This window comes from Oceanimonas sp. CAM02 (genome assembly GCF_032842915.1).
Taxonomy (GTDB): domain Bacteria; phylum Pseudomonadota; class Gammaproteobacteria; order Enterobacterales; family Aeromonadaceae; genus Oceanimonas; species Oceanimonas smirnovii.
Genome location: NZ_JAWJBK010000005.1, coordinates 1 through 57671 on the forward strand (window position 1 = coordinate 1; position 57671 = coordinate 57671).

A 57671-nucleotide genomic window follows, 5' to 3' on the forward strand; every position below is an offset into this window, starting at 1 on the left:
TCTGACTTCCTATGGCTTCCTTCAGACCCTGCCGTTGGCCCGCAGCGCCCTTGCCATTCGGATTATCTTCCCCTCAGTCAGGGTGATTCAGGTTTCTTTCAACCTGACGGGTTTGCCAGCTTCGCTGGGCAAACAAAAAAAGGACGCCGAAGCGTCCTCTTGTATGTTCACTGAAGTCTTATCAGCCGCGGCCGGCGCGCTTACGCTCGTTTTCGGTCAGCAGACGCTTACGAATACGAATATGGTTGGGAGTAACCTCTACCAGCTCGTCGTCGTCGATAAATTCCAGTGCCTGCTCCAGGGTCATTTTGATCGGCGGCACCAGGGTCAGCGCCTCATCGGTGCCGGCGGCACGAATGTTGGTCAGCTGCTTGCCCTTGAGGCAGTTTACAGTCAGGTCGTTGGAGCGGTTATGAATGCCGATGATCATGCCTTCATACACTTCGGTGGCATGCTCGATAAACAGACGGCCACGCTCCTGCAGGTTGAACAGCGCATAAGCCAGCGCCTTGCCCTTGCCATTGGAGATCAGTACACCGTTGTTGCGCTGACCAATGTTACCACCCTTATGCGGACCATAATGGTCAAAGGTGTGATACATCAGGCCGGAGCCGGAGGTCAGGGTCATAAACTCGGTCTGAAAGCCGATCAGGCCCCGGGCCGGAATCATAAAGTCGATGCGCACGCGACCCTTGCCATCCGGCACCATGTCGGTCATTTCGGCCTTGCGCTCACCCAGTTTCTCCATAATGGAGCCCTGGCTGTCTTCTTCAATGTCTACGGTCAGGGTTTCAAAGGGTTCAAGCAACTCGCCGTTTTCTTCTTTCAGAATTACTTCAGGGCGGGATACCGCCAGCTCAAAGCCTTCACGACGCATGTTCTCGATCAGAATGCCCAGATGCAGCTCACCCCGGCCGGACACGCGGAACTTGTCGGGATCGCCGGTTTCTTCTACCCGCAGGGCCACGTTGTGCACCAGCTCCTGGGTCAGACGCTCCAGAATATTACGTGACGTCACAAACTTGCCGTCCTGACCGGCAAAAGGTGAAGTATTCACCTGGAAGGTCATGGTCACGGTGGGCTCATCTACCGACAGCGGCGGCAGGGCTTCTACCGCACCGGCAGCACAGACGGTATCGGAGATTTTCAGCTCACCCAGACCGGTAATGGCCACTATGTCGCCGGCAGAGGCTTCGGTCACATCGTGACGCTGCAGGCCCAGATAACCCATTACCTGGCCCACTTTACCGTTGCGGGTTTTGCCATCGGCACCGATCACGGTCACCTGCTGGTTGACCTTGACGGTACCGCGCTTGATGCGGCCCACGCCGATAACACCCACGTAGGAGGAGTAGTCGAGCTGGGAGATCTGCATCTGCAGGGAGCCTTCCGGATCCGCGTCGGGTACCGGCACCTGATCCACTATGGTCTGGAACAGGGTGGTCATGTCTTCGGTGCGCTCATCGGCGTCGAGCGAAGCCCAGCCATTCAGGCCGGAGGCGTACACTACCTGAAAGTCGAGCTGATCATCAGTAGCACCCAGGTTGTCGAACAGATCAAATACCTGATCCATTACCCAGTCAGGACGGGCACCGGGCTTGTCTACCTTGTTAATGATAACGATGGGCTTGAGACCCTGAGCAAACGCCTTTTGAGTTACAAAGCGGGTTTGCGGCATGGGGCCTTCCTGCGCGTCTACCAGCAGCAGCACAGAGTCTACCATGGACATTACCCGCTCTACTTCGCCGCCAAAATCGGCGTGTCCGGGAGTATCCACGATATTGATGCGATATTCCTGACCATCCGGAGAAGTCCAGCGAATGGCGGTGTTTTTGGCCAGAATGGTAATACCGCGCTCGCGCTCGATATCGTTGGAGTCCATCACGCGCTCTTCGGCTTCGCCACGGCTTTCCAGGGTGCCGGACTGCTGCAGCAGCTTGTCGACCAGGGTGGTTTTACCGTGGTCAACGTGCGCGATAATGGCAATGTTTCTCAGATTATTGATTTCAGCTGACATTAAGTTCTTTCGCTCGCATATTTTGAGGCGGGCACAGGCGGTGCAGCCGCTCTCTGAAGGTGTCCGGCGCCAATAACTGCAGCGGACCCAAATAAAAAAGGGCTGCAAATTGTACACGCTTTAGCCGCTTCAATATACGCTTTTCTCATTTTTCATACATGGGGTGCGCTGACGTGCCGACAAAGCAGACCCGAAACGATCCTTGTTTTCTCCATGAATGGTATTATGCAGCAAGATGAAAGACGTCTGGCTGCACCAGAATGGCGCAGCCGGATAAGATCGCACTAAAAAGACTCACTAACGCACCAAATTGGTGCAATGCGAAAGATGAAGAATACAGAACCGTAATATTTAATGCTTAAATTACAAAAGCTTAGCAAGATGGCACGGTTCTGGCTTAAGAAATCACAACTGATGAATTTGTTCATCAGACCCTGGATGTTAATTTTTGGAGGTCGAAACCCATGTCAATTGAATCCGTAATGGACATGATCAAGGAACACGATGTCAAATTCATCGATATGCGCTTTACCGATATCAAAGGCAAAGAGCAGCACATCAGCCTGCCGGTAAGCCAGGTAAACGATGACTTCTTTGAAGAAGGCAAGATGTTTGACGGCTCATCCATGACCGCATGGAAGACCATTCACGAGTCAGACATGGTGCTGATGCCGGATCCGTCTACTGCCGTGATGGACCCCTTCACCGAAGATGCCACCCTCAATATTCGCTGTGACGTGCTCGAGCCTGCCACCATGCAGGGCTACGACCGTGATCCCCGCTCCATTGCCCGCCGCGCCGAGGAATATCTGGTGTCTACCGGCATTGCCGATACCGTGCTGATTGGCCCGGAGCCGGAATTCTTCATGTTCGACGACGTGCGTTTTCATACCGACATGGCCGGCAGCTTTTTCAAGGTGGACGACTCCGAAGCCAAGTGGAACTCAGGCCGTGATTATGCCGAAGGCAACAAGGGCCACCGCCCCGGCGTAAAAGGCGGTTATTTCCCGGTAGCTCCCATCGACTCTTCCCACGACATTCGCTCTGCCATGTGTCTGGTAATGGAAGAAATGGGTCTGGTAGTGGAAGCGCACCACCACGAGGTGGCTACCGCCGGCCAGAACGAAATTGCCTGCAAATTCAACACCCTGACCAAAAAAGCCGACGAAATTCAGATCTACAAATACGTAGTGCATAACGTGGCTCACGCCTTTAACAAGACCGCCACCTTTATGCCCAAGCCACTGGTAGGTGATAACGGCTCCGGCATGCATGTGCACCAGTCTCTGGGCAAAAACGGCGAAAACCTGTTTGCCGGTGATCTGTACGGCGGCCTGTCGGAAATGGCGCTGTACTATATCGGCGGCATTATCAAGCACGCCCGCGCCCTGAACGCCATCACCAACCCGGCCACCAACTCCTATCGTCGTCTGGTGCCCGGCTTTGAAGCCCCGGTGATGCTGGCCTACTCCGCCCGCAACCGCTCTGCGTCCATTCGGATTCCGCTGGTGGGCTCACCCAAGGCCCGTCGCATCGAGACCCGCTTCCCGGATCCGGCCGCCAACCCCTACCTGTGCTTCGCGGCTCTGCTGATGGCCGGCCTGGACGGTATTCAGAACAAGATCCACCCGGGCGATGCCATGGACAAGGATCTGTACGACCTGCCCGCCGAAGAAGCTGCCGAGATCCCGACCGTGGCCACCTCGCTGGACAACGCCCTGGACAACCTGGATCAGGATCGCGAATTCCTGACCCGCGGCGGCGTCTTCTCCGACGAGTTCATCGATGCCTACATCAAGCACAAGCGCGTGGAAACCGAGACCATCAATATGGCGGTACACCCGCTGGAGTTTGACCTGTACTACTCCGTTTAACTGAATAGCTGAAAGCGAAAAGCTGGAAGTGAAAAGCCCGGGAAACCGGGCTTTTTTGTTTTTACTTCCGGCTTGCAGGGCACGCCGATATTGCCCGAAGCAGCAGCGGGGATTATCGAAGCCGACCGTCAAATGTCATGGATGACATTTGCCGAGCGCCCCATGGATGGGCTCGAAGCGTGTCGGCGGAGTGCAACCGCGCTGCTGCTTCGCTGTGCACAAATTTCAAAGAACCTGATGCCGGGTAGACGGAAACAGATTAAGCAGTTTATGCACCAGATAGACGCAGCACAGGGTCACCAGAATGGCGATCGTCATTGAGCTCATGCGATAGAGGGCGCTGAACACCAGATCATGCTCCGGCGAGACATACTGGCCGAACAGAATGCCCACCGTGGTCAGGCCGGCAAAGCCGATGCCGGGCATGGCCTCCCTAGCATGCAGCCGGGCAAACACCATGGCGCAAATCCAGAACGCCAACCCCAGCAGCAACAGGTTGTGGTAATGGTCATACAGCACCAGCTGAAACAACAGGCCCGCCGAGCAGCCCAGCAGGGTGCCAATGCAGCGGGCCCGGCCCGAGACCACGGCACCGGCATAGCTCATGGGAAACAACACCAGCACTGTGGCCGCCTGAGCCGACAGCGAGTCCACCAGATCCACCATCTGAAACACCACAAAACTGAAGGTGGCCACTATGGCGCCCAGCAGGGCCTGATGGCGCAGCACATTGTCGCTTTTTTCCGGCAGTGCCCGGGCCACCGGCGGCTCACGGTTTGGCAGCAGGGCATAGAGCAGGGCCGCCACCGCCACCGACAAACAGGACGCCGCTATATTGCTGGCGGCCATATCGGCCAGATGAAACTGCGGGTAGCTGGCAAAGTGCAGCATAATGCTGAGGCTGACACAGCCGCTGGCACCAAACAGCATCAGCGGTCCTTTGGCCATCAGATAAAAGCGCCATAAAAACAGCATAAACACCACCAGGGTATAAACCGGTGGCCAGTGCCCCAGCAGACCCGGCAGCAGCATCACCTCCAGCGAGGTAAGCACAGACGAGCCGATAAACTGCAGCACCACAAAGCGGTTGAATACCGGCACCATGCCCAGCAGCAGCATGGGATAAACGGTAAAAAACACCCCCATCTGGGAGTCGGTTATCTTGGCAATCAGCATGCCCACGGTGCTGCCAAGAGCAACGCGTAAACAGCCCCTGAGTTTATCGTCGGTAAAGGTCATGGCGCTTAATACAGATAACGGAACTGACTGACCAGCCACAGCTGCACCCAGCCAAGACCATGCAGCCAGCTGCCCGACTCGGGAAACAACTGCACCGTGGCCCGGGCACCGGTGGCCAGGCCCGGCACCGGCTCGTCCAGGGCAATATGCACCCGCAGGCGCTGGGCATCGCGCACCCAACGGTCGGAGTTTTCCGGTTGCACCAGCTGGCCGTCGGCCTGCTGCTGACCATGACGCACGCCGCTGTCGATGCTGCTGACATGGGCATCAAAAATTTGTCCGGGCAGGGCATCAAACACCACCCCGGCTTTGGTGCCGGCAGTCACATGACGCAGGGTTTTTTCCCGCAGGTCGGCAAGCACCGTCAATTCGTTGGAAATCAGCGCCAGCAGCGGCTGGCCGGCCTGAGCCTGTACGCCTTCCTGCAATTGCAGATTACCGATACGACCGGCCATTTCTGCCTTGACCCGAGTGCGCTGCAGCGCCAGCCGGGCCTGCTCATGGGCATTGTTGGCCTGCTTGTGAGCCAGTTCGGCGGCCGCCAGCGCCTGTCTGGCTTCCTGCTGCCGCGCCTGTACCGCCTGCAGCGCACTGCTGGCCTGCTGTGCCTGATTACGGGCCTGCTCCGCCTGCTGCACCGACATATGCCCCAGCCGATGCAGCCGCTCCAGACGACTGGCCTCGCGGGAGAGTTCCTCGGCCCGCAGCCGGGCCTGTTCAGTCTCTGCCTTTATGCTGGCCATGGCCGCCTGCTGCCGCTCTCTGTCGGCACTGGCCAGCTGTTGCTGCAATGCCGCCCGATCCAGCGCCAGCTGATAATCGGTGTCGTCCAGGGTAAACAGCAGATCACCGGCGTTCACCTGCTGGTTATTACTGACCGCTACCCGCTCCACCTGTCCCGCTACTCTGGGTGCCACCGACAGCACGGGTCTGTGCGCCTGCGCCTGGGGAGTGATGGGAGCGAAGTTATCGATCAGCACAAAATACACCAGCAGCACGCCAAAGGTGACCAGCGCGATACGCACCCAGCGGTTAAAACTTTGCTCCGCGCTCATTCGGTCTCCTGTTTCGCGTTCAGTTGTTGGTTTATTTTTCGCAGATTGGCACTGATATGGCACACCATGCGCTCCAGCTCCGCCAGCTCGGCCTCGCTCAGCCCCTCCAGCACCTGCTGTCGAGTATGGTCCAGTACAGCATCCATTTCCGTTAACAAGGGGGTGACTACCGGCGTTAAATGCACGGTTTTGCCGCGTCTGTCGTTGACACAGGGCCGGCGCTCCACCAGCCCCAGCTGTTCCAGCCCGTCCAGGGTGCGCACCAGCGACGGGCTTTCCACGCCCACACTGCGGGCCAGCCGGTGCTGCTGAATGCCGTCTTCCTGCTGCAGATGAGTCAGGGTGATCCAGCGGCTCTGGGTCAGCCCAAGGGGCTTGAGCCGCTCATCATTGATCAGCCGCCACTGGCGAACCAGACCGGACAGGGCCATACCCAATGTTTTCATGGTGCACTCCAAATTAGTTAGCTAGCTAATTATATTCATGCTATCAATTGATACAATCATCATCAGAGAGGTCGGGCAAGCTTTTTGCAGAGTTTTATCAACGAGGCTGAAAAGCCGGTCTGATTGCACCATTTTGTGGCAACCCTGGCCCCATGGGTTACACTGCTTGCACTAAGTTGGTGCGCTCGCATTCACCAAGGACAGCCTGTGAACAACCCGATCAACATTCAGACCATTATCGACAGCCAGCTGACTGCGGTGCTGGTGGTAGACGGCGATCTGGTGGTGCACTTTGCCAACACCGCCGCCGAGCAGCTGCTGACCCTGAGCAAACGCCGGCTGAAAGACGCCCGGCTGGATCAGCTGGTGGAAGATATCTCCCTCGATATGCGCCGTATTCAGCGTTGCATTGAGCTGGAGCAGAGCTTTACCAACAGTGAAGTACAAATCGTGATTGACGGCCTGCCCCGCTGGGTGGATGTGAGCGTGACCGCCTTTACCCTGAACCGGCGTATTCTGGCGTTGATGGAGCTGCGGCTCATCGACCAGCAAAAGAAAATCAGCCAGGAATTGCAGCAGCGGGCGCAGCAGCAGGCTGCCCGGGAGCTGGTGCGGGGCCTGGCTCACGAGATAAAGAATCCGCTGGGCGGCCTGCGCGGTGCCGCCCAGCTGCTGGAGCGGGAGCTGGAAAAGGAAGAGCTGAAGGAATTCACTCATCTGATCATTGCCCAGGCCGATCGGCTGCGTAACCTGGTAGACCGGCTGCTGGGCCCGCAGCGGCCGGGCAAGCGGGAAGTGATTAACCTGCATTCGGTGCTGGAGCAGGTGCGCCGGCTGGTCAGCATGGACATGGCCCCGGGCATCAGTCTGGTGCGGGATTATGACCCCAGCATTCCCGACCTTGAAGCCGACCCCGAGCAACTGCAACAGGCGCTGCTGAATATGGTGCGCAACGCCGTTGATGCACTGGGGGATCATGGCCACATTACCCTGCGCACCCGCACCGCCTTTCAGGTGATGCTGCAGGGCAAGCGCTACCGGCTGGCCGCTGAAATACGCATTATCGATGACGGCCCGGGCATTCCTGCCGCCCTGCAAGACACTTTGTTCTACCCCATGGTCACCGGCAAGGAAGGCGGCACCGGCCTTGGGCTGTCCATTGCTCAGGAGCTGATCCACCAGCACCAGGGCCGTATTGAGTGCCAGAGCCGGCCCGGACATACCGAATTTATTATTTATCTGCCACTATCACGATAGGAGCACTTTTATGGCTGACATGATTTGGGTCGTGGACGACGACAGCTCCATTCGCTGGGTACTGGAGCGGGCACTGGCTCAGGCCGGCTTTGAGAGCCGCAGCTTTGAAGACGGTGAAAGCGTGCTCGACGCCCTGAGCAGCGCTCACCCCGAGGTGGTGATTTCCGATATTCGCATGGGCGGCATGGATGGCCTGACGTTGCTGGGAGCCATTCATCAGCGCGTGCCCGGCCTGCCGGTGATTATCATGACCGCCCATTCGGATCTCGACAGCGCGGTTAATGCCTATCAGCGTGGTGCCTTTGAGTATTTGCCCAAGCCCTTTGATATTGACGACGCCGTAGCCCTGGTGCAGCGGGCCGTGGCCTTTGTAAAGGAAAGCCGGCACAAGCTGCCCACCGGTCAGGCAGAGGCGGTGCGCACCCCGGAAATTATTGGTGAAGCGCCGGCCATGCAGGAAGTGTTTCGCGCCATTGGCCGGCTGGCCCGCTCTTCCATTTCGGTATTGATTAACGGCCAGAGCGGCACCGGCAAGGAGCTGGTGGCCCATGCCCTGCACAAGCACAGCCCCAGAGCGACCCAGCCCTTTATTGCCCTGAACATGGCGGCCATTCCAAAAGACTTGATCGAATCGGAACTGTTCGGCCATGAAAAGGGGGCCTTTACCGGTGCCAACAACGTGCGCCGGGGCCGTTTTGAGCAGGCCGACGGCGGCACCCTGTTTCTGGATGAAATTGGCGATATGCCGCTGGATATTCAGACCCGGCTGCTGCGGGTGCTGGCCGACGGCCAGTTTTACCGGGTAGGAGGCCATCAGCCTATCAAGGTGGATGTGCGCATTATTGCCGCCACTCATCAGGATCTGGAAAGAAAGGTCGCCGGCGGCGACTTTCGGGAAGACCTGTTTCACCGCCTGAACGTGATCCGCGTGCATATGCCGGCCCTGAAAGAGCGGCGGGAAGATATTCCCCGGCTGGCCAGACATTTTCTTGGGCTGGCGGCGGCAGAGCTGGGGGTCGATGCCAAAACCCTGCATGCCGATACGCAACGCCTGCTGCAGCAACTGCCCTGGCCCGGCAATGTGCGCCAGCTGGAAAACGTGTGTCGCTGGCTGACGGTGATGGCATCGGGCCAGGAGGTGCTGGTGTCGGATCTGCCACCGGAACTGATGAAACAGGAAGCCGGGCCGGCACCCAAAGCCACAACTCAACCCACAGACTGGCGGCAGGCCCTGAAATACTGGGCGACCCATGAGCTGGCTCAGGGGCGCAAGGATCTGCTGGCAGAAGCCATGCCGGAGTTTGAGCGTATTTTACTCGACTGCGCTCTGGCCCGAAGCGGCGGCCACAAACAGGAAGCCGCCCGCCTGCTGGGCTGGGGCCGCAACACCCTGACCCGCAAGCTGAAAGAGCTGCAGCCGGAAGAATCGGCGACAAAGGAGTAAGCTTTACGGTGTCATTCTTACACAGGAGTTTTTATGATCGACCCCAGCCTGCCGCTTATCGATTTACATCGTCATCTAGACGGTAATATTCGTCCGGCCACCATACTGGAGCTGGGCCGGGCCTTTGATCTGAGCCTGCCCGGCAATACGCTGAGCGAGCTGCTGCCCCATGTGCAAGTACAGGGCAACACGCCGGATTTATTGTCGTTTCTGGCCAAGCTCGACTGGGGCGTAAAGGTGCTGGGCAACTACGATGCCTGCCGCCGGGTGGCTTATGAAAATGTGGAAGATTTGCTCAGCGCCGGCATCGACTATGCCGAGCTGCGCTTCAGCCCGGGTTATATGGCCATGAACCATGGCCTTGATCCTCAAGGGGTGGTGGAAGCGGTATGTGACGGCGTGGCGGCCGGCAGCCGGGATGTTGGCGTGCCGGTAAAACTCATTGGCATTATGAGCCGCACCTTTGGCAAAGCCGCCTGCGAGCAGGAGCTGAATGCCTGTCTGGCTCACGCCGGCAAACTGGTGGCCATGGATCTGGCCGGCGACGAAGGCGGTTTTCCCGGAGAGCTGTTTACCGAGCATTTTAACCGAGTGCGGGACGCCGGCCTGGCCGTGACCGTGCACGCCGGTGAGGCCGCCGGCAGCGCCAGCGTCTGGCAGGCGGTGCGGGAGCTGGGCGCGGTGCGCATTGGTCACGGCGTGCGGGCAGTGGAAGACGAGGCGCTGCTCGATTATCTGGCAAAGCACCACATCGGCATTGAGTCTTGCCTGACGTCCAACCTGCAGACCAGCACAGTGTCTGATCTCGCTCATCACCCCATTCACCGTTTTCTGGAAAAAGGCATTCCGGTTTGCCTGAACACGGACGACCCGGCAGTGGAAGGCATAGAGCTGCGCCACGAATACCACAGCGCTGCCAGCGCCGCCGGTCTCACCTCGCAGCAACGCCGCCAATGCCAGGAGAATGCCCTTAATATGGCCTTTATCAGCTCGCAAGAAAGAGCCGCGCTGCTGCTTAAAACACAGCCATAAGCTGTCAGCTATAAGCAACCCGGGCCGTTTGCAATATGTGCGCACGGCCCAGAATTATTTAGTTTTACTTACAGCTTAAAGCTGATCGCTTACAGCTTTCTTTTTTGGTTAAATCACTCGCGAGAACTGCTGGCGGCGGGCCTGCTTGCGCAAGTGCACGTCAAAGCACATGCAGATGTTGCGGATCAGCAGCCGGCCTTTGGGGGTCACGCTGATGCGACCGGCTTCACGTACCACCAGACCGTCGTCCACAAAGGTCTGCAGCAGCTCGAAATCCTCGGCGAAATAGTCATTGAAGATGATGCCGTATTGCGCCTCAAGGGGCGCGAATTCCAGCTCGAAGTTACAGATTAAGGTCTTGATCAGATCACGGCGCAGGCAGTCATCCTGGTTCAGGGCATAGCCAACACTCTGGGCATGACCCAGTTCATCAAGCTGAGCGTAATACTCTTTCAGATCCTTGAGGTTCTGGGAGTAGGCATCGCCGATCATGCTGATGGAGGAGACTCCCAGCCCCAGCAGATCACATTCACCCTGAGTGGTATAGCCCTGAAAGTTGCGGTGCAGCTTGCCGTGGCGCTGAGCCACCGCCAGGCTGTCGTCGGGCAGGGCAAAGTGATCCATGCCGATAAACTGATAGCCCTGCCCGGTAAGATAGCGAATGCTGTCCTGCAGCATAGAAAGCTTTACCGCCGGTGCCGGCATATCTTCGTCTTTCAGTTTGCGCTGGGCAGAGAAACGGCTGGGCAGGTGGGCATAGTTGAATACCGACAACCGTGCCGGCTGCATGGCCACCACCTGCTCCAGGGTATGATGAAAACTTTCCTTGGTCTGCAACGGCAGGCCGTAGATCAAATCCAGATTGGTGGACTCCAGCCCCAGCTCATTGGCCCGGGCCACCAGCGCCTTGATAAAGTCGTTGTCCTGCTCCCGGTTCACCACCTTTTGCACGTCTTTATTAAAGTCCTGCACGCCCAGGCTGATGCGGTTAAAGCCTTCCGCCTTGAGCACATCGAGCAGCTCCAGCTCAATACGGCGGGGGTCAATTTCAATACTGAACTCGCCTTCATTAGCAAAGTGAAAGTGCCGGCGCAGCAGGCCGTTCAGCCGCTGAATTTGCGGTGCAGTGAGAAACGTGGGGGTGCCACCGCCCCAGTGCAGCTGGGTCACAGTGCGGCTGGCAAAACGCGGTGCCATGGCCTCGATTTCCCGCTCCAGATAGTCCAGATAGATATCGGCCTTGCCCTGATGACGGGTAATGACCTTGTTGCAGCCACAGTAGTAACAAAGCTTGTGGCAGAACGGAATATGCACATAAAGCGACAGCGGACGCTCTGGGTAGCGGGCGGCAGCGGCGTCGAACTCGGCCATGCCAAAGTCACTGTTAAACTCGAGGGCGGTAGGATAGGAAGTATACCGCGGCCCCGAGTAATTATATTTTTCGATGAGGGCCTGATCCCACTCGATGATTGACATTGTCTCCTCCCCGGTCAGCGACCAGGCAGTTCCATCGTTGCCAGGCGCTCGACCTCAATTTTTATGGTGGCTTCCAGCTCGCCTTCATGGCCGGCTCGCTGCAGATCCTGGCGCATGCGCTCATTGCGTTTGAGTTGCTTGCGGGCCTCGTGGGTCGGCAGCTCTTTCACTCTGTCATAGAGATCGTAGAGGCCGGGATAGTCCTCGGCAAAGCTTTTGGGCTGGTCAAACTGCAGGGCATTCAGCAGGTTGGTCAGACGAATGGCCCCTTCCGACAGGTTGCACTGGTCTTCTTTTACCGCCTTGGCAATCACTCGCACACTTTCCAGAATGCGGTCGTTGCGTTTGGCAATGGCCTGCTGCCGGAATTGAGTTTGCTGGCGCAAGCGCGCCAGCAAACTGCCTGCATATACGGCCAGCCCCACTATGATGACGCCGCCCGCGAGGGCGGCAATCAGCCAGGGTGAGATCATGACTTGTCTTCCTCTTTGCGATATTGAGCAGGATCAAGCTCGGCGTCCATAAAGCGATCCCAGAGGTCATCGCCGGGCTCGCCGTCGTCTTCTTCCTCTTCATCCAGCAGGCCGAGCTGCTCCAGCAGCTGCTGATGGCGGGCCAGGGTACGGTCTAGCCAGCTTTTGTCTTCCTTGCTGAGCTTGTCGCCTTCTTCCACTCTGTCGAGCAGGGTGTTGAGCCGCTCGTCATTTTCCAGCTGCTCCAGCTCCTGCTCGGGGCTGAGTTCAGGCCTGGCCACCGGCTTGGCACGGGCCACTGCCGCCTGTTGCTGCTGGTTATCTTCCTGCACCAGTGCCACCGGCTTGCGGGAGCCCAGGCGCGGATCCTGAGCGGATTTCTGATGGTTGCCGCCCTGCTTGCCGCCTTCCACATTATGGCGGGAGCCCGGGGCCAGGCCTTTACGTTTGGCCTTGCGCTTGCGCTCCCTGCTCTGCTCGGCGGTTTCGCGGTTTTCCTTGCGGGCACCGATACGACCCGGAGTACGGGCCTTCTTGATACGTGTCATAACGACTCCGGTTTGTGCAGAAGAATGACATCGGCACCGATAAATTCGATGCCGAGCCCGTCCCGTGCTGCCAGCCACATAAAGGTGTCGCGGCTGAAAAAGCAGACATGGGTGGGATCCTGTTTATAATGCCAGGTGGCAAAGGCCGCCTGGTCCCGGGCCAGCTTGGTCATTACTCCCAGCCAGCCACCCGGTTTAAGCATGGTCAGCAAGCGCTGCCATTCCCGCCCGGGGTGATAAAAATGCTCGATTGCCTCGGTACAGGTTACAAAATCATACTGCTGCTGCAACCGTTCAGGGTAATCCGCATAGTAAGGGTCATAGGTGCTGACCGTAAAGCCTGCCTCATTAAACATGGCGGCCAGCGCCGGTCCGGGCCCACAGCCAAAATCCAGCCCTGCGCTGCCCGCGGCCAGGCGGGCCATCAGCGGACTGGCCAGCCGGCTTAAAAAGCGCCGGTAACCGGTATCCTGAGCATCATTCTGATGCAGATCATACTCGGCCTTTTCTGCATTTTGAGTCAGCCGGGCGGCGGGCTCCACAAAAATCAGCCGGCAGCGGGCGCATTGGTAATAGGCTCGGTGATCCTGATAAAACAAACTGTGACTGGAGGCGGCGCAAAGCGGGCAGCAAAAGGCAGGGGAAGGAGCAGACATCAACAAACCAGAAAAGTGAGGGGCCGTCCGGCCCCCGTCATCAATCAGTGCAGACCAGCCACATACTGGGACAGCACAGCAATATCGTCGTCGGTCAGCTTGGTGGCGATATCGCGCATCATGCCGTTCGGATCGTTATTGCGTTCGCCGCTGCGGAACATTTCCAGCTGAGACTTGATGTAAGCCGGGTGCTGGCCGCTCAGGCTGGGGAATTTGGCAGACTCCAGGCCTTCGCCGCGGGGACCGTGGCAGGCAATACAGGCAGTAATGCCGCGCTCGATGTCACCACCCTGATACAGGGCAGAACCACGCTCAACCACCTCTTCTGCAACCGGTACCGGCGTAATGGCCTGAGTCGCATAATAGGCGGCCAGATCGGCCATGTCCTGCTCGGACAGCGGCATGGCCATGCCACCCATGATGGCGTTGGCACGACCGGTGCCACCAGTGGCGGCAGCCTTGAACTCGGCCAGCTGCTTCTCGAGGTAAGAGGCGTGCTGTCCGGCAATTTTCGGATACATGTCGGTCGGGCTGTTACCGTCGCTGCCATGGCAGGCAACACAGGTGGCGGATTTGGCCTTTCCGGCTTCGACATCGCCCTGGGCCTGTGCGGTACCGGCCACTCCGAGCATTAAGGCTAGCGTGAAAACAATTTTTTTCATGACGTTCCGACTTCTCGTTGTTAGAGCTTCCAGATCACATACCTGCAAGGGCATGTTACAATGCGATTCAAAAAACCGCACTATTCTACACAATTTTGCCGGAAAGTAATCAGGGCGACGTCATAACCTCGGGGAATTCACATTGAACAACAACAAGATAAACTTTAATGCCGTCCGCTTTGTTACCAGCGCACCCAACATACGGCAGATGCCGGAAGACACCGGTGTGGAGATTGCCTTTGCCGGCCGCTCTAATGCCGGCAAATCCTCTGCTTTAAACACAATCACCCAGCACAAATCACTGGCCCGCACCAGTAAAACCCCCGGCCGCACTCAGCTGATCAACGTGTTTGAGCTGAGCGAGGGCAAGCGCCTGATCGACCTGCCCGGCTACGGCTACGCCAAGGTGCCGGAAGAAATGAAGCTGAAATGGCAGGAGGCGCTGTCGGAATATCTGCAGCAACGGGACAGCCTCAAGGGGCTGGTGGTGCTGATGGATATTCGCCATCCGCTGAAAGACATCGATCAGCAGCTGCTGCAATGGGCCAGCGACTGCGAGCTGCCGGTACTGGCGCTGCTGACCAAGTGCGACAAGCTGAAATCCGGTGCCCGCAAGGCAGAAGTGCTCAGAGTGCGCGAAGCCGTTGCCATCTTTGGTGGCAGCATTCGGGTTGAAGCCTTCAGCTCGCTCAAGGGGCTGGGCGTGGATCAGGCCAAGGAAGTGCTCACCGAGTGGCTGACGCAGGATGATGACACCACCACTGAAGAAGAACCCGCCTGATGCGCCTGGATCGCTTTTTGTGTGAGGCCACCGGTCTGACCCGCTCTTTAGCCAAAAAGGCGCTGGCCCGGGGCGAGGTCACGGTGAACGGCGAGCTGGTTAAAAAGGGCGATATTAAAATCGACGCTCAGCAGGTGCACCTGGATGGCCGCCTGCTGAGTCTGCAGCCGCCCCGCTACCTTATGCTGCACAAGCCTGAGGGCTATATCAGCGCCACTCAGGACGAGGTACACCCCTGTGTGCTGCAGCTGCTGCCCCCTGAGCTGACCTCAGGCCTGCAATGCGCCGGCCGGCTGGACCTGGACACCACCGGCCTGCTGCTGCTGACCGATGACGGCCAGTGGTCTCACCGGCTGCGCTCGCCCAAACGGGCCTGCCACAAAACCTACCGGGCAGAGCTGGCCGAGCCCCTGGCCGCCGATGCTGCTGCACGCTTTGCCGAAGGCCTGCTGCTGCACGGTGAAGACAAGGCAACCCTGCCTGCCACCCTTGAAATCATCTCGCCCACCCAAGTGCTGCTGACCATACAGGAAGGCAAATACCATCAGGTAAAGCGCATGTTCGCCGCCGTTGGCAACCGGGTCACCGCCCTGCACCGGCTGCAAATCGGCGATATCAAGCTCGACGACGCCCTCGCCGAAGGGGAATGGCGGCACCTGACCGCCGAGGAAGTGGCGTCCGTCTAAAAGCAGCCGGAAGCTTTAAGCCTCCTAATACAACGTAATGCGAAGCATCAGTGCGGTTGCGCTCCGCCGACACGCTTCGAGCCCATCCATGGGACGCTCGGCAAATGTCATCCCTGACATTTGACGGTCGGCTTTGGCAATCCCCACTGCTGCTTCGAGCAGCATCGACGTTGTCTGCCACTTACAGCTTACGGCTTAAAGCTTTGTGTTACGGGGATTTCCAGCCAGAAGCAGGCACCTTCGCCTTCCGTTGAGTCAAACCCAACGTCGCCGTCCATCCGCTGCATCAGCTCACGGGTAATGGCCAGGCCCAGGCCGGTGCCGCCTTTTTTGCGGGTGTCGGAGCTGTCAGCCTGAGCAAATTTTTCAAAAATACGCGGCTTAAACGCTTCCGGCACACCTTCGCCCTGGTCCTGCACTCGCAAACAAACCCGCTCATGACCCGCCGGTATGATATCAATACTTACCTCACCACCATCCGGAGAAAACTTCACTGCATTAGACAGTAAATTAGCCAGAGCCTGAAACAGTCTGTCTCTGTCTGCCAGTACGGTCACCTCTTGCGCCGGAGTGGTAAATACCAGTTGCACCCCCCGGCTCTGGCCCAGAGGTTTATGACTTTCCAGCGCGTCATGCACCAGCGCCACCAAAGCCACTGGCTGCAGCTCAAAATGCATTTTGCCCGCCACCAGCTTTTCCATATCCAGCAGATCGTTAATCAGCAGATTAAGCCGCCGGCTGTTGTTGTAGGCCACTGTTATCAGTTTGCTGATCTGCGGAGTCAGCTCGCCCATGGCCCCCTGTGCCAGCAACCCGAGCGATCCGGTAATGGCTGTCAGCGGAGTGCGCAGTTCGTGACTGACCACAGACACAAATTCCTTTTGCAGCTGCGCCACCTTTTTCAGCTCGGTAATATCTTCGGTCAGGGTCCAGCACAGTGAACGGCCACTGGCATCCTGCAACAACATAGCTTGCTGGCGCACCGGAAAACGGCTGCCGTCGCGCCGCTGCAGCTCTTTTTCAAAAGCGGTGCTGCGCCCCTGTGCCTGCAGCTGCTGCCGGGCCTGCTGATCGGCAGCGGCATGCTCCGCTGGCGTCAGTGCCGTCAGCGGCATTTGCTGCAGTTCGGCCTTGCTGTAGCCGGTGGCCTCCAGAAAAGCCGGATTAGCATCCAGAATATCGCCGCTGCCGGCATCACTTAACGTAATGCCGATGAAAGACAGCTCAAACAGCCCGCGCAGCCGTTGCTCGCTGGCGGCCAGCGCCAGCTCTGCCTGCTTCTCGTGCTCAATATTAGTGAGATAGCCATGCCAGATGGTGCTGCCGTCTTCCAGACGCTCAGGCCGAGCCCGATTTTCTACCCAATGAGTGCTGCCATCATGCTGCAATACGCGATATTGGGCGTGCCATTCCGACAGTGCCTGCTCGGAGCGGGTGATGCTGCGAACGACTTTTGGCAGATCATCAGCATAAATGCGATCAAAAATAATGCCGGCGTCTTCCCGCACCACCTCGGGAGATACCCGGTAAATATGCTCAATACCGGCACTGCTGTAGGGAAAAGCACTGTGGCCGTCAGGCCAGCGGCGATACTGATAAATCATGCCCGGCAGCTGGTTGGCCAGCTTGTTCAGCCGCTCCTGATGTCGCTGCCGGCCCAGCAAGTCGCCAAGCCAGTGTGCCATCAATGACAGGAACATACGGTCGGTGTCATCAAACGGCCGGACTCGCGGCGTGACGGAAGAAAAGTTGAGCGTACCGCACAGCTCACCGTCCACCATCAGCCGGGTGGCAATGTAAGCTTCCAGCCCCATGGCCCGGTAGCAGTCGGCGTCGGCATAGTGCGACTGACCCATATGGTCAATGGCCAGCACACCCCTTTGCTCCAGCATCAGCCGGCAATACGTCTGTGCCACTTCAAATTTCAGCCCGGGTGCTATGCCCGCCTCCACCGGGGCCGACACCCAGCGCACCACATAGACATTACCGATAATCTCGCTGGCAATGCCCTGGTCCAGCTGCAAAAACTCCTTACCCAGAGCCAGTGCCTGCGTAATACGTTCATGCACGGTGCCTTCCAGCTTAAATGCCATCTGGTTGAGCAGCGTCAGCGCCTGATTACGCCGCTCCAGCTGCTCCAGTGTTTCACGCTCATGGCTGATATCAATATGAGTGCCGTAAATCACATCGGGCCGTGTATCAAACTCGCCATTTAACCGCCGGCCCTGTGTGTGCACCCAAATCCAGTGACCCGATTTATGACGCATTCTTACCCGGCATTCATATACCGGTTCCAGCCCCTTGATATGCCGGTCAAGCATGGTTTCGGCCATGACCAGGTCTTCCGGGTGCACCAGGCTCTGCCAGGTAGCCAGGCTGGTGTTACCCAGCTCGCTAAGCTGATAACCCAGCATGCCCGCCCAGTTTTCGTTAAAATGGCAGCGGCCTGTTTTGAGCTCACACTGCCAGGTACCGATGTTAGCGGCCTCAATCAGCATCTGTGCTCTGTACTCACTCTCTGCCAGACTGTTACGTAACCGCTCCTGCCGCTGATAGCCCAGCAGCTCTTCTACACAGTCAGCCAGTTCCCGCAGCAGGCTCTGCTGCTGCACATCAAATTGCCGGGGCTGGCTATCAATCACGCACAGCGTGCCAATACGGTAGCCATCTTCAGTATGCAGTGGCGCGCCGGCATAAAAGCGTATGTGTGGCTCGCCGGTGACCAGCGGATTATCGGCAAAGCGTTCATCTTCCAGGGCATTACTTACCACCAGTACACTGTTATCCAGAATGGCATGGCCACAGAAGGAAATATCTCTGCCGGTTTCACACACACCCAGCCCCTGAGCAGACTTGAACCACTGCCGGCTGTCATCCACCAGAGAGACCAGAGCGATATCTACCCTGAATAATCGCTGTGCCATGCCGGTAAGCCGGTCAAAACGGGCTTCTGCCGGTGTATCCAGCAAACCGGTATCCAGCAGCGCCTGCAGCCGCTGCAACTCATTAAATGGCAGAGGGGGTATTTTCATGGTTGTTCTCTCGTTGCAGATAGCCGGCCCTGACGGTTACATTAAACGAATGCTGGTTGTATAGCTGTTCACCATAGTGCGGCAAGACGTTATGAGCCGTGACCAGCACAATAAACGAGGTACCGGCAAACGTAAGCAGCGCCATTCGCTCTTTTCAGAGCAAGAACCCTGTCACGGATACCTTGCAGTTATGGCAACAAAACGACGACATAGACTTAAATAAAGCATTATCAGTATATGCCGGTCATGACATAACAAAAGCAAGATAAGCGCCTGGAGCCGAATATGTCCGAAACAACACAGCTCAATCAACAACTGGTGATGCTGCGGGAGCGCTTTATCAGCCGCACTGCCGGTGAGCTGACGGCAATACTGAACCGGCTTGATGCCCAACAGCAGGATGACTTGTTGCAGGACTGCCAGCAGCTGCTGCACCGGCTGGCCGGTTCATCAGGCACTTTTGGCCTGCGCACTCTGGGTGAGCAGGCCGCCCTGGCAGAGCAATGGCTGAAACAACAGCAGGCCGCCGGGCTGCCGTTCACCGCCCTGCAGGCAAAGCTCCGTGAACAGCTGTTGCAACTGACACAACACCTTACTCCCGAAGAGACGCCTGGCACTGCCGTTACCCTGCCGGCCCAGGCTCAGTGCGAGCTGCTGGTGGCAGGGCATGAACTGGCCGCTCTTGCCGAGGCACTCTCACACTACGGTTTTAAACTGCACCATGTAAATGAATGCACCAATCTACCCGCCGGATTCTGGCATCCACAGCTGATGATATTGACCAGTGCCGGCCAGCTTGCCGCGGCCATCAGCTGGAATAAGGACTCGGCCGGCGATGCCCAGACCGCCACCCTGCTGTGTGCCACAACAGAAACCCGCTTTGAGCAACAATATCAGCTGGCAGAACAGGGAGTTGACGGCGTATTCACCCTGCCTGCAGATGTGCCTGAGCTGGCTGAACATATCGAGCGGCTGCGCAGTGAGCATCAGCAGATAAGCAAAGCCCGGGTACTTTTGCTGGACGATGATGAAGCACTGGCAGAGCACTACCGGCTGGTGCTGGCTGCTGCCGGCATACAGACGAAAGTGCTGATCCAACCCGATACCCTGATGGCCGCGCTGACCGAGTTCAGACCCGATATTCTGCTGATGGATATTCATATGCCGCCCTGGTCCGGCACCATTATTGCGCGTATGGTGCGGTTTCACCCTCAGTGGCTCAGTCTGCCCATTATTTATCTGTCATCAGAACAGGATCAGGATCGTCAGCTCAACGCTCTGGCACAGGGCGCGGATGAATTTATCTGTAAGCCCATTTCCGATGCCCGGCTGGTGCGTACCGTTGGCATTTTGTGCCGGCGGGCCCGCCAGTTATCACGGCTGGTTTCCAGTGACGGTCTGACCGGCCTGCTGAATCATCCTCATATCAAACAGGCACTGATTCATGAACACGGCATCTCCCGCCGGCTGGGCCATCAGGCCATGGTGGCCATGCTGGATCTGGATCACTTCAAAGCAGTGAATGATACCCATGGCCATGCCAGTGGCGATCAGGTGATCCGCACGCTTGCCCATTTGCTGAAACGACGACTGCGCAACACCGATTCGCTGGGCCGTTATGGCGGTGAGGAATTTGTCGTCGTGCTGCCGGGCTGTGACGCCGGCAAGGCAAGGGCTCTTTTTCAGAAACTGTGTCAGGACTTTGCCGAACTCGATTTTCACGGCCCCTGTCGCACCTTCAGAGTGACGGTGAGTATCGGGCTGGCCGCGCTCAATGAATTTGACCATGCAGAGCAGGCTCTCTATGCCGCAGACACGGCTCTTTATGCTCAGAAACAACGCGGACGAAACGGTGTCACTGATTATGCTGAACTCAGCTCGCCGGCAACAGACACACAGGTGACCGATTGAAGGTATTACTGCTTGAAGATGATGAACTGGTCGCCAGTCTGATAGAAGCCGTTCTCACCGGACTGGCGGCGGACATTCATGTCCACCATGCTGCCACTCTGACCGCTGCCCGTCATATCTGGCAGCGCCAGGGGGCCGATCTGGTATTGTGCGACTGGAGCCTGCCCGACGGCTATGGCCTGGATCTGGTGCGAACCATTCGGCAGTCCAGCGAGCACACCCCAGTGATTATTGTCAGCGCCAGCTCCGATCGGGATAACGTAAAACGGGCGCTGCACCTGGGCGTGATCGACTTTATTGCCAAGCCTTTTGATGTCAGTACCCTGCACCAGCGATTATTGTCGGTGTTTGAACGCATTAATGCCGCCGAGCTGTCTGACAGTCCCTCATTACCCCTTCTGGACTACTGGCTGGAGCAGGCACTGGGAGCAAAGCTGCAGCTGCCCGGCGAGCTTGGCGCAGAGACAATTACGCCACTGTTGAATCAGCCAGCCCCCTTAACGCCCACCGAACTGGCTGCCCGCTGGAAAAATGAAACCGCCCTTGTCACCCGGTTGCTGCAGCTGGCCAACAATATTTCCCTTAAGCGCAGTGGTAACGCCATTTCACGGCCGGTGGATGCCATTTCCATTCTGGGTGTGGCCACCTCACTCAACTGCGCCATGGCCATGGCTCTGAATATTGCCCGGGGATTGCGCCATCCATTATTAAAAGAGCAGGCCAGCCTGTATCAGACCCATGCCGAGCAGGTAGCCGCCATTGCCAGGGTCATGGCGCTGAGTATTGATCTGGATGGTGCCAGCTGCCATGCCGCCGGCTTGTTATGCCGCTGCGGCGAGCTGGCGCTGTTGCGCACGCTGCAAGACTATCTTGATCAGGGCGGCAAACTCGACGACAGCAAAATTGAAGACATACTCAAACGGTGGGGGCCTCGCTACGGCAACCGGCTTAAAATTCAGTGGCAGTTACCCATTCCACTAAGAGAGCTGATTGGCGCTGTGCATGTGCCGCCCAGTCAGGCTACCCGCAAGGCACTGCTGGTAATGCATCTGGCCGGGCTGCGGGTGTCTTCCAGACTCCATGGCCCGGATGCCGAAAGATTATTACGCCGGGCCGGACTGGATCTTGAAAAATGGCTGAACAAAGCCTGACGCTTATCAGGAAGAGCATTGATGACAAATACCAGGACTCTCGAGCGCATTCTGTATGTGGAAGACGACGAAGACATTCGTGAAATTGCCCGGCTGGCACTGGAAATGGTGGGCGGTTTTACGGTGTTGCTGTGCGCCTCGGGTGAAGAAGCACTGACCCGGGCCACCGGGTTTGCGCCGGACATGATTTTGCTGGATGTGATGATGCCGGGCATGGACGGCCCCGGCACCCTGGCAGCCCTGCGCCGCCAGCCGGCGCTGGCCCACACCCCGGTGGCTTTTATGACCGCCAAGATACAACCACAGGAAATTGCCGCCTACAAAGCGCTGGGGGCCGTGGATGTGATTGCCAAACCCTTTGACCCCATGGCCCTGCCCGAGCAGATCCGGGCCATCTGGCACGCAGCCGGGATATAGATAACGGACTAGTCGTCGCGCTTGCGCGCCGAGCTGCCGAGCTTGTGGGTTTTCAGATCGTAGCGTTCCTTGATCACATCCTTGACCGTGCCTTCCCATAGCTGGATGCCCACAAAATAGCCGGCCCGGGCCAGCACGTGGGCCGCCACCGGCGCCGTCATGATCACAAACACCACCACCGCCAGCGCCCGCACCACCAGGCTGGCCTGAGGAAAATACACCGCAAAGGCACAGGCCATCAGGCCCGCGCCCAAGGCACCGGCCTTACTGGTGGCATGCATGCGAGTGAGCAGGTCGGGCATACGCAAAATGCCCACGCCCGCCAGCAACATCAGAAACGAACCCAGCAACAGTAGGCTGCCGGTAATAATTTCAGTCATCATCGCGCTGGCCTCCCCGTTCCAGATAGCGGGCAAAGCCCACCGCCGCCATAAAGGAGGTCAGTGCCAGCACAACAACCACATCAATCAATACCGGCACCTCAAAGGCCACGCTGTACAGCAAAATAAAACCGATGGTCATGGAGGCGATTACCTCCAGCGCCACCACCCGATCCGGCAGTGTGGGGCCAATCAGCAGTCGTGCCGTGGCCAGTACCAGACCCAGACTCAAAAACACAAACGACAGGGTAAGAGCAAGTTCAAACATGGCTTATCCCAGCAAATCAATAACACGGGCCTCAAGGGCCTTGAACTCCGCCAGCTGGCGGGACTCATCTTCCAGATACATCAGATGCACATACAGCACTCGGCAGTCACTGGAGACATCCAGCGCCAGCGAGCCCGGCGTGGCGGTGATCAGGTTGGCCAGAATGGTAATGCCCCCTTCATCTTTCAGATCCAGCGGAATGGCAATTACCCCCGGACGCATCAGGTGAGTGGGGGTCAGCACATCATAGGCCACCCGGGCATTAGACTTTATTAGGTCCCAGATAAAGAAAAGCACAAAGTTGATAATGCGTGGTGCCTTACCGAAGTAGCGGGCAAAGGTAGGTTTGTCCCGGCCCACATAGGCCAGCACCAGATAGCTGAGCAACACCCCTGCCACCAGGTTGCTGATGGTGTAGTTGCCCGACAACACTACCCAGGCCAGGGCCAGCAGCATGTTCCATCCAAAGGCTTTCATTGGCTTCCTCCCAGCACGGCATTGATATAGACCGCCGGTGACGTCAGTTGCTCCGCCGTGTCCATGGCCAGCTGCACAAACCATTCGGCACCAAAACCGATGGTCAGGGTCATCAGCGCCAGCACCACAACCGGCATATACAGCACATACAGGTGCGGATCTCCCTCGCCTCGCAGCGGCTTGGCGTCGTCGGGCAGCTTTTTCCAGAAGGCTTCGGCCCAGATTTTGATCATCGAATACAGGGTCAGCAAACCCACGATCAGCGCCATGGTCACCATCAGCCAGTGGCCTTCTATCACACCGGCCTTGATCACGGTGAACTTGGCAAAAAAGCCCGACAGCGGCGGCAGCCCCGCCAGCGACATGGCCGGCACCAGAAACAGCGCCGCCAGCCAGGGGGCCGAACGATACAGCCCCCCCAGGTGAGCCAGATCATAACTGCCGTGATAGCGGTACATAATGCCGCTGATCAGAAACAGATTGGTCTTCACAATAATATGGTGAAAAATGTAAAACACCCCACCGGCAATGGCCAGCGGCGTAAACAGCGCCAGCCCCACCAGCATGTAGCCAATCTGACTGATAATGTGAAACGAAAGAATGCGCCGCACCTCAAACTGAGCCGCCGCCCCCAGCACCCCGCTCACCATGGTGAAAATGCCCATGGCCATCAGCACGGTACCGTGGGTAAAGCCGGCATCCTGCACAAAAATCAGGCTGAATACCCGATAGAGCGCATAGACCCCTACCTTGGTGAGCAGGCCGGCAAACACCGCCGAAATAGCCACCGGTGGCGTATGATAAGACGCTGGTAACCAGAAAAACAGCGGAAACGCCGCCGCCTTGATGCCAAAAGCCACCAGAAACAGCATGGCAATAACCGTGACCAGGCCAGACTGCTCGGCACCGTTCAACTTCACCGCCAGATCCGCCATATTCAGGGTGCCGGCATAGCCATAGAGCAGCCCCACCGCGGTAAGAAACATGGCTGAGGAGATCAGGTTCAGGGTCACATACTTGATCGCCCCTTCCATCTGGGCCCGCTCACCCCCCAGAATCATCAGACCAAAAGAGGCGATCAGCAGTATCTCGAACCACACATAAAGGTTGAAGATATCTCCGGTAAGAAAAGCCCCTACTACGCCTGCCAGCATCAGATGCAGCAGTGGATAGTAACCAAAGGCTTCGTGGCTGCGGGTCATGGTGGCCAGCGAATACATCGCCACTGCCAGACCGATAATACCGGTGACCACCACCATAATGGCACTGAGCAGATCGGCCACCAGACTGATGCCATAGGGGGCCGGCCAGCTGCCCATATGGGCCACCTGAATGCCGTCTGTCTGTACCTTTTGCAGCAATACCACAGAGGCCGCCAGCAAACCGGCACCGGAGAATACGGAAATCCAGCGCTGCACATTGCGCCAGCGCCAGCAGGTAAGACACAAGGCCCCTGCCAGCATGGGAATAAGGATGGGTATCACGACTTCTGGTTTCACGAATCGGTGCTCTTCATTTCGTTAACATCATCGGCGCCAATCACTTCATATGCCCGGTGGATCAACACCACGGCAAAGGCAAGCACCCCAAAACTGATCACAATGGCGGTCAGGATCAACGCCTGCGGCAGCGGATCGGCAATGGCTTTCACCGGTACGCTCAGCCCCTGCGGAATCAGAGGTGGCGCGCCCCGCACCAGACCGCCGCTGGTAAAGATCAGCAGGTTAGCGGCATTCGACAGAATAATAAGGCCGATCACCAGTTTCACTACGCTGCGTCGCAGCATCATATAAAGCGCGGTGGCATAAAGGCCGCCCACCACAAAGGCAAACAGGTTTTCCATTTATTCCTCCACCTTGGCCAGGGACAGCATAATGGTGGTCACCACACCGATAACCACCAAAAATACACCGATATCAAAAAACAGCGGCGTACTCAGCTTGAGATCACCAATGCCAGGCAGCCACACTGTCCACCACTGGCTGGACAAAAACGGCTGACCTTTCAGCACCATGCCCACCACACCGCTGGCCAGCGCCAGCAGCAGACCACAACCCATCAGCAGCTGGCTTTCCACTCCCATCAGCTTGCGGGTGCTGCTGGCATCAAAGGCAAACATATGCAGAGCAAAGGCCCCGGATGCCACCAGGCCGGCAATGAAGCCACCGCCGGGTTCGTTATGGCCGCGCAGCAGCAGATACACCGCAAACAGCAGCAATAACGGCACCAGAAAGCGGGTGGCGGTCTGTAATATCAGAGACGAGCCTATCATCAGCGGTGTTCCTCCCAACGAAAGCGGATCATGGCGTTCACCCCGATGGCTGCCAGCGCCAGCACAAAAATTTCTCCAAGAGTATCCAGCGCCCGGTAGTCCACCAGGATCACGTTCACTATGTTGCGGCCATGGGCTATGTCATAGCTGTTAGCTATCAGGTAACTGCTGATGCCTTCGCCCAGCGAAGACTGGTTCACGGTTAACACCATCATGGTCACCAGCACACCAAATACACCGGCTACAGTCGCATCCCGCCAGCGGGTGCGCGTGCTGGAAAGATCCTGAAAACCGGGCAGACGGAACAGCACCAGTACCAGCAGAATGACCGTCAGGGTTTCTACCAATATCTGAGTAATAGCCAGATCCGGCGCACTGAAAAACACATAAATCAGCGCCATGGAAAAGCCCAGCACACTTACCGCGGCCACGGCTCCCAGACGCAGATGAGTGGAGCAGACATAAATGACCGCCACCATCATCAGCAGACTGATCACCACTTCGTAGAGATAAACCCCTTCAAACGACAGTGAGTAGATAAAGGCGTCATGCGCCCAGAAGGCATATATCAGCAGACCTATGGTAGTCAGCAGTATGGTCATGATGTAGTTGGTCATGTAGCCGTTCTGCAGGACATGGGTCTGCCAGCGGGCCAGCCGCACCAGGCCGTCCATCATATGCTCATAGCCCCGTTCCGGACCGTAGGCCAGTGGATACAGCACCTTGCCCAGCGGCTGATAAATACGGCTCCAGCGACGGTACAGCAATCCCCCGGCCACCAGCGCGGCAGCACTGAACAGCAGCGGCAGATTAATGCCGTGCCACAGCGCCAGATCCAGATTTCCCGCCGGTGCCCCGCTGATGGCAGTGACCGCCGCCGCCAGCAGCGGCTCAGCCAGGCCGGGCAACAACCCCAGCACCAGACTTAAGACTGCCAGCGCACTAAAGCCCAGACGCATGGCAAGGGGAGCTTCGTGAGGCGTTTTTGGAGTGGGTTTCAGCTTGCCGAAGAAAGGTTTGATGGCCACCAGGGCACTGGCAGCCACAATAGCCACAGCCGTGACCAATGCCAGCACCACCAGCAGCACAGACAGGGCGCGGGCACCCAAGGCCGCCTCAAACATCAGCTCTTTGGCAATAAAACCAAACAGCGGCGGTATACCCGCCAGTGACAAGGCCGCCACCCATAAAAACAGCGCCGTATGCGGCATATGGGCACGCAAGCCGCCCAGCTCGCGCACATCCTTGGTACCGGTGGCATGATCCAGGGTACCGGCAGCCATAAAGAGCGCGCCTTTGTACAACGCATGAGCCAGCAGAAAAATCATGGCCGCTTTCAGCGCCACCGGCGTGCCGATGCCAATCAGCATGGTCAGTGTGCCCAGCGCCATAATAGTGGAATAGGCCAGAATGCGTTTCAGATCTGTGCTGCATACCGACATGAGGGCACCCACCGTCATGGTAACAGCCCCCAATACCGACAGCGTCAGCATCCAGGCATCATGGCCCGCCATGACAGGCTGCAGCCGGGCCATCAGAAACACGCCCGCCTTAACCATGGTGGCGGAATGCAAATAGGCGCTGACCGGCGTGGGCGCGGCCATGGCATTGGGCAGCCAGAAGTGAAACGGGAACTGCGCCGACTTGGTGAAGGTGCCCGCCAGGATCAATATCATCATGGGCAAAAACAGCGGATGCTGTTGCAGTGCAGGGCCCTGCGCCAGCACCTCGGTCAGCTCATAGCTGCCGGCCATCCAGCCCAGCATGATCAGGCCTGTCATCAGTGCCAGGCCGCCACCCATGGTGACAAACAAGCCCTGCAGCGCCGCCTTGCGCGACTTTTCCTGCTCATGGTTAAAACCAATCAGCAGATAGGAAGTAATACTGGTCAGCTCCCAGAACACAAACAACCCGATCAAATTGCTACAGAGCACGACTCCCAGCATGGCGCTCATAAAGGCCAGCAGGTACATCAGCAGCTTGTGCCTGTCCTTGTTGCCCTCCAGATAGCGGCCGCCGTAGATCAGAATAAAGGTACCAATACCGGTGATCAGCAGCGCAAACATCAGGCTGAGGCCGTCGAGCAGAAAACTCAGGCCGATATCAAGACTGGGAATCCACTGATAGTGAAACTGAAGCGTCTCACCCGCGGTAATGAGAGGCCAGAAACCGGCAAAATAAACAAACAGACTCGCGGGTAATACCGCCAGAAACCAGCCAATATACTGGCCCAGCCGGGAGCTCAACATGGGCACCAGGGCGGCGAGAACAAAACCTGCCAAAACGGCAACAAGCATACGCAAGGCTCCTTTTCAGGCCCGTTCAGGGGCGTAAGGATCGGCAAATAGAAAGGAGAGACTTAGAATGCAGACTATAGCAGTGACTTATTTCGATTAACGATCAATGCGTTAATTCGTTGTTATTGATTATCATCGCAAGGAATACTACAAGCCGCCCCGGCCGGACGCAAGCGGGCCGGGACATTTGCACTGTGTTCAGCGGGCAAAAAAATGCTCCACCGGCCCCCGGCCCTGCCCTACTTTCAGACGAGCGCCGGCTTCAATGGCTCTTTCGATATAATGCTTGGCAGACGCTACCGCCAGCTCAAGCTCCAGGCCCTGAGCCAAATAGGACGCCAATGCGCCGGACAGGGTGCAGCCGGTGCCATGGGTGTTGGCGGTAATCACGCGGGGAGTATCAAAACAGCGCACATCGGCACCGTTGATCAGCCAGTCGGGGCTGCGCGGCTCCTGCTGCAAAAAACCACCTTTCAGCAGCACAGCCCGGCACTCCAGCTCGCTCAGGGCAGCGATCAGCGGCTCCATTTCCCGCAGTGACGCGGGTATGTCCCTGCCGGTAAGGCAGGCAGCCTCCGGCAGATTGGGGGTGATCACATCCGCCAGCGGCAACAGCCGCTGTTTGAGACTGTTCACTGCGTCAGGAGCCAGCAGCATATCGCCGTTGGCACTGACCATGACCGGGTCCACTACCAGGTGCTGAGGCCGGTAGGCCTCAAGCGCGTCAGCCACCGTATTAATGGTATCTGCATCACCCAGCATACCTACCTTGACCGCAGCTACCGGCAGATCACTGAATACCGCCTCCAGCTGGGCGCGAATCATATCCTGGGGAACCGGATGTACCGCCGAGACTTTTTGCGTGTTCTGAGCGGTAATGGCGGTAATCACCGAACAAGCGTAACCGCCAGTGGCGGAGATGGCTTTAATGTCGGCCTGAACGCCGGCACCGCCGCCGCTGTCGGAGCCGGCAATGGAAAGAATAATGGCTTTGCTGCTGTGCATGTCCTTATGGTCCTTTATCTGGGCGTGAAAACCATAAGGCCACAGCCATCGGTTCCCTACGCCAGTATGAGCTGGATCAGGTTCAACGGGTTCGGCAACAATTGCCATCTCGGCCTTTCGGCACCCCGACCAATGACAGAAATCATACCCAGCCCACCGTTTAATTGCCAGCCGGCAGAGTTGAAACACACCAACTGTAATTTAGTAACATAAATTTTTTGTTGTATACAAAAGAAGAGGTGGATTGCAGGCAAAAAAAACGCCCTCAGCTAAAAACGCTGAAGGCGGCCTGAGCAGCATATTAATAAAATGCAAAAAGCTTGGCAGCATGGACTACTGCCTCTGTACCTGCTGCCACTATAACGTAAGTTTATTTCACTATCGTTATTTTTTATCGCATTAGTGAGCCTGATCCCAGTTATCACCCACACCGGCTTCCACCAGCAGCGGCACATCCAGACTGGCCGCCTGCTGCATCAGTTCGCAAATTTTCTGCCGGTAATCTTCTGCCTTGTCTTCGCGAATTTCAAATACCAGTTCATCGTGAACCTGCATCAGCATACGCACATCGTCTTCGGGTAACTGTGTTATCCAGTCGTTTACCAGCACCATGGCTTTTTTAATGATATCGGCCGCCGTGCCCTGCATGGGAGCGTTGATAGCGGCGCGCTCAGCGCCCTTGCGCCGGGCACCGTTTTTGGATTTGATCTCCGGCAGATACAGGCGACGGCCAAACAGGGTGGACACATAGCCCAGCTCGCTGGCCTGCTCGCGGGTTTCTTCCATATAGCGCAGCACACCCGGATAACGTTCAAAGTAGATATTCATGTATTCCTGGGCTTCATTCCGGCCAATGCCCAGCTGACGGGCCAAACCAAAAGCGCTCATGCCGTAGATCAGGCCAAAGTTAATGGCTTTGGCCCGGCGGCGCTGTTCGCTGGTCACCGCTTCAAGATCCACACCAAACACCTCGGCGGCGGTGGCCCTGTGAATATCCTGACCTTCAGCAAAGGCCGTGAGCAGTCCCTTGTCCTGAGACAGATGCGCCATAATGCGCAGCTCTATCTGGGAGTAGTCTGCCGCTACCAGCTTGTAGCCCTTTTCAGCCACAAAGGCCTGGCGAATGCGGCGTCCTTCCGGTGTGCGGATGGGAATGTTCTGCAGGTTGGGATCTGACGACGACAACCGGCCGGTGGCAGTATTAGCCTGATGATAAGAGGTATGCACCCGGCCGCTGTGCTCATTCATCATCTGGGGCAGCTTGTCGGTATAAGTGGACTTGAGCTTGCTAAGTACCCGGTATTCCATCAGTAATTTGGGCAAGGGGTAATCCAGCGCCAGCTCCTGCAGTACTTCTTCGGCGGTAGAAGGCGCACCCTTGGGCGTTTTTTTGATCACCGGCAGTTCCAGCCTGGTGAACAGAATCTCGCCAAGCTGCTTGGGAGAGCTGAGATTAAAGGGCTCACCGGCGAGTTCGTGGGCTTCCAGCTCCAGCTCTTTCAGCCGTTTGGCAATTTCATCACTCTGAATGGCCAGCAGCTTGCCGTCGATGCGCACGCCTGTGTATTCCATTCCGGCAAGAATGGGTACCAGCGGCATTTCAATGTCATTAAATACGCTTTCAAGAGATGGCTCGGCAGCCAGTTTTTCCGCCAGGTGATGGTGCAGCCGCAGAGTAATGTCAGCATCTTCCGCCGCATAGGGCCCGGCCTGCTCCAGTGGGATCTGGTTAAAGGTCAGCTGCTTGGCTCCCTTGCCGGCAATGGCTTCAAACGGTGTGGTGCTGTGATTAAGGAAAAATGCCGCCAGGCTGTCCATATCGTGCCGGGTCTGCACCGAGTTGAGTGCATAAGACTCCAGCATGGTATCGAGCAGCGTGCCCTTCATGTGAATGCCGTGATTTTTCAGCACATTGATATCGTACTTCAGATTCTGACCCAGTTTGATGCGGCTCTCATCTTCCAGTAACGGCTTGAGCGCACCGAGCACGGTTTCTTCGCTCAGCTGCTCGGGTGCATCCAGATAATCGTGACCAAAAGGCACATAGGCCGCCTGTCCGGCTTCTACTGCAAATGATACCCCTACCACACGGGCATCCCGGTAGCTGAGACTGGTAGTCTCGGTATCAAAGGCAAACAGAGGCGCGGCTTCCAGCTTTTTAATCCACGCATTCAGCTGCGCCTGCTCGGTCACCAGCTGATAATCGGTTTCCATAGCCGCCGCCACTGGCGCTTCTTCCTGAGTGGCGGGATCCAGCTCAGCCAGCAGATTACGGAATTCAAACTCTTGATAAAGAGCGCGCAAGGCCTCGGTATCGGGCTCGCTTTGCTGCAGATCCGCCGGCCCCACGTCCAGCTCCACATCTGTCTTGATGGTAGCCAGGGTATAAGACAGCCGTACCTGCTGCTCGTGCTCGACGAACTTGGCGGCAAACGACTTGGATCCGCGAAAGCCCAGCTCGGCAATTTTGTCGGTATTGGCGGCAATGTCGTTGATGGAGCCCAGCCCCTGCAGCAGCGCCAGTGCCGTTTTCTCACCCACACCGGGCATGCCGGGAATGTTGTCTACCTTGTCGCCTACCAGCGCCAGCAGATCGATAATCAGCTCCGGCGGCACACCAAATTTTTCCACCACGCCGTCCCGATCGAGAAAGCTGTTTTTCATGGTATCCATCAGCAGCACATGATCCGATACCAGCTGGGCCATGTCCTTGTCACCGGTACTGATCACTACATCCAGCTGCTGCTCGGTGGCCTGCCGGGCCAGGGTGCCAATCACATCGTCTGCTTCCACTCCTTCTTCGATCAGCAGGGGCAATCCCATGGCACGGATAATGTCGTGAATGGGCTTAATTTGCTCACGCAGATCATCCGGCATGGACGGCCGCTGCGCCTTGTATTCGGGATAGATCTCATCGCGAAAGGTTTTGCCCTTGGCGTCGAATACCACTGCTACTCTTGAGTCGGGAAACTGCTTGTGTAGGCTGCGCAGCATATTGGTAACCACACGAATGGCACCGGTGGGCCGGCCATCGCTGGTGCGCAGATCCGCTTGCTGAGAAGCAAAATAGGCACGATAAAGATAAGAGGATCCATCAACCAGGATCAGGGGTTTGGCAGGAATGGCAACCATGGCGTCTTCTCGTTATTGCGTTGGCCGCTAGCATGCCACAGCAGGCCGCCGGACTCCACGGCAATGCCGGTTGATCCTGTGGATAACTCTGTGAAAGGATGATCCGATCCGGATCCAGGTAACTTAAATTAGTTGTTTTATTTCATAAGCTTATATTGTTAACCAGCGTATTGATAACAGATCCTGAATTGTGGAAAGTCGACAGTAATGAAATATTGCATCAGGATTAAACGCAATAAGGCTAGCACAAGCCGGCGGTTTTGCTGCCGGCATCATTAATTTCACACCAGTAAGGAGCACAACATGAAAAAAGTTGCCGTAATTCTGAGCGGCTGCGGCGTGTATGACGGCGCAGAAATTCACGAGGCGGTACTGTGCCTGCTGCACCTGGCCCGCAATGGTGCCCGCTATCAGTGCTTTGCTCCCGACAAGCCTCAGCATCATGTGCTGAACCATGCTTCCGGTGAAGAAAGTAGTGAACAGCGTAATGTGCTCACCGAAGCCGCCCGCATTGCCCGGGGTGACATACAGCCCCTCTCCGAGCTGAACGCCGACGATTTTGACGCCCTGCTGCTGCCCGGCGGCTTTGGTGTGGCCAAAAACCTGTGCAATTTTGCTTTTGAAGGAGCCGACTGCGAAGTAGACGACGAAGTACTGGCGGCCTGTAAAGGCTTTGCCCGGGCACGCAAGCCTGCCGGTTATTGCTGTATTGCTCCTGTGCTGATCCCCAAAGTGTATCCGGCCGGGGTAAAAGGCACAGTGGGCACAGACGCCGCCGTTGCCGACGCCTTTATGGCCATGGGCGGCGAACACATTGGCTGCGCCGTGACCGATATGGTAGAAGACGAACGCCACAAGGTGATCTCCACCCCCGCCTATATGCTGGCAAAAAACATTACCGAAGCCGACACCGGCATTGGCAAACTGGTGAAGCGCCTTTTAGAAATGTAACCCCAGCCTCTTGCTCCAGTCCCGATTTGTCGGGACACCCGTATCGCCTGTTAGCCCGCTTGCCCGAATAAATTCGGGCCTACAACACAAAAAAGGGCCGGCAATAAGCCGGCCTAAATACTCTGGAAGCAATGTGAGCAATGTCGTGCCTTCAAAAACGGTCGCGCCCTACTGCTGAATGGGGCCTTGTTTGGAAAGCAAGTTAACGATAATCGTTATCATTAATTATTGCAACCCCTATTCCTGTATTCTTCTGCACAGTAATTAACGGCTGGTTTGCAGTGCCGCTTGGTCGTCGCCAAGAATGCGACGGCTCAGGTATTTCAGCAGCAGACCATAGGCGGGCACAAACAGTCCCAGGCTGAACACCAGTTTGAAGCCGTAGTCCACCCAGGCTATTTCTACCCAGTGCTCGGCCATAAAGGGATCCGGCGAGCGCCAGAATGCCAGGCTGAAAAAGGCCAGGGTATCAACCAGGTTACCGAAAATGGTGGAGCAGGTGGGGGCCACCCACCAGGCCTTGATTTGCCTCAACCGGTTAAACACCGACACATCCATAATCTGCCCCAGCACATAGGCCATAAAGCTGGCCAGGGCGATACGGGCCACAAACAGATTGAATTCTGTCAGCGATCCCAGGCCCTGATAGCTGGCCTCGAAAAACAGCACCGACAGCACATAAGAGCTGACCAGCGCCGGCAGCATGACCGCAAAAATAATACGCCGGGCCAGATCAGCACCAAAAATCCGCACCGTCAGATCCGTGGCCAGGTAAATAAAAGGAAAGCTGAGTGCGCCCCATGTGGTATGAAAACCAAACAGGGTAAAGGGCAGCTGCACCAGATAGTTACTGGCAGCAATCACGGCAATATGGAACAAAGACAGGCGTATCAGCGCCGAGCGGTACTGTTGAGCGGAGATCATGTATCACCTTTTTGATAAATGGGGTTAGGGAACCCATTGCGGGTCAGCAATGAAAAACCGCCGCATTCTAGCGGTTTTTTAGCCACTTGTCTTCATTTGAAGTAAAAAGCCCGGCCTGATTACCTGCGGTTCCACTGTGCGGTGAGCCAGAGCGCCACGGCTTCATCCTGTGCATTTAATGCTTCCAGCCAGGCGCAATCGCTATAATGCTGAAAGCACAGAAACAGCCGGCTGCCTTCAAAATCCACCAGCCACTGGTGATAATCGGCACCTGCTTCCCGCTCCAGCACGATCAGCTCCAGTGCCCGGGCCAACGCATTGGCCCAGTCGGGAAAGGTTTCAATGCTTAAACTGGTATCGCTTTTTAATGGGTTCATCATCAGGAACTGCATGAAATACAAAGGGATGCCGCCCACTCCGGGGCCGGCTCGGCATAGTGCTCAAACCCCGGTTGCTCATCAAAGGGCGCGGCCAGCAGCTGCAACAGGGTATCGGCTTCGGCCATATCGCCCTGCTCCGCCTGCTCAATGGCGCGCTGAGCCAGATGGTTGCGCAACACGTATTTGGGGTTGACCGCGTCCATGGCTGCCCGGCGCTCGGCCTGAGTGCGGTTTTCCTGCGCCAGTCTTGCCCGGTAGCGGGCAAACCAGTCCTGCCAGGCATCAGGGGCGGGCAACAAGGCCAGCAAGCTTTTCGGCAGCTCGCCCTCGGATTCAAGCAGCGCCAGCCGCCGAAACCAGCAGCTGTAATCCACTTTATGTTCGGCCATCAGGCTGAACATGTCCCGAAACAGGGCCGGATCTTCTTCCCGCCACTGCTCAAGCCCCAGTTTTTGTCGCATCAGTTCAGAATAGCGGCTCAGCAGGGCATGCTCATATTTGCCCAGCGACTGCTGCAGGGTTTCCAGCTCAATATGGCCAGACAGCGCCTGGGCCAGCCGCTGCAAATTCCACAGCCCCACCGCCGGCTGCTGATCGTAGGCATAGCGGCCACCGTGATCGGAATGATTACAGATATGATCGGGATCGTAGGCATCAAGAAAACCATAAGGGCCATAATCCAGAGTCAGGCCCAGCATCGACATATTGTCGGTATTCATTACCCCGTGGCAAAAGCCGGCCGCCTGCCACTGAGCAATCAGCCCGGCGGTGCGCATCACCACCCGCTCAAACAGCTCGGCGTAGCCTTGCGGGCTTTTGGCCAGCTCCGGCCATTGAGTGTCTATCAGATAGTTCAGCAGCCCGGGAATACGCTCGAGCTGGCTGCTGTAATAAAAGTATTCAAAGTGGCCAAAGCGCAGATGGCTGGGCGCGGTACGCAACAGGGCAGCACCGGTTTCAGTCTGCTCTCTGTATACCGGCTCGTCACTGCCCACCAAAGACAGCGCCCGGGTGGTGGGAATGCCAAGATGGTGCATGGCTTCCGAGGCCAGATATTCCCTGAGCGAAGAACGCAGCACGGCACGACCGTCACCAAAGCGGGAATAAGGGGTTTTGCCTGCGCCTTTCAAATGCAGATCCCAGCGCTCACCGGCCGGCGTGATCACTTCCCCCAGCAGCAGGGCCCGCCCGTCTCCCAGCCGCGGGCTGAAACTGCCAAACTGGTGGCCGGCGTATACCTGAGCAAAAGGCACCATGCCCGGCAGCAGCTGCTGACCACTGGTCAGCTCCAGCCACTGCTGGTCGCTTAATGAAAGCCCCAGCTCATCAGCAAGGTCATAGTTAACCAGCAACAACCTGGCAGAATCCAGTGATGTGGGTGCTACTCTGGAGCCGGCCCACTCAAATCTTGCATATTGGTTGTCTATTAGCACATTATCACCTTGAGACTCGTCAAAGGGTTTCATTGTTCGCCTCAGCTTAACGTATACTGCCACTGCTCAAAAGCTGAGCCCGGAAGCAATTAGTAAATTAATAATAACGGAGTTCTATGATGAAGAAACTGATGACAGCTGCCGCTGTAATGGCCATGATCAGTGCCCCGGCCTTTGCCGCCGGTGATGCCGAAGCCGGCAAAGCCAAGTCTGCCGTCTGCGCAGCCTGCCACGGTGCCGAAGGTATTTCTCAGATGGATATCTACCCTAACCTGGCCGGACAGAAAGCTGCTTATATCGTAAGCCAGCTGAAAGCATTCAAAAACGGTGAGCGTAATAACGCCATCATGGCACCCATGGCCATGCCACTGTCCGAGCAGGATATGGAAGATCTGGCGGCCTACTACGCCAGCCTGTAATCGCTCATTCTGCAAGGCGACAGGGTCCGCACATGCGGACCTTTATTTTTAGCCTCAGCCTTCCCGCCGCAGCAGCTCAAGAAACGCCTCACCAAAACGTTCCAGCTTGCGCACCCCCACACCGTTAATGCCCAGCAGTTCACTCTCGGTTTTAGGCCGGTAACGGGCCATATCAGTGAGCGTGGCGTCATTAAATACCACATAGGGCGGCACATCGGCTTCTTCTGCCAGCTGCTTGCGCAACTGTCTCAGTGCCTTGAACAGAGCCCTGTCTTCCGCCCGGGACAGACCGGCTTCGGCCTTGTCTTTCTGCTTCACCCGCACCAGCCGGGGCTCGGCCAGCTCAAGCCGCACCTCACCGCGCAGCACCGGTCTTGCAGCCTCGGTCAGCTGTAACACCATATTGCGGGTAATATTCTGAGTGAGCAGGCCGGAGTGAATAAGCTGGCGCAGCACGCTGACCCAGTGCTCCTGACTTTTATCCTTACCAATGCCGTAGGTCGAGAGTTTATCGTGACCGTGTTCCCGCACCCGCTGAGTATCAGCACCGCGCAGCACTTCCACCACATAGAGCACACCAAAACGCTGGCCGGTGCGATAGACGCAGGACAGCGCCTTTTGCGCGTCTTCGGTGCCGTCGTAGCGTTTGGGCGGATCCAGACAAATATCGCAGTTGCCGCAGGGCTCGCGCTGATATTCACCAAAGTAGTTGAGCAGCACCTGACGCCGGCAGGTAAGGGACTCGGCAAAGGCCGCCATCACATTCAGCTTGTACAACTCCACCTGCAGCTGCTGCTCGTTGTCGCTGTTTTCCAGCAGCCGGCGCACCCGGCCCACATCGGCCGGATCATAAAGCAGCATGGCTTCCGACGGCAGACCATCGCGCCCGCCCCGGCCGGTTTCCTGATAGTAGGACTCGATATTTTTGGGAATGTCATAGTGCACAACAAAACGCACATTGGGCTTGTCGATGCCCATGCCAAACGCCACCGTCGCCACTACGATGTCGAGATCGTCACGAATAAAACGCTCCTGCACCGACTGGCGCAGCTCCAGTGGCAGGCCGGCATGATAACTGGCGGCCTTGTGGCCCCGGGCCAGCAACCGTTCTGCCACTTCTTCCACCCGCTTGCGGCTGGAGCAATAGACTATGCCGCACTGACCACTTTGATCCGCCACATAGCGCACCAGTTGATCCAGCCCCTTAAATTTTTCCACCAGAGTGTAGCGAATATTGGGCCGGTCAAAGCTGGCAATGTGGATCAGCGGCTCGGTCAGGTTGAGCCGGCCCAGCATATCCTGACGGGTGGCTTCGTCGGCGGTGGCGGTGAGCGCCATAATGGGAATATGTGGAAACCACTGCTTGAGCCGGCCCAGCTCGGCATATTCGGGGCGAAAATCGTGGCCCCACTGAGAAATGCAGTGCGCCTCATCAATGGCAAACATGGACAGCTCAAGCTCACCGAGGCGCTCCATAAATTCGTGCTGCAGCAACCGCTCCGGCGACACATACAGCAGCTTGATCTCGCCCCGGCGCAGAGCAGTAAAGTGGCGCAGCATGGTTTCCCGGCTCAGCGAGCTGTTGATATAGGCCGCCGCCACGCCGTTGGCTACCAGAGTATCTACCTGATCCTTCATCAGCGAGATCAGCGGTGATACTACCACCGTCAGCCCGGGGCGCAGCAACGCCGGGATCTGATAACACAACGACTTGCCGCCGCCGGTGGGCATAATCACCATGGCATCCCGCCCGGCCACCGCCGCTTCCACTATCTCCAGCTGACCTTTGCGAAAGTCCTGGTAGCCAAACACCTGCTGCAACACGCCATGGGGAGTGTCGGGAATGGGGACGGAAGCGGTGTCTTCGGTTTCGGGATTCATCTCGGTCAGCCGGGCACAAACGAACGAGCATTGTAAGACAGAGGACGACAACAATAAACCGCAGGCCCGGATGACAAAGTTGCATTTGTTACTGGCTGACGGCCGCCCTTGTGGCTAAACTGCCTTTCCTCCTTTATTTGTTCGGTATTCCAGCATGGCGAAAGACCAGGCCGGCCAGGGCGCCCTGCTCGCCCTCGGCGCCTATTTTCTGTGGGGTATTGCCCCCATGTATTTCAAACAGCTGAGCGCGGTGCCGGCCGATGAAATTATCACCCACCGCATCATCTGGTCCTGGCTGTTGCTGGTGCTGCTGATCTCGGCCCTCGGTTATTGGCCCAGAGTTCGCGCCCTGCTTCGCACCCCTCGCCAGTTGCTGATGCTGGCACTGTCATCAGTTATTATAGGTGCCAACTGGCTGCTGTTTATCTGGGCGGTGAACAACGATCACATGCTGGATGCCAGCCTCGGTTACTACATCAATCCGCTGTTCAATATTGTGCTGGCCATGCTGTTTCTGGGAGAACGTTTTCGCCGCACCCAATGGCTGGCGGTAGGACTGGCCGGCACCGGTGTGGCCATTCAGATCCTGGTGTTCGGCAGCCTGCCCTGGATCGCCCTGGCTCTGGCCTTATCCTTTGGCTGCTACGGCCTGATCCGCAAAAAAGTGCCGGTAGATCCCTTTACCGGTCTGATGCTGGAAACTCTGGTGCTGCTGCCCCTGGCCCTGATTTATCTGTTAGGGATCGCCGACTCGGCCACCAGCCGGCTGGCCGACAACCCGCTCAACCTCAATCTATGGCTGATCGCCGCCGGCCTGGTGACCACGGTACCGCTGCTGCTGTTTGCCGGTGCCGCCCGCCGGCTGCGACTGTCGACCCTGGGATTCTTCCAGTATCTGGGCCCCAGCCTGATGTTTCTGCTGGCGGTGGGCCTGTATAACGAGCCCTTTACCCTGGACAAGGGTATCACCTTCGCGCTGATCTGGGGTGCCCTGGTGATCTACACCCTGGATGGCCTGCGCCACCGGCGCAATTCTTTACAAAACTCAGGCACCGTGAACCGCTAGAATGGGCGCATGAGCAGCGTAAAATACTGGAAAAGCAATGGCCTGAACGGCCTGGAGCTGTGCCTGGCGCATCACGCTGGCTTCAGTTACGGCCGGCACGTCCATCTCGATTACCACTTGGGTCTGGTAGAAAGCGGAGCCCAGAAATTTATTCACAGAGGCAATTCGGCCCCTTTGGTACCGGGACAGCTGTCGCTGCTCAATCCGGACGTGACCCATGACGGCGATTGCTTTGACGAAACGGGGTTTCGCGTTCGCGTCTTCTCTCTGTCACCCGAACTGGTCTCCGGGCTGGCCGACGAGCTGGAACAACCCCTGCCCTTCTTTGCACAACCGCTCACCCACCAGCCCGCCCTTTATCGCCGGGCCCTGACGCTGCACTGCCAACTGGAGCAGGCGAACACGAATCCCCGCTTTGCCGAAAGCCAATTACTGGCACTGCTGGCAGACTGTTTGCCGCTGCAGGATACCAGGCCGCTGGCCCAGCCTTTGCTGACCCGAGTGCGGGATCGCCTGCTGGACAACCTGGATCAGCCCCATTCACTGGCCGAGCTGGCCGCCGAACTGGATCTTTCACGTTTTCAGTTTCTGCGCCAGTTCAAAGCAGGTCTGGACATGACACCCCACGCCTATCTCAAGCGATTGCGGCTGGAAGATGCCAAGAAACGGCTGGCTGCCGGTCATCCCGTGCTCGACACCGCACTGGCGGTGGGCTTTTTTGACCAGTCGCATTTTCATCGCGCCTTTGTTCACGCTTATCACATTACACCGGCTCGCTTTCGCGCACAGATGCAATAACTTACAAGCCGGTAAAACGCCCGCCTTTTACACTGTGCATCCACCACAGACGGAGCACTTCATGAACGTTTCACTGCTGATTACCATAGGCGTTATTCACCTTATTGCGCTGGCGAGCCCGGGCCCGGATATTGCCCTGATGCTGCGCTTTTCGGCCCGGCGACGAGCCGCCCTGAGCGCGGCGCTGGGCATTACCACCGGCATTCTGGTGCACAGCATACTGAGCCTCACCGGCATCAGCCTGCTTATTCAGGCACACCCTTTGCTGTTTACCCTGGTGCGGCTGGCGGGTGCCATTTATCTGGGATGGATGGGTTGGGGTGCCTTGCGGGCGGCCTTCAGGCCGGCCAGTAAACTCAAGGCCGCCAATGGTGGAACGTCCGGAAACGGCTTCTGGGCGGGGCTGAATACCAACCTGCTCAATCCCAAGGCGCTGGTGTTTTTTATTGGCCTGCTCGCCGCGCTGGTAGGACCCGACGTCAACTGGCTGACCCGTACCGCCCTGGTGGTGGAGCTGTTCGTATTAAGCCTTGCCTGGTTTGTGCTGCTGGCCTGGTGGCTGTCTTCGCCGTGGGTACAACTCAGGCTACTGGCCTGGAGCCGCCCGATTAACGGCCTGTGCGGCCTGTTGTTCTGCTCGGTGGCCGGCTCCATTCTGTGGCTACTGGTTCGCTCACCATCGGTCTGATGGTCTCAGTCCGCTGTTATCAAATCGCTTCCAGCCGGGCGTAGGCGGTGACTAGCCATTTGGCACCGCCGTCGTCAAAGTTGACCTGCACCCGGCTCTGAGCACCGGCACCTTCATAGTTGAGCACCACTCCTTCGCCGAACTTGGGGTGCAGCACTCGCTGGCCCAGGCGAAAACCGGTCTGATTAAAGGTGTCCTGCACTCGGTCCTGGCTGAAGCGGCCGTTGGGAATGGTGCGGGTCACCTTGGCCTTTAAGCGAATTTCTTCCAGGCACTCGGCGGGCAGCTCCTTGATAAAACGGCTGGGGCGGTGAAACATTTCCCGGCCATAGAGGCGGCGGCTTTCGGCATGGCTGATGTAGAGCTTTTCCATGGCCCGGGTCATGCCCACATAGGCCAGCCGGCGCTCTTCTTCCAGCCGGTGACTTTCTTCTGCCGACAGCTGGCTGGGGAACATACCCTCTTCCACGCCCACCATAAACACCAGCGGAAACTCCAGGCCCTTGGCGGAGTGCAGCGTCATCAGCTGCACCGCATCGTCAAACTGATCTGCCTGGCCCTCGCCCGCCTCCAGCGCAGCATGGGACAAAAACGCCGACAGCGGCGACATGTCGTCTTCTTCCGACGGGGTAAACTGGCGAGTGGCGGTCACCAGCTCTTCCAGGTTTTCCACCCGGGACTGGGCCTTTTCGCCTTTTTCCGCCTGATACATGGCCTTGAGCCCAGACAGCTCAATCACGCGGTCGGTCTGCACATGCAGCGGCAGCTCGCGGGTGTCGTCTTCCAGCTGGTTGATCAGGTTGATAAAGCGGCTCACCGCCGAAGCGGCCCGGCCGGTCAGCACCTTGTCTTCCACCAGCACCCAGGCCGCCCGCCACAGGGTGAGCTCCCGATCCCGGGCCGCCTCGCGAATGAGCCCCAGCGTGCGCTCGCCAATGCCTCGTGTAGGCGTGTTGACGATGCGTTCAAACGAGGCCTCGTCGCCTCTGTTGTTGATTAGCCGCAGGTAGCCGAGGGCGTCCTTGATTTCCTGCCGTTCAAAAAAGCGCAGGCCGCCATAGATGCGGTAGGGAATACGCTCCTGAATAAGCGCCTCTTCCAACACTCGGGACTGGGCGTTGTTGCGGTAGAGAATGGCGCTGTCACTCAGGCTGCCATCCTGATTGCGCCACTGCTTGATGCGCTCCACCACAAAGCGGGCCTCGTCCACCTCGTTAAAGGCGCTGTACACGGCAATGGGCTCACCTTCGGTGCCCTCGGTCCACAGCTCCTTGCCCATGCGCTCGGCATTGTTGGCAATCAGCCGGTTGGCAGCCTTGAGAATGGTGCCGGTGGAGCGGTAGTTCTGCTCCAGCCGCACCGTCTCGGCACCGGGAAAGTCTTGCAGAAAACGGGAGATATTTTCCACCCGGGCACCGCGCCAGCCATAAATGGACTGATCGTCGTCCCCCACTATCATGACCCGGGCGCTGTCGCCTGCCAGCATGCGCAGCCAGGCATACTGAATATTGTTGGTATCCTGAAACTCGTCCACCAGAATGTGCTGAAAGCGCTGCTGGTAGTGCGCCAGAATGTGCGGCTTATACAGCCACAGCTCATGGGCGCGCAGCAGCAACTCGGCAAAGTCGACCAAACCGGCCCGGTCACAGGTCTCCTGATACACCTGATAGATCTGGCGATAGGTCTTTTGCAGCGGGTCGTTGAGCACCTGAATATCGCCCGGGCGCAGACCTTCGTCCTTGCGGCCGTTGATGTAGCTAGCCACCTGACGCGGCGGCCACTGCTTTTCATCCAGGTTCAGGCTCTTGAGAATGCGCTTGAGCAGGCGCAGCTGATCGTCCGAGTCGAGGATCTGAAAATCCTGGGGCAGGTTGGCGTCCAGATGGTGCGCCCGCAGCAGCCGGTGCGCCAGACCGTGAAAGGTGCCCAGCCAGAGGCCGAACAGGCGGCCGCCCAGCAGTTGCTCCACCCGGCTGCGCATTTCGGCGGCGGCCTTGTTGGTAAAGGTGACCGCCAGTATGCCCGAGGCCGGCACCTGTTCCACCTGCATCAGCCAGGCAATGCGATGCACCAGCACCCGGGTCTTGCCGCTGCCGGCCCCGGCCAGCACCAGCATATTCTGGGAAGGGGCGGCCACCGCCTCTCTTTGCTTGTCGTTCATGCCGTCAAGCAGGCTGGATACATCCATCACAACTCCTGTCTGTACTTTAAAGGCAATACCGCGCAAGCCCGGAGAGGAAAGGGCAGCCAACGCCAACACGCAGCAAGTACATCCATGTATACTCGACGATGGCATCCCTGCCATCGACGGTTGGCTAAGGCTATCCCTTCCCTCTCCCGAATAGTGTGTATTGCTGTAAACCGGCGATTATAACAGCTCGAGCAGATGCTCCAACCGCATCAGGGCCACCTGGGGCAAACACTGCAGATCCGCTTCGGTGCGGCCGTTGTCGTTGAGCCACACCGCCTGACAGCCACTGTGCACGGCACCGGCCACATCGGTATTAATATGATCGCCGATATGCAGAATCTCGCCGTGGTCCACCCCGGCCTGCTGCGCCAGCCGGTCAAACAAGTCCGGTGCCGGCTTCATGCGACCATGGGGGCCGGCCTTGAGCACTATCTCGAAATAGGGTGCCAGCTCGGTATGCTCCAGCGGCATATTGCCGTTGGTGATCACCGCCAGCCGGTACTTGTCCTTGAGCGCGGTCAGCACTCTATGGGTGGCCTCGGGCACCACTATTTTGCCCCGCTCGGCGAGAAAGCCCTGATAAAAGGTCTCGGCCAGCTGTTCCGCTTTATCTTTTGGTAACCCCTGCTGACACAGACCTTCTGCCAGCACGCGCAGCCGGCAGGCGCTGACATCGTGAGCCAGGGCCGGCTCTTCGGCAATCAGCCGGCGTTTGATCGCCGCCAGATTGTCCTTGCCCAGCAGAGTGGACTCCGGGTAATCGTTACGCAGCGCCTGCAGCAGCCAGTTCTCGGCTGCTGTCATTACCGGCACGTTGTCGTAGAGGGTGTCGTCCAGATCAAAGCTGAGCACCTTGACCGGTGCCATTCGTTTGTAAAAGCGCATGCATGAGTTCCGGTTTCAAAAGTCAGTGAAGGCATTCTAACCTGCTTTCGTCTTTCCCTTCACGCCTCGAAAACCGTCTGAGCGTCCTCGCCGGCGAAGCAGCAGCTGGGTTACCTCCGCCGACACGCTTCCAGCCCCTCCATGGGACGCTCGGCAAATGCCATCCCTGGCATTTGACGGTCGGCTTCACAATCCCAGCTGCGGCTTCGTTTGGCATTGGCGTCGGTTGTCAGCGAGTCATTTGGCAACTCGGTGGTGAACAAGGAGGGCAAAGGGTGTCTGCTTCGCAGCGCCCTCTGCGCCAGGGATGGCGCAGCGGAGCCCCCATGGAGGGGTTCACGGCGTGCCGGAGAAGCAGTGCCCTTTGACCGACGTGATTGCACGGACTTAATGGCCGCCTTACTCCTCATCCTTACGACGTTTGGCGCGCGGGTGGGCCTGGTCGTAGGCGTTGGCCAGATGCTGAAAGTCGAGGTGGGTATAGATTTGCGTGGTGGCCAGATCGGCGTGGCCCAGCAGTTCCTGCACCGCGCGCAGGTCGCCGCTGGACTCAAGCATGTGGGTGGCAAAGGAGTGGCGCAGCTTGTGGGGGTGCACATGACCGGCCAGTGCCTGCTGCTGACCCCGCTTGGCCAGGCGCAGCTGCACACTGCGGTGGGTAATGCGCCGGCGCTGCTTGCTGACAAACAAGGCCGGCTCGTCGGGGCCGGCCAGCTCGGGGCGTACCGTCAGCCATTTTTGCAGCCAGTCCAGCGCCATGCGCCCCACCGGCAGAATGCGCTCCTTGTTGCCCTTGCCCGTGACTCTGACCTGACGTTCGGCAAACTGCACATCATTCAGATTAAGATCCACCAGCTCCGCCAGTCGCAGACCGGAAGAATACATCAGCTCCATGATGGCTCTGTCCCGCACCGCCAGCGCATCGGACTCGTCCAGGTTCATCAGCTGATGCAGTTCATCCACATCCAGGTTTTTGGGCAGGGGCCGGCCCTGCTTGGGCGCACTCACGCCCTTGGCGGGATTGGCCACCAGCCGGCCATTCAGCACCAGCCAGTCGCAGAAACTGCGCAGGGCGCTGAGTTTGGCGGCAATGGAGCGGGGCGACAGCCCCTGTTTGTGCATGCGGGTGGCCAGCCCCCGGGCATGGGCCACCGACAGTTCGCCCCAGCCGGCAAGATGCAGCTCGGTCAGCTGCTCACTGATGGCAGTAAGGTGCCGGCGGTAGTTGTCCAGAGTGTGCGGGCTGAGCTGACGCTCCACCCGCAAATAATCGAGAAAGTCATCAATGGCTGAAGCCAGTTCAGGCGTGGCCATGTTCCACCATGCGCGGCAGCAGCAGCGCCAGAAAGCCGGCCAGCTGGCGAATAATCAGGGTATCCATGCCCGAGCGGTAGTGACTGCTGTCGGCACTGCCAAAGGCCAGCAGGCCCATTTCGCCCTGCTGACCAATGCGGATCAGGGCGCAGGAATTGACCAGAGAATCACCAAACAGCCGCTGTTTTTCTTCCCGGCCCAGCCGGCCCAGATACACGTCCTGCCCTGCCATGCGCTCGCGATAGAGCTTTTCCAGCTGCTCGCCGGGCCGGGCTTTGGGCAGATTGCACCAGCGGGCATCCGGCACCAGCCGCACTGCCGTAACACGAAGCCGCTCCCGCAGAGCATGGGCAATGCGCTGCTCCAGCTCCGCCGGCGTGCGGCAGTCAAACAGGCGGGGATACATATCAAGGTAAACGCGAAAAATACGCTCGTTCTCGCCCGCCACCGACATCAGCTGAGTGATTTCTTCTTCCAGCTGATGAATACGCTGGCGCTGGCGCTCCATACGGGCTTCCACCAGCGACACACTGCCCCGCTGCTCGTGGGGCAGCCGCAGCTGCTCAAGCAGGCCGGGGTGGCGCACAAAAAAGTCCGGCTGGCTGGCCAGGTAATCGGCAATGTGGCTTTCATCGAGCCCCGCCTCGGCCAGGGCGCTTTTATCGGTCATAGGGAGATCTGTCCGTCAAACACATGAGTGGCCGGGCCTGTCATGAATACCGGCTTGCCCGGGCCCTGCCAGGCGATGGTAAGGCTGCCGCCGGGCAGCGCTACCTTTACCCGCTCCGACAACTTGCCCCAGCTCATGCCCATGACCGCCGCCGCACAGGCACCGGTGCCGCAGGCCAGGGTTTCGCCGGCACCGCGCTCGTGCACCCTGAGCTTGATTTCACGGGCATTGATAATTTGCATAAAGCCCACGTTCACCCGGGCCGGAAAGCGCTCGTGGTTTTCCAGCACGGGCCCCAGGGTGGCTACCTGATCGGTGTTGATATCATCCACTTCCACCACGCAATGGGGGTTGCCCATGGACACGGCACCACAGAGCACAGTTTGGTCCTGGGCGCGCACCAGATAGGTTTTTTCCGCCTTCTGAGCCTTGAACGGAATATTGGCCGGATCAAACTCGGGCACCCCCATATTGACGGTGACCTGATTGTCCTTTTCCAGCTGCAGCACTATGTTGCCCTTTTGCGTGCTGACGGCAATGCGATCCTTGTTGGTCAGGCCCTTGAGCCGCACAAAACGGGCAAAGCAGCGGGCACCGTTGCCGCACTGCTCCACTTCGGAGCCATCGGCATTAAAGATGCGGTAGTGAAAGTCGAGCTCGGGATCATAGGGCGGTTCCACCAGCAGCAGCTGATCAAAACCCACCCCAAAATTGCGATCCGCCAGCTGGCGGATCACGTCAGGATTGAAAAAGACTTTCTGGGTGACGCCGTCCACCACCATAAAGTCGTTGCCCAGCCCCTGCATTTTGGAGAAATGAAGCGTGCTCATGGTTCAGGCCTCGGGCAGCAGGTGCTCGCCCCGCCACAAGTCCGCCAGCTGCTCGCGCTCACGCACCACAAAGGCCTGTTCACCGTCTACCATCACTTCAGCGGCCCGGGGGCGGCTGTTGTAGTTGGAGGCCATCACAAAGCCGTAGGCACCGGCAGAGCGTACCGCCAGCAGATCCCCTTCGGTAATGGCCAGTTCGCGGTCTTTACCGATAAAGTCACCGGTCTCGCAGATGGGACCGACGATGTCATACACCGCAGACTGACGCTCCAGAGTGCTGTCTACCGGAATAATGGCCTGCCAGGCGCTGTAAAGTGCGGGCCGGATCAGGTCGTTCATGGCCGCATCCACAATGGCGAAGTTCTTGGCTTCACCGGGCTTGAGGTGCTCCACTCTGGTCAGCAGCACACCGGCGTTGGCGGCAATGGCCCGGCCCGGCTCAAATACCAGGGTCAGATTGCGGCCCTGCAGGCGATTTTTCAGCTCTTCGGCGTAATGGCGCGGCTCCGGCGGCGTTTCGTTGTCGTAACGCACGCCCAGACCACCGCCCACATCCAGATGTTTAATGTGAATGCCGTCTTCGGCGAGATCGTCAATCAGCACCAGCAGCTTGTCGACCGCCTCCAGAAAAGGCGACAGCTCGGTCAGCTGAGAGCCGATATGGCAGTCTACGCCGTGAATATCGAGGTGACTCATGGCCGCGGCCTGGCGATAGATATTCCGCGCCTGTTCGATGGGAATGCCGAACTTGTTTTCCTTCAGACCGGTAGAGATATAAGGGTGAGTGCCGGCGTCGATATCCGGATTTACCCGAATGGACACAGGGGCCTTTACCCCCATGGCAGCGGCCACACCGTTAATGCGCGCCAGCTCGGCTACCGACTCCACGTTAAAGCAGAAGATGCCTTTTTCCAGACCCAGACGAATTTCGTCTTCGCGCTTGCCCACCCCGGAAAACACCACTTTTTTCGGATCGCCGCCGGCGGCAATAACCCGGCTCAGCTCACCACCGGAGACAATATCAAAGCCCGAACCCAGCCGCGCCAGCACATTCAGCACCGCCAGATTGGAGTTAGCCTTCACTGCATAGCACACCAGATGATCCACCTCGCCGGCGGCCTGATCAAAGGCGTTCCAGTGGCGCTCCAGAGTAGCGCGGGAATACACATAAAGCGGCGTGCCGTATTGCTCGGCCAGACGGGTGAGATCGCAGGCTTCACCGTAAAGGCGGCCATCATCCTGATAATTGAAATAATCCAAGGTTGTTTCCTTTACGACTGCTCAACCTGAGTGGGCTGCTGCTCGGTTTCGGGCAGGGTCAGCGGGCCTTTAAGGCCACATGCCGACAGGCCCAGAACCAGCGCAACCAGTGCGGTCAGCTTGAATTTGTTCATCGTATGACTGTGAATATGGTTCAGGGCTCTTATAATCGCATTCACATTCTCAAAAGCAATAGGAAGCGGGCAATGAACGACAGTGAATTTCATGCTCTGGCGGATGCCATTTATGAGCATATTGAGGCACGTATTGATGAAAGCGGTGAAGACATTGAATGTGAAACCGTGGGCGGCGTCATGAACCTGACCTTTGAGAACGGCGTCCAGTTTGTCATTAACCGGCAGGAGCCGCTGCATCAGATCTGGCTGGCCACCCGGGAAAACGGTCACCATTTTGCCCTGCAGGGCGACCAGTGGATAGATAACCGTCAGGGCCATGAGCTGCTGAGCTGGCTGACCCTGCAGGCCAAACGCCAGGGTGGCGTCGAACTGCCGCTGTAACAGCATCAATATAGCGCGGGCGGCAGTGGGGTTGCTGGTATCTCAGACCGGATCCGCCGGCAGCGGGTCCCGGTCGTCCTTGCTGGTGCGAAAGGTCAGCACCCGCACCTCGTCATTGGTGCGCACAATTTCATAATACTGGGGCAGGTTAAAGTGGCTGAAATGACTCTGCCCCTCTTTCTGCTCCTGGTTGGCGGTGTAGAGCCGGTTAATGCTCTGCACCAGCTCGTCTTTGCTGCCTGCCACCTGATGATAGACCTCGGTGCGGTTGGCCTCGTCAAGTATGTACAGGTTGTAGCCCTCACCGCTGCTTTCAAAGAAAAACTGCACCAGACCTTCACTGGCATAGGCATCCACCACCTCGGGCACCGGCTGACGCTGATGCTGATCCAGCCGCAGGGCATAGCTCAGTGCATTATTTCCTTGAGCATTCCCCTTGGTTGCGGGCACGCTGGTACGCTCTGGTTCCATGCGTTTCACACTCACACCCCGGCGCTCAAAGAAAATACCAAACTGCTCCAGCCCCAATTGTAACCGCTTGAGCCGATGACCGTTCACCGGACCCAGCCGTAATTCAATGCACTCCTGCACCAGCTGTTCAAAACGGGTGCGCAGCAAACTGCGCAAATGCCGGCTGTAGCAATACACATTCAGGGTTTCCGGCGGACTGGCACCCTGATGCATCTTGCCCAGCATGGCAGTCAGCGAGTCCACCACGGCGGTACTGCCGCCAAAATGCAGCGTACGCACCTCATCCCAGGAGTTGCGGTAAATAATATCTACTGAGCCCGCCAGGTTTTCCTGCTGACGGCCAAAACTGAAAGGGTTACTGGTGCTGGCACCAAATTCCAGGGTTCTGTCCCGCCGGTGGGCAGTAGGATCTTCTTCCAGATTAAGGAAGATAGCCAGGTGGCGCACTTCACAGGGCCGGCTCAGCGCCAGATTGCTCGGCTCCGGCAGCCGTGCCGGAAACAGAGCCGCCAGATCACGGCTGAACTCCTGCAAATGCTGCAGATTCAGATCCGTACTCTGATTAAACAGGTGCCACCGGCTTTGCTCTGTCAGCAAACCGTTAAAATGCGCCCAGGCTACCAGCTTGCTGGCATAGTCGCTGTGCTCTATGGCACTGCGGCCCAGAATATCGGCGGGGTTAAGACCATATTTATATAAATACCAGCCGGCCTGATTGACCCGGCCCTGAGGCACCTGCACCAGACTGATATCGGGTTCGCTCAAATCCGGCGCAATACGCAGGTTAATCAGCTGCACCTTGCCCGGCAGGTTTTCAAAGGCAGCATAGAGCTTGCGCGACAAAATGCCGATATCTTCCGGGTTAATGGACTCACTGATGTTATTGCGCCGGGCAAACTGGATCAGACTGCGATAGCTCTGCATCAGGGCTTCCAGCAGTTCGCCGTAGGCAGCCTTGACCTCTTCTACCTTCCAGTTGGCCCTGTTATCGAGTCTGGCCAGTTTTTCTGCCGGCCAGCCCCACAAACCAATTAACCGGTCCATGATCTGTTGCCGCCAGGCCAGAGACTCATCGTTTTCCTGCTCCGGCATCAGGGCTTCCGACACTTTCAGATAAAAACAGCGACGCACCAGATCCAGGCGCTTTTCATCCCCGATGGATTTCAGATAATCGGTCACTTTTTCCAGCATCAGCACATAGTGATCCTGGGTTTCATCGAGTGTTTCAGCAGTCTGAAAGACCCCCTTCAGCTGACGGCATAACAGCTGAGTGTCGGGATATTCATGGGAATAGGCTTCCATCAGTACGGTTTTCAGCACCGCCTTGTAGGGGGAGTCGATGCTTTTGTAGAGCTGCCACAGCGCCGAGCCAAAATATTCTTCTGCAGGAATGCGCGCAAATCCGCCCAGGTCCAGCCACTCATCGTGGTTAAGGGTACCGCTGGCAAACTGCTCCGCCACAAACTGATCATAGCCGGGCCCCAGCTTGCCGGGGGCAAACATCCACACCAGCCGTTTGCCGGCAATGCGCAGGTGGCTGCGGTAAAACTCATCCAGCAGCAGCAGATGCTGAGCGCTGCCGCAGCTCTCCCCTTGTACCGACTGCTGATTGTCGGTGCGAAACTTGTTATCGGGAATGAGAAAAAAGTTGAGCTCAACTCCCCGCTGATCGGCCCATTTGGAGATCAACAGGCACTTCTGCTGCAACAAGGCGGCCCGGGCCGGTGCCAGCGTGTGCGCATGACACACCCAGATATCCAGATCGGAGCGATGGCCCTGACCGATGGAAGAGGTGCTGCCCATGGAATAGAGACCCAGAATGTCACATTCGTGCTGCTCCAGGCCCTGATGCTCGTGGGCGGCACGGCACAGCTCGTCAATAAACTCCCGCTGACAGTCATTGGGCACAAACTGACAAATGCCTGCAGGCACGTCACCGGGAACATAACCCGGCAACAGAGCATGATGGTAGTGCAGCAATAAGGGCAACAGTTCAAATACCTGCTGGCCCTGACGATTCATCACCGCCGAGGCTCGCGTCAGCTTCTGCTGATTAAATTGCTCACACCGTTCAACGAGCTGATGAAAATTAGCGTGCAAAAGGTTCTGGCCTTCGTTGGACCGACATATAACCCGACACGGGTCAAAAGTGTGATCATGGTAACAATTAGTCAGTAAATGAACAATAACCTGCAAGACAGAGTCATGGCCCGCCGTTTAACCTTTGCTCTTTGCCTGAAACGCTCAGACAACAGTGATAACATCGGGCGCAATACTCACAAACAACGAGAGTTTTATGGCTAATCGCATCATTCGTATCGCCACCCGTAAAAGCCTGTTGGCTTTGTGGCAGGCTCATTATGTAAAGGAACGCCTGGAATCACTGCACAGCGACGTCACCGTTGAACTGGTCCCCATGACTACCAAAGGAGATGTGCTGCTCGATACTCCGCTGTCCAAAATTGGCGGCAAGGGGCTCTTTATCAAGGAGCTGGAGCAGGCCATGCTCGATGGCCGGGCCGATATTGCCGTGCACTCCATGAAAGACGTACCGGTGGAGTTTCCCGAAGGACTGGGTCTGACGGTGATTTGCGAACGCGAAGATCCGCGGGATGCCTTTGTGTCCAACCATTATCAAACCCTGGCTGAGCTGCCTGCCGGTGCCGTTGTGGGCACCGCCAGTCTGCGCCGGGAGTGCCAGATCCGCGCCCGCTATCCGCACCTGGAAGTAAAAACCCTGCGTGGCAACGTGCAGACCCGGCTGCGTAAGCTGGATGACGGCGAGTATGATGCCATTATTCTGGCAGCAGCCGGCCTCAAGCGACTGGAACTGGACGACCGTATTGCCGGCTTGCTGAGCCCGGAAGACAGCCTGCCTGCCAACGGTCAGGGTGCCGTCGGCATCGAGTGCCGCCTGGACGATGCCGAGTTGCTGGAGCTGCTGGCACCGCTCAATGACCGCGACACTCAGCTGCGGGTAGAAGCAGAGCGAGCCATGAACCATGGCCTGCAAGGGGGTTGCCAGGTGCCTATCGGATCTTATGCCCTGCTGGAAGGCGATCAGCTCTGGCTGCGGGGTCTGGTCGGCCGCCCCGATGGTACCAAAGTACTCTATGATGAGATTCGCGGCCCCGCCGAACAGGGCCGGACTCTGGGTGCCGAGCTTGCCAAACGTTTGCTGGCCGCCGGTGCTGATCAAATTCTGGCCGAGGTCTATTCGTCGTGATCCCGCTGGTGGTCCGGCCCGAGCCGCAAAACCACAGCTTGTGCGAGGCACTGCGCCGGGCCGGCCATCAGCCGGTGGCCACCCCGCTGCTGACCTTTGAATCCGGTGCTGAACTGAGCCGGGTGCCGGCGTTGCTTAGCGAGCTTGGCAGCAAGGATTATGTGATAGCGGTCAGCGTACAAGCGGTTAATTTCGCTGATAATGCACTGAAAAGTCAGAGTTCGGGCTGGCCTGACGTCACCTATGTGGCTGTGGGTGAGGCTACCGGTAGGGCGTTTGCTGCCGCAGGTATAACCAATGCGCTGGTGCCCGACGATCCGCGTTCGGAAGGGATGATAAGTCTGCCCGAGCTGCAGCATCCCGATGGCTGCCGAGTCCTGATCCTGCGCGGCGATGGCGGTCGCCACATGATGGCCCCTGCTCTGGCAGCACGGGGGGCACAGGTCAGCTATTGTGAAGTGTATCGCCGCTGTTATCGCCAGGACACTGACGGAACTCTGGTGCAACGCTGGCAGCAGCAGGGCGTGGACAGTATTATCATCACCAGTGGTGGCCTGCTACAGCATCTGTTTATGCTTGCTGAGCACACTGCAAAAAACTGGCTGCTGAGCCGCATATTGATAGTGCCCAGCATTCGCGTGGTTGAGCAGGCGAAACAATTGGGCTTTACCCACATCATCAATGCAAAAGGTGCATCCAACACGGCGTTGATCGGCGCACTTGGATGAGAGGAAAAGGAATGACTGACAAAAAACAAGAGCAACAGGACGACAAACTGGTCGCTGATACCACACCGGCGTCCTCCTCTGCCGAGTCCAACCACGAAGACACCACTCAGACCGGGCAGTCCGGCAACACCCAGGCGGAGCAAGCGGCCAAAGAAAAACAGCCTTCATCGGGTAAAGGTCTGGCCACCGTTGCCATCGTGCTGGCAGTGGTACTGACCGGCGGCCTTTACTGGCACGGTCATCAGCAGGGTGAAAACCAGGCCGCACAGCTGGCTGCCATGGAAAGTCGCCTGGCCGAGCAACAAGCCACCATCAGCTCACTGAAAAGCCAGCAGAGCTCAGCCCTGAATGAAATTGAACGTGCTCAGAGCAGCGTGACCGAGCAGGTGGAAGGTCTGTCCCGCAAGGTGCTGGATCTGGATACCAAGCGCCCCAATGACTGGATGCTGGCAGAAGCCGAATATCTGGTGCGCATGGCCGGCCGCAAACTGTGGCTGGAACAGGACGCCGTGTCTGCCGCCATGATGCTGGCCAATGCCGACGAGCGCCTGGCCGCTGTCAATGATCCCACTCTGGTACCGATACGAAAAGCACTGGCCGATGATATTGCCAGCATCAAATCAGTGAAAAAAGTCGACCGCGAAGGTCTGGTCATCAAGCTGAACAGCATTAACGATCAGGTCGACAAGCTCAAGCTGGCCGGCATTATTATGGCGCGGGCCGAAGAGCCCGATCTGACGCTGTCAGAGTCTGTAGATGACTGGCAGGAAAACCTGAAAAAGAGCTGGGCCAGCTTCAGCGAAAACTTTGTTACCGTCCGCCGCCGTGACGGTAATGTGGAAGCCCTGCTCTCTCCTCAGCAGCACTGGTATCTGAGTGAAAACCTCAAGGGCAAGTTGCTGCAGGCGCAGCTGGCAGTCTATCGCGAGCAGCAGGAAATTTACGACAGTGCTCTGGCCCAGTCCGAGCAGTGGCTGACCGACTATTTTGCCGACGACAGCGTGCGCCAGTTTATGCTGGAGCAGATTGGCCAGCTCAAGGGCCAGCAGATAAGCGTAGATTACCCCGAGCAGTTTGCCGCTCAGGAGCGTCTGCAGCAGCTGCTGGATGACCGGCTGCAACGCCTGCTCACCGGCCTTTAAGGAGGACTTATGATACGTCTTGCTGTTATTGTTGCCTTTCTGGCGGCCGGCTTGATCTATGGTCCTGCCTTTATGGGCAAGCAGGGTTATGTACTGTTCAGCCTGGGCCATTACACCATTGAAACCACCGTCACCGTATTTTTGGTGGCGGCAGTGCTGTTTTATGTGCTGCTGCTGTTTATTGAATGGCTGCTGGGCCGTATTTTTGGCATCAGCCACCGCACCAAGGGCTGGTTTATGGGCCGCCGCCGCCGCAAGGCCCTGAACTATACCCAGAGCGGCATGCAGGCACTGGTGGCGGAAGATTACGCCAATGCTGAAAAAATGCTGCTAAAAGGTACCAAGGGCAACGAGCTGGCGCTGCTTAACTACCTGAATGCAGCCAGTGCTGCTCAGGCTCAGGGTAATGACCAAAAGCGCGATGACTATCTGCAACAGGCCCGCGAGCAGCACCCCGCTGCCGGCCTGGCGGTGGGCATTACTCAGGCCCGGCTGCAATATCAGCAGGGAGAGTTTGAGCAGGCCCTGGCCGGTGTGCAGGAGCTGGAAAGCACTTATGGTCAGCAGCCGGCGCTGCTCAAACTGCAAAAAGATGTATATGTGGCTACCGGCCAGTGGCAGTCCCTGCTCGGTATTCTGGATACTCTGGCCAACAAGAACCTGATTGACGCAGAAGAAAAAGAAGCGTTGCGTCATCAGTCCTGGCTGGGCCGTTTTGATCAGGCCGCTCACGATGAAGGCAGCAATGGCCTTATCAAGGTGTGGCAGGCACTGCCACGTAAAGACAAATACAATCCTGAGCTGCTGCTGCCCCTGTGTAACCGGCTTATCAGCCTCAAGGCCCACAAGGAAGCTCAGCAGCTGCTGCTGGAAGGTCTCGACAAGAAAACCGATGCCGGCCTGCTGCTGTGCGCGACTCATCTGCAACTTAGCGACTATCACCCGCTGCTTGCCGCGCTGGAAAAGAAAGCCAAAAAGGAAAACCTGCCTGAGCTGCATTCCGCCCTTGGCCGCCTTTATATCAAGGCCGGTAAAGATGAACAGGCCGAGCCGCACCTGCAGCAGGCAGTGGCACAAAAGCCCGATGCACAGGACTATATACTGCTGGCTGAGCTGGCAGAAAAGCGCAAGGATCTGACCCAGGCCAATGACTACTACAAACACAGTCTGGCCCTGGGCACGGCCTGAGCCACAGCCATAAACGCAAAAAGAGGAGCTTCGGCTCCTCTTTTTTGATCGTGCACTTTCGTCGGGCAAAGGGCACTGCTTCTTCGGCACGCCGTGAACCCATCCATAGGGGCTCCGCTGCACCATCCGTGGCGCAGAGGGCACGACGAAGCAGACACCCTTTGCCCTCCTGATCACGAACTGAATTGTCTATCAGTGACCAGCTAACGGAACCGATATTTCAGGAAGCAGCAGCAGGGTTTGCCGGAACCGACCGTCAAATGCCAAGGACGGCATTTGCCGAACGCCCATGGGGTGAGCTTGCTCACCGTGACGAAGTAAAAAAGCCTGACCGAACATTGAATATGTTCGCAGCAGGCTTTTTTAATGAGTGGCATTCAATGCAGCGTGTCGGTGGAGGCAACCCTGCTGTTGCTTCACATTGCGGATCAGACGTCTTTATACAGCTTGATCAGGGTCGCCGGATCCCGCTCCAGAAAGCCCTTGCTGCCGTGCTGGCGCATCAGCTGGGCGGCCAGCCCGGACATGGGGGTAGCACTGCCGGCGCGCAGGCTTTGAGCTACTGCCATATCCAGATCTTTAAGCAAAGTGCGCACATGCCACTTGGGATCAGGATCGGACTCTTCCGCCATCAGGGGGCCGGTAATCTGCATGGGTTTGGAGTCGGCAAAACCACCGGCCAGGGCAGTGGGGATCTGCTCGGCATCAACGCCGCAGGCCTTGGCCAGCGCCATCATTTCTGCCAGCACCATCAGGTTACAGCCCACTATCATCTGGTTGCACACCTTGGTGACCTGGCCGGCACCCACGCCGCCCATACGGGTTACCCGCTGGGACAGCGGTGCCAGCACCGGGCGAATGTGCTCAATATCAGCTTCTTCGCCGCCACACATGATGGCCAGGGTGCCTGCCTCGGCACCGGCCACGCCGCCGGACACCGGTGAGTCAACCCAGCTCATGCCGCAGGCGTCTTGCAACCGCCTGGCATAGTCTTTGGTAGCCTCGGGATCGGAGCTGGAAAAGTCCACCAGCAGCTGGCCGGCCCGGCCATGCTCAGCCACGCCGCCCTCGCCAAACACCACGGCTTCCACCACAGCAGTATTGGCCAGACACAACATCACTACATCTACCCGCTCGGTCAGCTCACCAATGCTGGCAGCCACGTTGGCACCGGCGGCAGCCACCTCGGTCAGCTTGTCAGCACTGCGGTTCCATACAGTGACATCATGGCCGGCAGCCAGCAGCCGCTGAGTCATGGGGTTGCCCATCAGACCAATGCCGATAAATCCCAGTTTCATACCTTCTCCCTGTTTGTGGAATTTGCGCACCGGTAATAACACAGGCCTTTCTGCAATGCCAGGCACAGCCAGCAGCTGAGCACAAAAGGCATGGTCAGCATGGGCAAGCCAAGCTTGAGCATGACGGCGGTCATCAACCCGGCCAGAGCCGGTGCCAGCAGCATCCAGATTTGTTTGTGGCCACCCCAGAACATGGCAATGGCGGCCAGTACACCGTTATAACCGGTAAGGCCAAAGTTGATATAGTCCGGGTTCACCAGCAACAGCAGTGCTGCACCACTGGACACCATGGCACCCACAAAGGCCCAGCCCAGCATCTCTATGCCAACCAGTAACAGAGCGACACAAATTAATACCGCCGGCACCGTATCTGGCAGAAAGATCACCTGGCCAATAGCCGACAGTGAAAAGTTGTAGCCCTGCGGTACTTCATCGGCCACCCGCTGCCCCACAAAATACAGCCAGGGCAGTACCACCAGGTTAAACGGCAGCGTATACCAGGGAATGGCGGCCAGCCGGCGCAGCCGGTAATACAGCCAGGCTGAAACCATGCCACCCAGTGCTGACATCATCAGCCAGAACGACGTGTGCTCGGCAAACAGGCCAAAGGCCAGCCCCACCAGGGCGGCGTTAAAGCCAAACAAGCCGTCGCGCCAGGCGTCCGGCTCCCACTTACAAACCAGCGCCAGCAAAGTGGCAGCCAGGGTCGCCAGCATCATGGTGGCGGCCATCCAGGGAGACACCCAGAGCACACCCGCCACTATCAGCGCACCGGCAAGGCGGTTGTTTATAAAATATATCTGGCCGATGGCGGCCAGCAGAGAAGACAACAGCGCCACGAAAGACACTCCTGTGCCAAAAGGGAAGAAAACAGAGACGGCGCGATTAAAACAGCTGAACGAAAACTGGTCAATAAATAATTGTAAACAGTTTTGTATTAAAGGTTATGAGGGTTTCAACAGAAAACCTCATTGTTAGTAAAATGTAAAAAAAGCAGGCAGACAAACAAAAATGCCGGGAAAACCCCGGCATTAAAACAGAGCCTCAGCCTGTCAGCTGGCCAGAAAAAAGCGATAGGCGGGATCTTGAGTTACGTCGTACCAGGTGTAACCCAGCTCCGCCAGATGCTGCTCAAAAGATGCCATGTCGCTGTCGGGCAATTCAAAGCCGCACAGCACCCGGCCAAACTCGGCACCATGGTTACGATAATGGAACAGGCTGATGTTCCAGCGAGTGCCAAGGGTGTGCAAAAAGCGCATCAGGGCACCGGGCTGCTCAGGGAAACGAAAGCTGTACAGCCGCTCCTGCAGCGGCTTGGGCGTACGGCCACCGACCATATAGCGAACATGAGACTTGGCCAGATCATTGTCGGTCATATTGGCCACCGGATAACCGGCCTGCTCAAGCTCCGCCATGATCTGC

54 protein-coding genes and 1 riboswitch (1 of these 55 running past the window's edge) are annotated in these 57671 nt (G+C 57.6%); of the genes, 19 read left to right on the forward strand and 35 right to left on the reverse strand.

Features of this window, described 5'->3' with window-relative positions; genetic code table 11:
* Window positions 1-181: 181 nt before the first annotated feature.
* Window positions 182-2017, reverse strand: a complete 1836-nt coding sequence (gene typA, locus R0I78_RS01515) for a translational GTPase TypA (RefSeq protein WP_019934698.1) — start codon at window positions 2015-2017, stop codon at window positions 182-184.
* Between the two features lie 470 nt (window positions 2018-2487).
* On the opposite strand from typA, the gene glnA reads away from it, so the two are divergent.
* Window positions 2488-3891, forward strand: a complete 1404-nt coding sequence (gene glnA / locus R0I78_RS01520) for a glutamate--ammonia ligase (protein WP_317074097.1) — start codon at window positions 2488-2490, stop codon at window positions 3889-3891.
* Between the two features lie 225 nt (window positions 3892-4116).
* On the opposite strand, the gene R0I78_RS01525 is transcribed toward glnA, so the two are convergent.
* Genes R0I78_RS01525 through slyA form a run of 3 tightly spaced genes read right to left on the reverse strand, consistent with a single transcriptional unit; the run spans window position 4117 to window position 6631 of the window.
* On the reverse strand, window positions 4117-5130 hold the full coding sequence (locus R0I78_RS01525) for a DUF2955 domain-containing protein (protein ID WP_317074098.1): 1014 nt from the start codon (window positions 5128-5130) through the stop codon (window positions 4117-4119).
* A 5-nt stretch (window positions 5131-5135) separates the two neighbouring features.
* On the reverse strand, window positions 5136-6185 hold the full coding sequence (locus tag R0I78_RS01530; protein ID WP_317074051.1) for an HlyD family secretion protein: 1050 nt from the start codon (window positions 6183-6185) through the stop codon (window positions 5136-5138).
* Window positions 6182-6631 carry a transcriptional regulator SlyA gene (gene slyA / locus R0I78_RS01535; protein ID WP_317074052.1) on the reverse strand — a complete coding sequence of 150 codons (450 nt, stop codon included), beginning with the start codon at window positions 6629-6631 and terminating at the stop codon, window positions 6182-6184. The genes R0I78_RS01530 and slyA overlap by 4 nt, the downstream gene beginning before the upstream one ends.
* Before the next feature lie 207 nt (window positions 6632-6838).
* On the opposite strand from slyA, the gene glnL reads away from it, so the two are divergent.
* Genes glnL through add form a run of 3 tightly spaced genes read left to right on the forward strand, consistent with a single transcriptional unit; the run spans window position 6839 to window position 10364 of the window.
* Window positions 6839-7888, forward strand: a complete 1050-nt coding sequence (glnL, locus tag R0I78_RS01540) for a nitrogen regulation protein NR(II) (RefSeq protein ID WP_317074053.1) — start codon at window positions 6839-6841, stop codon at window positions 7886-7888.
* Window positions 7889-7898: 10 nt separating this feature from the next.
* Window positions 7899-9332, forward strand: a complete 1434-nt coding sequence (gene glnG / locus R0I78_RS01545) for a nitrogen regulation protein NR(I) (RefSeq protein WP_317074054.1) — start codon at window positions 7899-7901, stop codon at window positions 9330-9332.
* Between the two features lie 33 nt (window positions 9333-9365).
* On the forward strand, window positions 9366-10364 hold the full coding sequence (gene add / locus R0I78_RS01550; protein ID WP_317074055.1) for an adenosine deaminase: 999 nt from the start codon (window positions 9366-9368) through the stop codon (window positions 10362-10364).
* Window positions 10365-10472: 108 nt separating this feature from the next.
* Here add and hemN read toward each other — a convergent pair whose 3' ends face one another.
* From hemN to R0I78_RS01575, 5 genes are read right to left on the reverse strand one after another with little or no spacing between them, the layout of a single operon-like run.
* Window positions 10473-11840 (reverse strand): oxygen-independent coproporphyrinogen III oxidase, encoded by a 1368-nt coding sequence (gene hemN / locus R0I78_RS01555; RefSeq protein ID WP_317074056.1) that lies wholly within the window; start codon window positions 11838-11840, stop codon window positions 10473-10475.
* Between the two features lie 14 nt (window positions 11841-11854).
* Window positions 11855-12313 (reverse strand): DUF2489 domain-containing protein, encoded by a 459-nt coding sequence (locus R0I78_RS01560; RefSeq protein WP_317074057.1) that lies wholly within the window; start codon window positions 12311-12313, stop codon window positions 11855-11857.
* Window positions 12310-12861 (reverse strand): Der GTPase-activating protein YihI, encoded by a 552-nt coding sequence (gene yihI / locus R0I78_RS01565; protein ID WP_317074058.1) that lies wholly within the window; start codon window positions 12859-12861, stop codon window positions 12310-12312. Before yihI ends, R0I78_RS01560 begins: the two co-directional genes overlap by 4 nt.
* Entirely contained in the window at window positions 12858-13517 is a 660-nt protein-coding gene (locus tag R0I78_RS01570) for a class I SAM-dependent methyltransferase (protein ID WP_317074059.1), read from the reverse strand. The genes yihI and R0I78_RS01570 overlap by 4 nt, the downstream gene beginning before the upstream one ends.
* A 44-nt stretch (window positions 13518-13561) precedes the next feature.
* Window positions 13562-14179, reverse strand: coding sequence for a c-type cytochrome (locus R0I78_RS01575; protein ID WP_026344787.1), 618 nt, complete (start codon window positions 14177-14179; stop codon window positions 13562-13564).
* A 208-nt stretch (window positions 14180-14387) separates the two neighbouring features.
* On the opposite strand from R0I78_RS01575, the gene yihA reads away from it, so the two are divergent.
* Entirely contained in the window at window positions 14388-14960 is a 573-nt protein-coding gene (gene yihA, locus R0I78_RS01580) for a ribosome biogenesis GTP-binding protein YihA/YsxC (protein ID WP_410506563.1), read from the forward strand.
* Window positions 14960-15646 (forward strand): 16S rRNA pseudouridine(516) synthase RsuA, encoded by a 687-nt coding sequence (gene rsuA / locus R0I78_RS01585; RefSeq protein WP_317074061.1) that lies wholly within the window; start codon window positions 14960-14962, stop codon window positions 15644-15646. Before yihA ends, rsuA begins: the two co-directional genes overlap by 1 nt.
* A 188-nt stretch (window positions 15647-15834) precedes the next feature.
* On the opposite strand, the gene R0I78_RS01590 is transcribed toward rsuA, so the two are convergent.
* Together R0I78_RS01590 and R0I78_RS01595 are read right to left on the reverse strand one after the other, a co-directional pair.
* Entirely contained in the window at window positions 15835-18678 is a 2844-nt protein-coding gene (locus R0I78_RS01590; RefSeq protein ID WP_317074062.1) for a PAS domain-containing protein, read from the reverse strand.
* A complete protein-coding gene (locus R0I78_RS01595) occupies window positions 18653-18823 on the reverse strand; it encodes a hypothetical protein (RefSeq protein WP_019934671.1) in 171 nt (56 codons plus the stop codon). The genes R0I78_RS01590 and R0I78_RS01595 overlap by 26 nt, the downstream gene beginning before the upstream one ends.
* 140 nt (window positions 18824-18963) lie before the next feature.
* On the opposite strand from R0I78_RS01595, the gene R0I78_RS01600 reads away from it, so the two are divergent.
* Genes R0I78_RS01600 through R0I78_RS01610 form a run of 3 tightly spaced genes read left to right on the forward strand, consistent with a single transcriptional unit; the run spans window position 18964 to window position 22157 of the window.
* Window positions 18964-20589, forward strand: coding sequence for a diguanylate cyclase (locus R0I78_RS01600; protein ID WP_317074063.1), 1626 nt, complete (start codon window positions 18964-18966; stop codon window positions 20587-20589).
* A complete protein-coding gene (locus R0I78_RS01605) occupies window positions 20586-21740 on the forward strand; it encodes a response regulator (protein WP_317074064.1) in 1155 nt (384 codons plus the stop codon). The genes R0I78_RS01600 and R0I78_RS01605 overlap by 4 nt, the downstream gene beginning before the upstream one ends.
* A 21-nt stretch (window positions 21741-21761) precedes the next feature.
* Window positions 21762-22157 (forward strand): response regulator, encoded by a 396-nt coding sequence (locus R0I78_RS01610; RefSeq protein ID WP_317074065.1) that lies wholly within the window; start codon window positions 21762-21764, stop codon window positions 22155-22157.
* An 8-nt stretch (window positions 22158-22165) separates the two neighbouring features.
* Here R0I78_RS01610 and mnhG read toward each other — a convergent pair whose 3' ends face one another.
* From mnhG to polA, 9 genes are all read right to left on the reverse strand, one after another.
* A complete protein-coding gene (gene mnhG / locus R0I78_RS01615) occupies window positions 22166-22540 on the reverse strand; it encodes a monovalent cation/H(+) antiporter subunit G (protein ID WP_317074066.1) in 375 nt (124 codons plus the stop codon).
* Window positions 22530-22805, reverse strand: coding sequence for a monovalent cation/H+ antiporter complex subunit F (locus tag R0I78_RS01620; protein WP_317074067.1), 276 nt, complete (start codon window positions 22803-22805; stop codon window positions 22530-22532). The genes mnhG and R0I78_RS01620 overlap by 11 nt, the downstream gene beginning before the upstream one ends.
* A gap of 3 nt (window positions 22806-22808) precedes the next feature.
* Window positions 22809-23282 (reverse strand): Na+/H+ antiporter subunit E, encoded by a 474-nt coding sequence (locus R0I78_RS01625; protein WP_317074068.1) that lies wholly within the window; start codon window positions 23280-23282, stop codon window positions 22809-22811.
* Window positions 23279-24781: a Na+/H+ antiporter subunit D gene (locus R0I78_RS01630; RefSeq protein ID WP_317074069.1), complete on the reverse strand. Its 1503-nt coding sequence runs from the start codon at window positions 24779-24781 to the stop codon at window positions 23279-23281. The genes R0I78_RS01625 and R0I78_RS01630 overlap by 4 nt, the downstream gene beginning before the upstream one ends.
* A complete protein-coding gene (locus R0I78_RS01635) occupies window positions 24778-25125 on the reverse strand; it encodes a Na+/H+ antiporter subunit C (RefSeq protein WP_019934663.1) in 348 nt (115 codons plus the stop codon). Before R0I78_RS01635 ends, R0I78_RS01630 begins: the two co-directional genes overlap by 4 nt.
* Entirely contained in the window at window positions 25126-25554 is a 429-nt protein-coding gene (locus tag R0I78_RS01640) for a Na+/H+ antiporter subunit B (protein ID WP_019934662.1), read from the reverse strand.
* Window positions 25554-27851 carry a putative monovalent cation/H+ antiporter subunit A gene (locus R0I78_RS01645; protein WP_317074070.1) on the reverse strand — a complete coding sequence of 766 codons (2298 nt, stop codon included), beginning with the start codon at window positions 27849-27851 and terminating at the stop codon, window positions 25554-25556. The genes R0I78_RS01640 and R0I78_RS01645 overlap by 1 nt, the downstream gene beginning before the upstream one ends.
* Window positions 27852-28049: 198 nt before the next feature.
* Complete coding sequence (gene thiD, locus R0I78_RS01650) at window positions 28050-28856, reverse strand: bifunctional hydroxymethylpyrimidine kinase/phosphomethylpyrimidine kinase (RefSeq protein WP_317074071.1); 807 nt, start codon at window positions 28854-28856, stop codon at window positions 28050-28052.
* A 36-nt stretch (window positions 28857-28892) separates the two neighbouring features.
* A riboswitch (TPP riboswitch) is annotated at window positions 28893-28994 on the reverse strand.
* A 261-nt stretch (window positions 28995-29255) separates the two neighbouring features.
* Window positions 29256-31988 carry a DNA polymerase I gene (gene polA / locus R0I78_RS01655; protein ID WP_317074073.1) on the reverse strand — a complete coding sequence of 911 codons (2733 nt, stop codon included), beginning with the start codon at window positions 31986-31988 and terminating at the stop codon, window positions 29256-29258.
* A gap of 303 nt (window positions 31989-32291) precedes the next feature.
* Between polA and elbB the strand changes: the two genes are divergently transcribed.
* Window positions 32292-32939, forward strand: coding sequence for an isoprenoid biosynthesis glyoxalase ElbB (gene elbB, locus R0I78_RS01660; RefSeq protein WP_317074074.1), 648 nt, complete (start codon window positions 32292-32294; stop codon window positions 32937-32939).
* Between the two features lie 264 nt (window positions 32940-33203).
* Here the strand turns inward: elbB and R0I78_RS01665 are convergent, their stop codons facing one another.
* The 3 genes from R0I78_RS01665 to R0I78_RS01675 all read right to left on the reverse strand — a co-directional run bounded on the left by R0I78_RS01665 (window position 33204) and on the right by R0I78_RS01675 (window position 35709).
* Complete coding sequence (locus tag R0I78_RS01665; protein ID WP_019934657.1) at window positions 33204-33863, reverse strand: 7-cyano-7-deazaguanine/7-aminomethyl-7-deazaguanine transporter; 660 nt, start codon at window positions 33861-33863, stop codon at window positions 33204-33206.
* Between the two features lie 119 nt (window positions 33864-33982).
* Window positions 33983-34243 carry a DUF3630 family protein gene (locus tag R0I78_RS01670; protein ID WP_317074075.1) on the reverse strand — a complete coding sequence of 87 codons (261 nt, stop codon included), beginning with the start codon at window positions 34241-34243 and terminating at the stop codon, window positions 33983-33985.
* Window positions 34243-35709: a protein adenylyltransferase SelO gene (locus tag R0I78_RS01675; protein WP_317074076.1), complete on the reverse strand. Its 1467-nt coding sequence runs from the start codon at window positions 35707-35709 to the stop codon at window positions 34243-34245. The genes R0I78_RS01670 and R0I78_RS01675 overlap by 1 nt, the downstream gene beginning before the upstream one ends.
* 86 nt (window positions 35710-35795) lie before the next feature.
* On the opposite strand from R0I78_RS01675, the gene R0I78_RS01680 reads away from it, so the two are divergent.
* Window positions 35796-36095, forward strand: coding sequence for a c-type cytochrome (locus R0I78_RS01680; RefSeq protein WP_019934654.1), 300 nt, complete (start codon window positions 35796-35798; stop codon window positions 36093-36095).
* Window positions 36096-36149: 54 nt separating this feature from the next.
* Here the strand turns inward: R0I78_RS01680 and recQ are convergent, their stop codons facing one another.
* Entirely contained in the window at window positions 36150-37976 is a 1827-nt protein-coding gene (recQ, locus tag R0I78_RS01685; protein WP_317074077.1) for a DNA helicase RecQ, read from the reverse strand.
* A 154-nt stretch (window positions 37977-38130) separates the two neighbouring features.
* On the opposite strand from recQ, the gene rarD reads away from it, so the two are divergent.
* The 3 genes from rarD to R0I78_RS01700 all read left to right on the forward strand — a co-directional run bounded on the left by rarD (window position 38131) and on the right by R0I78_RS01700 (window position 40528).
* Window positions 38131-39042 (forward strand): EamA family transporter RarD, encoded by a 912-nt coding sequence (rarD, locus tag R0I78_RS01690; RefSeq protein ID WP_317074078.1) that lies wholly within the window; start codon window positions 38131-38133, stop codon window positions 39040-39042.
* Between the two features lie 9 nt (window positions 39043-39051).
* The gene (locus tag R0I78_RS01695) at window positions 39052-39840 is read left to right on the forward strand and encodes an AraC family transcriptional regulator (RefSeq protein ID WP_317074079.1); all 789 of its coding nucleotides are present in this window, start codon (window positions 39052-39054) and stop codon (window positions 39838-39840) included.
* Window positions 39841-39901: 61 nt separating this feature from the next.
* On the forward strand, window positions 39902-40528 hold the full coding sequence (locus R0I78_RS01700; RefSeq protein WP_317074080.1) for a LysE family translocator: 627 nt from the start codon (window positions 39902-39904) through the stop codon (window positions 40526-40528).
* 19 nt (window positions 40529-40547) lie between these two features.
* Here the strand turns inward: R0I78_RS01700 and uvrD are convergent, their stop codons facing one another.
* The 7 genes from uvrD to lptM form a co-directional block, all read right to left on the reverse strand.
* Window positions 40548-42716 carry a DNA helicase II gene (gene uvrD / locus R0I78_RS01705; protein WP_317074081.1) on the reverse strand — a complete coding sequence of 723 codons (2169 nt, stop codon included), beginning with the start codon at window positions 42714-42716 and terminating at the stop codon, window positions 40548-40550.
* Between the two features lie 180 nt (window positions 42717-42896).
* Window positions 42897-43604, reverse strand: coding sequence for an HAD-IA family hydrolase (locus R0I78_RS01710; RefSeq protein ID WP_317074082.1), 708 nt, complete (start codon window positions 43602-43604; stop codon window positions 42897-42899).
* A 399-nt stretch (window positions 43605-44003) separates the two neighbouring features.
* Window positions 44004-44918, reverse strand: a complete 915-nt coding sequence (gene xerC / locus R0I78_RS01715; protein WP_019934649.1) for a tyrosine recombinase XerC — start codon at window positions 44916-44918, stop codon at window positions 44004-44006.
* Window positions 44905-45588 (reverse strand): DUF484 family protein, encoded by a 684-nt coding sequence (locus R0I78_RS01720; RefSeq protein WP_019934648.1) that lies wholly within the window; start codon window positions 45586-45588, stop codon window positions 44905-44907. Before R0I78_RS01720 ends, xerC begins: the two co-directional genes overlap by 14 nt.
* Complete coding sequence (dapF, locus tag R0I78_RS01725; RefSeq protein ID WP_317074083.1) at window positions 45585-46418, reverse strand: diaminopimelate epimerase; 834 nt, start codon at window positions 46416-46418, stop codon at window positions 45585-45587. The genes R0I78_RS01720 and dapF overlap by 4 nt, the downstream gene beginning before the upstream one ends.
* Window positions 46419-46421: 3 nt before the next feature.
* A complete protein-coding gene (lysA, locus tag R0I78_RS01730) occupies window positions 46422-47678 on the reverse strand; it encodes a diaminopimelate decarboxylase (protein ID WP_019934646.1) in 1257 nt (418 codons plus the stop codon).
* Between the two features lie 11 nt (window positions 47679-47689).
* Window positions 47690-47812 carry an LPS translocon maturation chaperone LptM gene (lptM, locus tag R0I78_RS01735; protein ID WP_019934645.1) on the reverse strand — a complete coding sequence of 41 codons (123 nt, stop codon included), beginning with the start codon at window positions 47810-47812 and terminating at the stop codon, window positions 47690-47692.
* A 72-nt stretch (window positions 47813-47884) separates the two neighbouring features.
* Here lptM and cyaY point away from each other — a divergent pair, with 72 nt between their 5' ends.
* Window positions 47885-48196, forward strand: coding sequence for an iron donor protein CyaY (gene cyaY / locus R0I78_RS01740; protein ID WP_317074084.1), 312 nt, complete (start codon window positions 47885-47887; stop codon window positions 48194-48196).
* Between the two features lie 42 nt (window positions 48197-48238).
* On the opposite strand, the gene R0I78_RS01745 is transcribed toward cyaY, so the two are convergent.
* On the reverse strand, window positions 48239-50767 hold the full coding sequence (locus R0I78_RS01745) for a class I adenylate cyclase (RefSeq protein ID WP_317074085.1): 2529 nt from the start codon (window positions 50765-50767) through the stop codon (window positions 48239-48241).
* 196 nt (window positions 50768-50963) lie between these two features.
* Between R0I78_RS01745 and hemC the strand changes: the two genes are divergently transcribed.
* Genes hemC through R0I78_RS01765 form a run of 4 tightly spaced genes read left to right on the forward strand, consistent with a single transcriptional unit; the run spans window position 50964 to window position 54951 of the window.
* Complete coding sequence (gene hemC, locus R0I78_RS01750; RefSeq protein ID WP_019934642.1) at window positions 50964-51893, forward strand: hydroxymethylbilane synthase; 930 nt, start codon at window positions 50964-50966, stop codon at window positions 51891-51893.
* Window positions 51890-52621 (forward strand): uroporphyrinogen-III synthase, encoded by a 732-nt coding sequence (locus R0I78_RS01755; protein ID WP_317074086.1) that lies wholly within the window; start codon window positions 51890-51892, stop codon window positions 52619-52621. The genes hemC and R0I78_RS01755 overlap by 4 nt, the downstream gene beginning before the upstream one ends.
* Before the next feature lie 11 nt (window positions 52622-52632).
* Complete coding sequence (locus tag R0I78_RS01760) at window positions 52633-53763, forward strand: uroporphyrinogen-III C-methyltransferase (protein ID WP_019934640.1); 1131 nt, start codon at window positions 52633-52635, stop codon at window positions 53761-53763.
* Between the two features lie 9 nt (window positions 53764-53772).
* Window positions 53773-54951, forward strand: a complete 1179-nt coding sequence (locus R0I78_RS01765; RefSeq protein ID WP_317074087.1) for a heme biosynthesis HemY N-terminal domain-containing protein — start codon at window positions 53773-53775, stop codon at window positions 54949-54951.
* A 428-nt stretch (window positions 54952-55379) separates the two neighbouring features.
* Here the strand turns inward: R0I78_RS01765 and R0I78_RS01770 are convergent, their stop codons facing one another.
* The 3 genes from R0I78_RS01770 to ilvA form a co-directional block, all read right to left on the reverse strand.
* Window positions 55380-56249 (reverse strand): NAD(P)-dependent oxidoreductase, encoded by an 870-nt coding sequence (locus R0I78_RS01770; protein ID WP_317074088.1) that lies wholly within the window; start codon window positions 56247-56249, stop codon window positions 55380-55382.
* On the reverse strand, window positions 56246-57088 hold the full coding sequence (locus R0I78_RS01775) for an urea transporter (RefSeq protein ID WP_019934637.1): 843 nt from the start codon (window positions 57086-57088) through the stop codon (window positions 56246-56248). Before R0I78_RS01775 ends, R0I78_RS01770 begins: the two co-directional genes overlap by 4 nt.
* A 213-nt stretch (window positions 57089-57301) precedes the next feature.
* On the reverse strand, window positions 57302-57671 hold the 3' portion of the coding sequence (ilvA, locus tag R0I78_RS01780) for a threonine ammonia-lyase, biosynthetic (RefSeq protein WP_317074089.1). 1187 nt of this gene lie beyond the right edge of the window; 370 of the gene's 1557 nt are visible here — the last part of the coding sequence; the start codon falls outside the window, past its right edge — the gene reads right to left on this strand; it ends in the stop codon at window positions 57302-57304.

Coding starts and splice junctions, on each gene's coding strand:
- typA (WP_019934698.1), bottom strand. CDS start 2,017: ATGTCAGCTGAAATCAATAATCTGAGAAACATTGCCATTATCGCGCAC.
- R0I78_RS01525 (WP_317074098.1), bottom strand. CDS start 5,130: ATGACCTTTACCGACGATAAACTCAGGGGCTGTTTACGCGTTGCTCTT.
- R0I78_RS01530 (WP_317074051.1), bottom strand. CDS start 6,185: ATGAGCGCGGAGCAAAGTTTTAACCGCTGGGTGCGTATCGCGCTGGTC.
- slyA (WP_317074052.1), bottom strand. CDS start 6,631: ATGAAAACATTGGGTATGGCCCTGTCCGGTCTGGTTCGCCAGTGGCGG.
- glnG (WP_317074054.1), top strand. CDS start 7,899: ATGGCTGACATGATTTGGGTCGTGGACGACGACAGCTCCATTCGCTGG.
- add (WP_317074055.1), top strand. CDS start 9,366: ATGATCGACCCCAGCCTGCCGCTTATCGATTTACATCGTCATCTAGAC.
- hemN (WP_317074056.1), bottom strand. CDS start 11,840: ATGTCAATCATCGAGTGGGATCAGGCCCTCATCGAAAAATATAATTAC.
- R0I78_RS01560 (WP_317074057.1), bottom strand. CDS start 12,313: ATGATCTCACCCTGGCTGATTGCCGCCCTCGCGGGCGGCGTCATCATA.
- yihI (WP_317074058.1), bottom strand. CDS start 12,861: ATGACACGTATCAAGAAGGCCCGTACTCCGGGTCGTATCGGTGCCCGC.
- R0I78_RS01570 (WP_317074059.1), bottom strand. CDS start 13,517: ATGTCTGCTCCTTCCCCTGCCTTTTGCTGCCCGCTTTGCGCCGCCTCC.
- R0I78_RS01575 (WP_026344787.1), bottom strand. CDS start 14,179: ATGAAAAAAATTGTTTTCACGCTAGCCTTAATGCTCGGAGTGGCCGGT.
- yihA (WP_410506563.1), top strand. CDS start 14,388: ATGCCGGAAGACACCGGTGTGGAGATTGCCTTTGCCGGCCGCTCTAAT.
- rsuA (WP_317074061.1), top strand. CDS start 14,960: ATGCGCCTGGATCGCTTTTTGTGTGAGGCCACCGGTCTGACCCGCTCT.
- R0I78_RS01590 (WP_317074062.1), bottom strand. CDS start 18,678: ATGAAAATACCCCCTCTGCCATTTAATGAGTTGCAGCGGCTGCAGGCG.
- R0I78_RS01595 (WP_019934671.1), bottom strand. CDS start 18,823: ATGGCGCTGCTTACGTTTGCCGGTACCTCGTTTATTGTGCTGGTCACG.
- R0I78_RS01600 (WP_317074063.1), top strand. CDS start 18,964: ATGTCCGAAACAACACAGCTCAATCAACAACTGGTGATGCTGCGGGAG.
- R0I78_RS01610 (WP_317074065.1), top strand. CDS start 21,762: ATGACAAATACCAGGACTCTCGAGCGCATTCTGTATGTGGAAGACGAC.
- mnhG (WP_317074066.1), bottom strand. CDS start 22,540: ATGATGACTGAAATTATTACCGGCAGCCTACTGTTGCTGGGTTCGTTT.
- R0I78_RS01620 (WP_317074067.1), bottom strand. CDS start 22,805: ATGTTTGAACTTGCTCTTACCCTGTCGTTTGTGTTTTTGAGTCTGGGT.
- R0I78_RS01625 (WP_317074068.1), bottom strand. CDS start 23,282: ATGAAAGCCTTTGGATGGAACATGCTGCTGGCCCTGGCCTGGGTAGTG.
- R0I78_RS01635 (WP_019934663.1), bottom strand. CDS start 25,125: ATGGAAAACCTGTTTGCCTTTGTGGTGGGCGGCCTTTATGCCACCGCG.
- R0I78_RS01640 (WP_019934662.1), bottom strand. CDS start 25,554: ATGATAGGCTCGTCTCTGATATTACAGACCGCCACCCGCTTTCTGGTG.
- R0I78_RS01645 (WP_317074070.1), bottom strand. CDS start 27,851: ATGCTTGTTGCCGTTTTGGCAGGTTTTGTTCTCGCCGCCCTGGTGCCC.
- thiD (WP_317074071.1), bottom strand. CDS start 28,856: ATGCACAGCAGCAAAGCCATTATTCTTTCCATTGCCGGCTCCGACAGC.
- polA (WP_317074073.1), bottom strand. CDS start 31,988: ATGGTTGCCATTCCTGCCAAACCCCTGATCCTGGTTGATGGATCCTCT.
- elbB (WP_317074074.1), top strand. CDS start 32,292: ATGAAAAAAGTTGCCGTAATTCTGAGCGGCTGCGGCGTGTATGACGGC.
- R0I78_RS01665 (WP_019934657.1), bottom strand. CDS start 33,863: ATGATCTCCGCTCAACAGTACCGCTCGGCGCTGATACGCCTGTCTTTG.
- R0I78_RS01670 (WP_317074075.1), bottom strand. CDS start 34,243: ATGATGAACCCATTAAAAAGCGATACCAGTTTAAGCATTGAAACCTTT.
- R0I78_RS01675 (WP_317074076.1), bottom strand. CDS start 35,709: ATGAAACCCTTTGACGAGTCTCAAGGTGATAATGTGCTAATAGACAAC.
- R0I78_RS01680 (WP_019934654.1), top strand. CDS start 35,796: ATGAAGAAACTGATGACAGCTGCCGCTGTAATGGCCATGATCAGTGCC.
- recQ (WP_317074077.1), bottom strand. CDS start 37,976: ATGAATCCCGAAACCGAAGACACCGCTTCCGTCCCCATTCCCGACACT.
- rarD (WP_317074078.1), top strand. CDS start 38,131: ATGGCGAAAGACCAGGCCGGCCAGGGCGCCCTGCTCGCCCTCGGCGCC.
- R0I78_RS01695 (WP_317074079.1), top strand. CDS start 39,052: ATGAGCAGCGTAAAATACTGGAAAAGCAATGGCCTGAACGGCCTGGAG.
- R0I78_RS01700 (WP_317074080.1), top strand. CDS start 39,902: ATGAACGTTTCACTGCTGATTACCATAGGCGTTATTCACCTTATTGCG.
- uvrD (WP_317074081.1), bottom strand. CDS start 42,716: ATGGATGTATCCAGCCTGCTTGACGGCATGAACGACAAGCAAAGAGAG.
- R0I78_RS01710 (WP_317074082.1), bottom strand. CDS start 43,604: ATGCGCTTTTACAAACGAATGGCACCGGTCAAGGTGCTCAGCTTTGAT.
- xerC (WP_019934649.1), bottom strand. CDS start 44,918: ATGGCCACGCCTGAACTGGCTTCAGCCATTGATGACTTTCTCGATTAT.
- R0I78_RS01720 (WP_019934648.1), bottom strand. CDS start 45,588: ATGACCGATAAAAGCGCCCTGGCCGAGGCGGGGCTCGATGAAAGCCAC.
- dapF (WP_317074083.1), bottom strand. CDS start 46,418: ATGAGCACGCTTCATTTCTCCAAAATGCAGGGGCTGGGCAACGACTTT.
- lptM (WP_019934645.1), bottom strand. CDS start 47,812: ATGAACAAATTCAAGCTGACCGCACTGGTTGCGCTGGTTCTGGGCCTG.
- cyaY (WP_317074084.1), top strand. CDS start 47,885: ATGAACGACAGTGAATTTCATGCTCTGGCGGATGCCATTTATGAGCAT.
- hemC (WP_019934642.1), top strand. CDS start 50,964: ATGGCTAATCGCATCATTCGTATCGCCACCCGTAAAAGCCTGTTGGCT.
- R0I78_RS01760 (WP_019934640.1), top strand. CDS start 52,633: ATGACTGACAAAAAACAAGAGCAACAGGACGACAAACTGGTCGCTGAT.
- R0I78_RS01765 (WP_317074087.1), top strand. CDS start 53,773: ATGATACGTCTTGCTGTTATTGTTGCCTTTCTGGCGGCCGGCTTGATC.
- R0I78_RS01770 (WP_317074088.1), bottom strand. CDS start 56,249: ATGAAACTGGGATTTATCGGCATTGGTCTGATGGGCAACCCCATGACT.